Source organism: Hyphomonas sp. UBA3195, assembly GCF_002366485.1.
GTDB lineage: Bacteria > Pseudomonadota > Alphaproteobacteria > Caulobacterales > Hyphomonadaceae > Hyphomonas.
The window spans coordinates 1-56,426 of record NZ_DEXB01000040.1; the positions used below are offsets into that span (position 1 = coordinate 1).

A 56,426-nucleotide genomic window follows, 5' to 3' on the forward strand; every position below is an offset into this window, starting at 1 on the left:
CACCAGTTCTGGACCGTTGAATACTTGATCTCGGCGTCTTCCAGCGCGACCAGCTCGACCACGGCGGCATGAAGCTGGTTCTCGTCGCGCATCGGCGCGGTACACCCTTCGAGATAAGAGACGTAGGCACCCTCATCGCACACGATAAGCGTTCGCTCGAACTGGCCGGTGTTTTCGGCGTTCATGCGGAAATAAGTCGACAGTTCCATCGGGCAGCGGACGCCCTTGGGCACATAGACAAATGTTCCATCAGAAAAGACAGCGCTGTTCAGCGTCGCAAAGAAATTGTCCGACTGGGGCACGACAGTGCCGAGATACTTCTTCACAAGATCTGGATATTCGTGAACTGCCTCGGAAATCGACATGAAGATCACGCCGGCCTTTTCCAGCTCCTTGCGGAAGGTCGTGGCAACAGAGACAGAATCGAACACCGCATCGACGGCAACGCGGGGCGTTTCGCGTGCGGTGGCTGCGGTTTCTGCCGCGCCTTCGACACCGAGCAGAACTTCAGCTTCGCGCAACGGGATACCGAGCTTTTCGTAGGTTTCGAGAATTTCCTTCGGAACGTCGTCAATCGACTCATACTTCGCGCCGGATTTGGGGGCGGCGTAGTAGTAGTAATCCTGATAATTGATGGTCGGATAATTGACCATCGCCCAGGTCGGCTCTTCCATGGTCAGCCAGCGCCGATAGGCCGCTAGGCGCCACTCGAGCAGCCATTCCGGCTCTTCCTTCTTGGCTGAGATGAAACGGATCGTATCTTCGGACAGGCCTTTTGGCGCCATGTCCATTTCGATGTCTGTGACAAACCCCGCAGAGTAATTCTCCGACTCGAGCGCCTTCGCGGCGTCGACCGTGCCCTGGTCAATGCTGTCCTTCACCTTCACTTCGGTGCAGTCCTCATCATGATCTTCCATACCGCCGCAGCAATCCATCCTATCCTACCTTCCCGGGTCCCGGAGCGCGATGCCCGCATCATACGGCCGGTTCGGTTCCTCAAGCCCGCGATGGCACATGCTGCGCGCGTCAACCGAACGAGCCTCCGCACAATCGCGGTGTGCGGCGCTACCAAGAGTGAATTTTCCGATTGGCTTGATCATCGCGCAGCCGGACAAGCCTACTGCGCAAGCCAGTATGCCAAAGGGCAGAGCGTGTCGTTTGAGTGAGACCATCAGGCCGTTTCCTTCAATACCGTCCGCCGGGCTGCGTCGAGCCAGGCATCTGCCACACCGGTGAAATCCTCCGGTGTGCTGTTCCATCCAAAGCTGGTGCGGATTGCCGATTCCGCAAGGGCGTCAGATGCGCCCATCGCCAGCAATACGAGCGAGCGCTTCACCTTGCCAGACGAACATGCAGATCCGGCCGAAATGCACACACCTGCCAGATCCATCGCCATGACCTGCGTTTCCGCCGCAAAGCCGGGCTTGGCGAAGTTCGATGTCCCAGCCAGCCGCTCAGCGGCCTTGCCCATGATCGTCACGCCCGCCTCGCGCTCGAGACGCGCCTCCATATCATTTCGATACGCGGCCAGCATAGCATATTTCGGCAAATCTCTCACGGCAGCCTCCACCGCCGCGCCAAAGCCCGCTTGCGCAGCAACATTCTCAGTGCCGGACCGCAACCCACGCTCCTGCCCGCCGCCATGGGTCACGGCCTTCAGCGGCGCACCCGCCCGGTGCCACAGCGCGCCTGCGCCCTGCGGGCCGCCAATCTTGTGCGCCGACAGGCTGAGATAGTCGACGCCGAGCAGGCCGACATTGACCGAACTCTTACCGAGCCCCTGCACCGCATCGCAAATCGTCAGACCGCCTGCCTCGCGCACGATACGAGCAGCTTCTCCCACTGGCTGGATCACGCCGGTCTCATTATTGGCGAGCATCAGGCACAGAACCGGTGTGCCCAATTTGGCGTGATCCCAATCCGAAAGCTGATCTTGCAACTGGTTCAGGTCCAACGTCCCGTCGGGCCTCACATAGGCGGTCCGCACTTGCACCCCAGAATGGGCGGCAGCCTTGGTGACGGCCTCATGCTCAATCGCTGAAACCAGGAAGGTGCAATGTCCATCGAGCGCTACGGCAACACCATGAATCGCCAAATTGTCCGCTTCGGTGCCACCACCCGTCAGAATGACGTCTTCCGCCCGGCTACCGATCGCGCCCCCAATGGCCAAGCGGGCCCGCTCCAATACGCCGCGCGCCGCCCTTCCGGCCGTATGGACGGACGACGGATTGGTCGCGCCCATGCCCCATACATCCAGCATCGCCTGGCGCGCTTCAGGCCTCAAAGGCGAGGTCGCATTGTGATCTGCATATATCATAGGACTGGATATACTCACTTATCGGCGATTTTGCAGGTGTAGAAAAATTTGCATTTCGCAGTTCAAATGGCTTATGACCGCGCCCTTCCCCCGAGACCAGCGAGTATAACATGGCAGAACTCATCATTCCGGGCCCTCAGGGCCGCATCGAAGCCCGTTACACCGAGCCGCCGCTTCCCGGCGCGCCGATTGCGCTAATCCTCCATCCTCACCCGAAAGCGGGCGGCACGATGCAGGATCCTATCTCCATCATGCTGTATCAAATGTTCGAGCGTCATGGGTTCGGCGTGCTGCGCTACAATTCGCGTGGCGTAGGCCGCAGCCAGGGTCAGTATGATCAGGGCATTGGTGAACTCGAAGATGCCGCCTTCGTTCTGGACTATGTCGAAAACCTCGCAGAGAGCCCGCGTTTTGTCTGGTGTGCCGGCTACAGCTTCGGGGCGTGGATCACGTTGCAGTTGCTGATGCGCCGCCCGGAGATTGACGGCTTCCTCGCCATCTCTCCCCCGGCCAACCACTATGACCTTTCCTTCCTGGCACCATGTCCGGCATCCGGCCTGATTGTATCCGGCGATTCCGATTCGATCTCATCGCCTGAAGATGTTGAACGTGCGCTGACCAAAGTGCGCGTTCAGAAGGGCGAACAGATCGACCGCACGACGGTCAAAGGTGCGAACCACTTCTATCAGGACAAGCGCGACGAACTGATCGGGCTCTGCGAAGATTACCTGCTACAGCGCCTTGCCGCCGCAGAAGAAAAGCTCCGCCTCGAAGCCGAGGAAGACTAGAAAATCAGCTTCCCGCCCCGCATCGGGGCGGGAACACCAGTGGTCGATGGCCAACTGATCGGCAATCCGCGCGCAGTTCGCGCGGCCAGGAAGGCAAATGCCTCCGCCTCAATCGAATCTCCCCGCCAACCAACCGCTTCTGCCGAATGCACTTCGCACCCAGCCGCGCGTGCCAACGCAGCCATAAGGACAGGATTGTGCCTGCCGCCACCGCACACGATCAGGCGCGCTGGATATTCCGGCAGCTGGGAAAGACCAATCGCGACGGCGCGCGCCGTAAACTCGGTCAGCGTAGCCGCGCCGTCCTCGACGGATAGACCGCGCACCATACTGGCGTTGAAGTCGTATCGGTCCAAAGATTTTGGCGGCGGTTGGTCAAACCAATCATGATCCAGGAGTTGAACGAGTAAGCCATCATGCACGCGGCCAGCCCCAGCAAAACAACCGCCCTCATCATGAGTCCCCAGGCCATGTCCCTCAATCCATTCATCGATGGGTCCGTTCGCCGGGCCTGTGTCAAACGCGACGAGGGAGCCACTACTCATACGAGCGGTAATGTTCGCAACACCGCCAAGATTGAGAACGCATGCCGCGTCGCCGCCGAGGCGCTCTAGCAGTGCGGCATGATACGCGGGTGCAAGGGGTGCGCCCTGCCCGCCGGCGGCCACATCATTAGACCGAAAGTCATAAGCGAGCGCGACACCGAGCGCAGCCTGCATAGCGGGGCCGTCGATGAGTTGAAGGGTCGCCCCGGCCTGATTTCCCTTGGGTGCGCGATGCAACACGGTCTGACCGTGGACACCCGCAAGACGGGGCGCAGGCCCCGTCCAAGTCGCGAGCAACTGCTCCCATGTCTCAAAATGGGTGCGGGTAACAACCGAACACGCCGCATTGAAAACACCGTCCGGCTGAGGGCCAACCCAATTCCACGCGCGTGCAGCATCGGTGGCGCGCTGCAGTGCGGAGCGCTCTTCAGGTGTGTATTTACGCTCCGCAGTCGCTCCGAATTCCAGAACCTTTTCGCCATCAGTCAGTATCAGCGCTGCGTCAACGGCGTCCAGCGACGTGCCAGACATGAAGCCCGCCACCCAATACGGTTCAGATTTTTCACTCACAGAGTTCAAGATATCAGTTTTCCATGTTACGCGCGGCAGCTTCACGGAGACACGAGAAGATGAGCGAATACAAGTCAGAATTCCTGAAAACCCTGTCAGAGCGCGGTTACCTGAAACAGGTCACCCATCCGGCAGAGGTGGATGCCTATTGCGCCAAGGGGATTCCGACTGGCTATATCGGCTTTGATGCGACGGCAGACAGCCTGCATGTCGGCTCGCTCTTACAGATCATGATGCTTCGCCACCTCCAGAAGAGCGGCGGTAAACCCATCGTGCTGATGGGCGGCGGCACGACCAAGGTGGGCGACCCGACCGACAAGGAAAAGTCGCGCCCCTTGCTGACCGACGAGCAGATCGCGGCCAACATGGAAGGCATCAAGAAGGCCTTCCAGCCCTTCCTGACCTTCGGCGACGGGCCGACCGATGCGATCATGGTCAACAATGACGACTGGCTCGGCAAGCTTGGCTACCTCGAAATGTTGCGCGAAGTTGGCGTGCACTTCACCATCAATACAATGGTAAAACAGGACACGGTCGCCCGGCGCCTTGCGGCAGAGCAGCCCTACACCTTCCTCGAATTCAATTATCTCCTCATGCAATCCTACGACTTCCTCGAACTCTACCGCCAGCTGGACTGCCGGATGCAGATTGGCGGATCAGACCAATGGGGCAATATCGTTGGTGGCGTGGACCTGGTTCACAAGGCCGCCAGTGGCGACGCATACGGAATTACGGCTCACCTCATCACAACCGCGTCCGGCGGCAAGATGGGCAAGACCGCAGATGGTGCAGTCTGGCTGAACGCGGACCGCAAGAGCCCCTACGAGTACTGGCAATTCTGGCGCAACACAGAAGACGCCGATGTCGGACGATTCATGCGGCTGTTCACAGAGCTACCGCTCGACGAGATTGCCCGTCTTGAAGCGCTTGAGGGCGCGGAGATCAATACGGCGAAGGTCGTTCTGGCCAATGAGGCCACGAAGCTGTTGCATGGCGAAGCGGCCGCGAAAGAGTCGGAAGCTGCAGCAGCCGCAGTATTTGCTGCGGGCGGCCAAGCTGACGCGCTGCCAACTGTTGAAATCGCAACATCCGATCTTGATGGTGGCATGCTCATAGCCGCCGCATTCACAGCGGCGGGTCTCACAGAATCCAACGGCGCCGCGCGCCGCTTGATCAAGCAAGGCGCAGCAAAGGTGAATGATACTCCGGTATCAGATCAAAATGCATCCCTGTCAGCGGACGACCTTGTAGACGGGACAATCAAACTGTCCGCCGGCAAGAAGCGCCATGCGCTGGTCAAGGCAATCTAGAATTCCTCTTCGGGGATCGGTGGCAGCTCGGACGGGATAGGCTCATCTTCCGGTCGCGCTTTAGCCTCCGGAATATCCGTATCCGACGGGTTTTCAAATATCCGTCGGATGACACCCGGGGCGAGAGCAGACAGAGGATTGACCGACACGTTCGCCTTTTCGAGACTGCCGCGGATGCTATAGGTCAACGAGAAGATGCCCTCACCATCCCGGCCCACCACAAGGTCCCCAATAATCGGAATGCCCCCAAGGGCTGAATTCATGCCGAAACTTGGTACCAGCACGCCATCGACACTGATCTCGCTGTCGGCGCCAAGATAGCCGTTGGCGGTCAGGCCTAGCGCCGGGCCCTGCGCTTTCCCGCCAGTCACAACGTAACGATCCCCCGCCACGGTCAATGGAATGTCGATCCGCGAGAACAGAACGCCGTCACCTCCCAACGTATCTGCAAGTCCACGAAGAGAGGCGAGAGAGAGAATTTGAGTCAGGAACGGGGCATTGTGCAACCGCCCGTCCGTCACAACAATGTTGAACCGAGACGGCGCTCCATCGCGCGCAAGCGTGCCATCTATGTCCAGCCTCCCTCCTTCGATGAAGTCGAGATCGAGAAATGCGCTGGTAATGAAGCCGGCATCGCTGCTGACAACTTTGATCGCCGTGCCCTCCGGAGACGAGCCATCCAAATCGATATTGAAGGCTGACCCGTCATCCGTGTTTCCGGTCGCTGAGAGCTTCTGCATTCCGTTCACTGTTGACCGCCACGTGACGTCTGCGTTTCGCACATAAAGGCCAGCGCCAAGGGTAAGTGTGTCGACGTCGGCCCTGACGCTCAGCGGCGTACCATTGCTGTCATTCGCGTCGCCCAGCGCACCGATGCCTGGTAATGCGCCCGACAGATCAAGATAGCTGCCGGTCAACGCAACTTGCAAATTGCCATTCGGACCTCGCGAAATCTGTCCGTTCACGTCTGCAGTGTCTGCGAGAAAGGCCCGCCTCAGATCCGCCGAGACCAAACGGGAATCTCCCCCCAGTGTAAACTTTCCATCCAGATAAGCTTCTTCGCTGGTAAAGAGTACGTCGGAGGAGAAGCCCTCTTCGGCGCGCTCATACAGGACGGTCACCTTCCCCTCCTTGCCTGCAGTCTTCACCCAGCCGATTTCGGACAGGTCGAGACGGGCATTGGTCAGATCCATTACAACGTTTGCAACCGACACATCCTCACCTTCAACGGTCGCCTGAACTTCTGTGGGTACTTCGCCAGTCAAGTACGCCCTCCCCGGAAGGCCGAACCGATTCAACACATCCGGCGTGATAACCGCTTGTGCCGACAGCGCCGACGGAGCCTCACCATCCTTGAAACCGTCGCGCCAACTGAACTGGACAGGTGACGGACCAAGATCACCCAAGCCGGTAATGGTCATACCATCTTGGTCAACCTTGATGTCAGCCGTAGCGTTTGCCAGATTCAGGCCGAGCGCGGCGCGCTTGAGGCCACCATTGGTCAGCCGACCGATTGCCGTGTAGCGAACCGCTTCGTCTGGGACATTATCGAGTGCCGGTCGGAACAACTCGAATGTCGCCTCGGCATCGCCACTTAAACGCTCCTCATCAAAGCCTAGATCGAGCCGGGATTCATTCAACGTCGTAATAACGTTTGCTGCAGGGCCATGCCCCTTTGCAAATACGCGGAAATCCTCCCCTTTCGGATTGAAGGCTGGAAAGTCGATCAGGGCCTCGTCAATGTCCCAACCACCATAGTCGCCCTGGTCAACAGTTACCCTGAAACTGTTGCCCGTCAGGCGCCCCTTGCCGACGGCATTCCGGGCGGCGGGCAAGTCATCGAGAAACTTAACGTCCGCCGAGTTGATATCGAAGGTAAGGTTCAGGTCTTCATCCCTCAGATAACCTTCCGCGAAACTATCGCGTTGAAGCGTCATCTGCGCACGTAAATTGTCTACGTCCGTATTGCTGATCCGTTTGGCCGTAAAGGATCGCGCTCCCGTGCCCAGCGATACGGGCCAAAAGGCCAGCACGGTGTCCTTCGTGACTGTTCCCTCAGTTTCCAGCTCGATGGCTCCGATAATCGGAGATTCATTCTTCTCACGATCTGGGGTCATCGCGATATCAGTGATGAACTGGAACTGTGCGTCATTGGATACGAACGAAATCCGGGTGTCTTTTAAGCTGCGATCCGGAAAATTCACTTCTCCATCAGCGCGGAGATCGCGCAAACCAAGTGGCTCTGCAAAGGATGGTGTGAAGTCAAGCGTCGCAGCATTGCTTCGCAGTTTGAATGGGCGTGGTCCGGTCCCTTTCAGCGCGTTTTGAAGTGTTAAGTCTGCTGAACCAGCGAACGGGCCAAATCGTAGTGAGTTCCCTGAGATGAGCAATTCATCGCCCGTCGCCGCATAGGTCATCTCGAGATCGAGATCCGTCACATTCATGCCGCTCTCACCGAACGGTAGTTTGCCCTCAGCAAGGTTGGCCTTCACCACAATCTTCTCGACGCCCGCTGCGCTGGACGTGTCAAACTCAACGGTAATGTCTGCTGGCACACCGGACAGGAATTCGCTGTCGGTACCCAGCCTCGCAGCAAGGTCCGCAAGAGACCATTGAGCGACGGCGAGAGAGGCTTGCATACGGCTGCCCAAATCGCTCGTATCAATGTCCAGCGCCAACCCAGCCGGCAAACCGGCCCCCACGCCACTGCCGGACATGGACAAATCTACTCCGTCTTCCGTGACGGAGAGCAGCCCTTTCGACTCCGTCAAGGTAAACAGAGGCGATCTGTCAGAAGCGAAGACGCGCATTTCAAAGTCCTCGTAGGACAAGCGCTCGAGACTGATGTCAGCCTTCTCTTCTTGTAGCACCACAAGAATTTGGGGAAGTACGGCGTTTATCCGTTCCAGCCATTCGCTCGGATTTTGTGGCATTTCACCGACCGGAATTTCAGGCAGTGGATCGCCCGCGATGTGCCAAATGCCATCGTCAGCTTGAGCAACATTGATCCAGCCATCGACCAGGTCGAGCCCAAGGACCTCCACATCACCCATTACGAGCGCGGAGCTGGACAGCACGATGCGGGCACGCTCGGCCTCCGCAGCCACATTACCTTCACTATCCAGCATCTTGATGTCATTTCCGGTGACAAGAACGCGCTTGTCTTCCGACGACCATTCCAGAAACACATCGCCGACAGTTACCGGTCTGCCATTGCGCGAATTGGTCAGGCCCTGCTCGATATCGTCTCGGAACATCTCCAATTCGATCGGCCCACTGGACAAACGGAAGACGAGCAACCCCGCCAGAACCAGAACAACCAGGATAAGTCCGCCGAGTATTTCAAGAATTACAAGTGAGGCTCTCTGGCGGACCAAATCAGGGACTCCGAAAATCTACGTCTAAAAATTGCGTTCTATGGCGATATATGCACACCAAGCTGACCGCACCATAGGAGGAATACATGGCGAAAGTACTGCAAGACGGTGAAAAGGCTCCGGATTTCTCAATGCCCTCCACGACCGGGCAGATCAAACTCGAGGACTTCTCGGGCAGCTATCTGGTTCTTTACTTCTACCCCAAGGACGACACACCCGGTTGCACGAACGAAGCGAAAGACTTTTCAGCGTTGATCGACGCATTCGCAGACCGGAATGCCAAAGTCGTCGGCGTTTCGCGCGATCCGCTTTCCAAACACGAAAAGTTCTCGGCCAAGCACGACCTCAAAGTGATTCTTGCCAGCGATGAGTCGGGCGAAACCACGGAGGTGTACGGCACCTGGATCGAGAAAAACATGTATGGAAAGACCTATATGGGCATCGCCAGACAGACCTTTCTGATCGGACCGGACGGTTCAATCATTAAATCTTGGAAAAAAGTCCAGGTGAAAGGCCACGCAGAGGATGTGTTGAGCCACCTGCCGGACGGAACAAAAACGAGCCAGGACAAGGTTTAAGCCCCTAAAAACGAGTATTAACGAGAGATTTACCCTAATGGGGGAATATTTTCAGGAATTATGCTCGCAAGGGGTTCCGTCCCTTAGTGATTTCGGTATTTATATTTCTACGGGTTTGGGAACTTGCTGTAGGTGTGATTGCAGTAGGCGGTGTGTGATTCCAGTCGACGGGTGGCGTTAATGGCGAAATGGAGTGCGAACCTCAAGGCGACGTTCGATCGTGCATTTCCTGAACGACAAATATATCACCGGAGCGGCGGTACCGTCCGGTACATTTCCATTTCTCCATGGCAACAGGCAATTTGCGCCCTCGGCGCCACGGCACTTGCTGGATGGACAATTTTTCTGACCGGCACCTTCGCCCTTGGCGGTTCAACCGGCACGCTTACCGGCAGCTCCGATGATCGCGAACTCGCCAAGTATGAGCGCTGGGTTCAGGAGCTTCGCGCCAAGGATGCGCTGTCGCGTTCACTGCTGGAAGAGCGCACAGATGCCTTTCAGCGCGAAACGGCCGAATGGGAAGACCGCCAGAAAGCGCTCGAGGATTTGTTTGAGCAGCTGAAGGGCGATGAAACGCTCGATGTTTCGGCCCTTACAGGCGATGGCGCGGACCTGTTGGTTCAGGCGTCTATCGAAGAAGCCGACGACCGTCAGTCTCGTGACAGTTTCCGCATGACGGCCACACTCGACACGCGAGGCAATCGCGTCAGCGTCAAGAACCTAAAATACAATCAGGAACGCATGCTCGACGAGGCGGAAGACCTCGCCATTGAGCGGGCTGAACGCGCGCGCAGCGTGATCCAGCTGACCACGATTGGCAGCGACCGCATCATGGAAAGCGCAGAGATGGGCGGTCCGCTTGTCTCGATGGCAAACCTGACGGCTGGCGGCGAGACGCTGTCGGCGCAGGACGCCAGCTTCTACAACCGACTGACCGAGACCCAGGCTCGCGTCGCCGAGATGCAGTATTACGAACAGATTGTTGAAAGCCTGCCCCTTGGTGCCCCGGTTGGCGTGCCCTTCCGGTACACCAGCCCTTATGGCATCCGGGTAGATCCTTTCATCAAGAGACCGCGTTGGCATAACGGAATTGATGTCGCTGCCTATGGTGGGGCGCCGATCGTGGCGTCTGGGCCGGGCACCGTCAGCTTCGCAGGCGCACGGTCAGGGTATGGACGCGTGGTCGAAGTGGATCATGGATACGGCTTCAAGTCGCGCTATGGTCACCTCCGCTCGATTACTGTATCAAAGGGCGATACGGTCGAAGTGGGCGATCTCGTGGGGAAGATGGGCACGACCGGAAGAAGTACCGGATATCACCTTCACTTTGAGGTGTTTTTCAACGGTAAAGCATATGATCCAGTAAAGTTTTTGAAAGCAGGCCGTCATGTTCACGAAGAATAGCAAATCAAATGACACCCCTACCCCACCAGAACCCATGAAGACGGCGCCCGCGCAGGATGCGATCCGCGGCGCGTCTTCCAAGCCTGCCGCCCGTGCAGCTTCCATCATCTGCGCCGACATGAAGATCAATGGCTCGGTCTCTTCTGAAGGCGCCCTCCAAATCGACGGCACTGTCGATGGTGATGTCGCCGCGACAGACATTACGATTGGTGCCAGTGGCCACATAACCGGCGAAGTGAAAGCCGAAGTTGTACGCGTCAAAGGCCGCATCAAAGGCTCCATCCGAGCGCGTAAGGTTGAACTCGAAACCGGTGCCCACGTCAAAGGCGACATCGTTCATTCGTCGCTCCAGATCCAGTCGAACGCCGTATTCGAAGGTCAGGTCAAACATGCGGATGATCCGCTGAAGGACACCTCACCCAAAGCAGCGGCGGCCGCCAATGAATCCAAGCCTGTCGCGTCTTCCGGCCCATCGGCATACGGAATTTCGACGTCCGCTTCCTGATCATTTCAGAACCCAATTGAATAAAAAGGCCAGCTCGGTTGAGCTGGCCTTTTCCGTTTTATTTTCAGCTATCAACTATGACATTACGCGACGCACAATCGCGGTCGTCATCTTGGCACCTTCGACCACTACAGTGTCGCCGGTTCGTACCAACTCGCCCTCCACCGCTTCGGCCCGCCACACGGTATCGCCGATCCGGACCTGCCCGGTCCCGGAAATGAAGTCACCCATTGCAAGCCCTCGCTGGCCGACCAGGGAAGCCATGCGTCGATTGAGCGTCGGATGCTCAGGTAACGTTTTTCGAATCCCGGATAGCACCGTGCGTCCAAGGATGACCAGCACGGTTGCGGCCATGCCAAATACGATCATCTGACCCTGCCAGCCCGACAATGAATCTGGGGCAAAATAGGTGAAAGCGGCCGTCAGCCAGGCGGCTATGGAAACCATGAGCAGGTCGAATGTCCCGCTCATCATCTCGATCCCGAAAAGGATCAGCCCCAAGGCCAGCCAGTGCCAGAATGTGAGTTCAGAGAAGACTTGTTCCATTGGATTAATCTCCCTTATTGCCGGTCAGCCCCTTGATGCCCTCAAGTGTTCCGATGAGGCTCGAGAATTCAGCCGGGATGATAACCGTCCGCTGCTGATCCGACTCCGCCAGTTTTGCGAACGCTTCGACATAAGCCTGACCAAGGAAGTAGTTAACCGCATTGACGTCGCCCCGCGCAATTGCTTCGGACACCATCGCTGTGGCCTTGGCTTCGGCTTCAGCCTCGCGCTCGCGAGCTTCAGCATCGCGAAAGGCAGCCTCCCGGCGTCCCTCGGCTTCGAGGATTTGCGCCTGTTTCTGACCTTCGGCCTTCAGGATAGCCGACTGCTTATCGCCTTCAGCGGTCAGGATTTCCGCCCGCTTCAGGCGCTCGGCCTTCATCTGGCGCGCCATGGCTTCGGTAATATCGGCTGGCGGGCTCAGGTCGGCAATCTCAATTCGGGTGACCTTCACGCCCCACGGATTGGTCGCCGCATCGATAACAGTCAGAAGGCGCGCATTGATGTCATCCCGGTTGGACAGGACTTCATCAAGATCCATTGAGCCGACAACAGTACGGATATTGGTGAGGGAGAGGTTCGTGATGGCGTGGTTGAGGTTGTTGACCTCATATGCCGCCGCCACTGCATCAACCACCTGGATGAACACAACCGCATCGCACGACACCATTGCGTTGTCTTTGGTGATGACTTCCTGCTGCGGCACATCGAGGACGGTTTCCATCATGTTCATCTTCCGGCCCACCCGCTCCAGGAAGGGTGTGATGATCGACATGCCCGGATTGAGTGTGCGAGTGTAGCGTCCAAACCGCTCCACCGTGTAATTGTAGCCTTGAGGCACGAACTTGAACGCAGATGTCAGGCCAATCAGGCCTACGACGGCCACCAGAACGACCACAGCAAAAAACGGATCCATGTATTCCTCTCCTTCTGTTACTCAGAATTAATGTGGGAGAGGTTTTCCGTTTTTCAATAAATATTTGACGAAAAACGGCGCGCCCAGCCCCACCAGACGCGCCGTTCTTCTCATAAGTTACTTAAGAAACCTTGTCTGATTTAGAGCTGGTTCAGCATGTAGTCCGCGCTGGAAACCTTGAACTCGCCGCCGTCTTCCACGTTGAGTTCGGCAACCGCGCCATCCTTGACGATCATGGAATAACGCTGCGAACGCTGTCCCATACCAAAACCGCTTGCATCCATTTCCAGGCCAAGGGCCTTGGCAAAGGCGCCGTTACCGTCAGCCAGCATGCGCACGGTCTCTCCTGCACCGGCATCCTTACCCCAGGCGCCCATGACGAACACATCATTCACCGAGGTACAGACGATTTCGTCCACGCCCTTGGATTTCAAATCTCCGGACTTGTCGACGAAGCCCGGCAGGTGGCGTGCGGAACAGGTTGGGGTGTACGCGCCAGGTACCGCAAACAGGGCGATCGTCTTGCCGCCAAACACTTGTTCGGTTGTGCGAGGCTGTGGGCCGTCTGCCGTCATTTCCATGAATGTGGCTTCCGGAAGCTTGTCTCCGACTTTGATGCTCATCAGCTGGTCTCCTTGATGCTGTGTTGCCCAGATAGGACGCCAACGCCTCCACGACAAGCGCACCACACCTTGCCAAAGCGATACAATTCGCCCAGCATCATCCTCGAAAGGGTCACCAGATGGACGCCGACCTCACAGGCAAACTACTTATCGCCCTTCCCGGTATCGGCGATCCGCGTTTCGCGCGCTCAATTATTCTGGTCTGCGCCCACTCTCCCGAATTCGCCATGGGAATTGTACTCAACAAACCAATGGTCGGGCTGACCTTGCCGCAATTACTTGAACAGCTTGATGTCCCAGTGGAAATTGACGTTTCGGAAGATCTGGTGCTCGACGGAGGGCCGGTGAGCAGTGATCGCGGCTTTGTTCTTCACACTGATGACATCATCAGCGAGGGTGCTACGCTCGAGATCGACGGTACTTTCTGCATGACGGCAACCCGCGACATCTTGCACGCCATAGGAACTCGGGACGCGCCAAAGCGCTCCGTTCTCGCGCTGGGTTATTCAGGCTGGGGCGCTGGTCAGCTAGAATACGAGTTGGCCGAGAATGCCTGGTTGATTGGCGAACCCGATACGGAACTGGTATTCGGCGAAAGCCATGAGGCTAAATGGGAAGCCGCACTTGGCCATCTGGGTATAGACAGCGGTCGATTGCAGATACTGCCTGGAAACGCCTGATCAATTGATCAGAAAGGCGATGGCTGCGGCTTCCTCCATCGGACGCGCAAAAGCAAAGCCTTGAGCGTAGTCAAAGCCCAGACTGCGCAGCTTTGCTGCATCGTCCTTGTGTTCAACGCCTTCCGCCGTTGTGGTCATGTCCAGTCGCGCCGCCAGCAAGGTTAGCGTGCCCAGTATCGTGTCGGTGCGGTGCTGGCCCAGACGGCGCGTGAGCCCGTGGTCCACTTTCAGACTATCAGCTGGAAAATCCGCCAACCAGGCGAAAGACGAATGACCCGTCCCAAAATCATCCAGCACCAATCCCGCCCCCACGGCCTTCAAGGCCATGACAGCCGCAAGCGCGTGGCTTTCGTCGCGGAGTGCAGCTTGTTCCGTCAATTCGATGCGGATTGCCTTCTCTGGCAAGTCGTATCCTTGCATCAGCGCCTCTACGAGCGCTGGTAGCGTGCTGCGCGACAAATCCCGTGCCGTCAGATTCACGTGCATGAAAAGATCGGATCTGCCGGAAGAATCCCGTAATTTTGAAAGCGTCTCGGCAGAGCGTATCAACATGTTGGACGCGAGGGCTTCATCCTCGTACCGGCTCGGTGGATTGCGAACTTCACCATCATCCCATCGGGCCAGCGCTTCAAAACCGGCAATATGCCCGCTGCCAAGTGAGATAATGGGCTGGAAAACTGGGTAGAGATCGGGACCGGGCTGCAAGTCAGACGGATCAATCTCCGCAAACTCGTTCCCGGCCAACAGCATGCCGTGCGCGTCTTCTTCACTGATGAAAGCGCCGACCAGATGAATATCGGCCCCGCTGGACAGTCTCAAATCGCAACGAACGGGTCCGTCAGATGTGCTGAATGCCTGCGCCAGTCGCCCTCGGCTGAGCCCCTCGAACATCTGCTCAATGGCATCGATAGACCATTGTCCGGCCAGATCAGAATGATCGCTACCCTTTGGTGCCTCGATCAGGAGATGCCTGCTGGCGGCATTCCAGTGCCAACTACCTTGAGGCTGGGTCGACTGATCTGACATCATCTCGTGCAACCTATCGCGAAGCACTGGGCCTGACGAGTGCGAAAAGGACATGGTCGCGGCGTACGCCCGCGATCTCGAGATATTCTTTAGCATGTCCTTCTTCCCGAAAGCCGTTTGTTTCCAAGACTTTGCGGGAACGCAGGTTTGATGCCAGAATTCCGGCCTCGACGCGATAAAGATGTAATTCCCGGAACGCCCAGTCGCAGACCGCGCCTACGCCTTCCTGCATCAGTCCCTGACCCTGATGATCCTGTCCAAGCCAGTAACCAAGACTGGCACTGTTGGCGGGCCAGCCACGGACATTGGTCAAGGATATTCCACCGACAAGCTTTCCGTCCTTCAATCGCCGGATCATGAACACGTAAGCGCGACCGGACTTCCACCCATTCTTCCAGGCTTGCAACCGACGCGCCCAATCTGCGCGGGAGTTTGCATCCTTTGGCCATGTCGGCTCCCAGGGTTGCAGATGCTTACGGCTACGCTTGCGCAAGCCGGACCAATCCTCAAAATCCTTCTTGCGCGCAGGCTCGATGACCAGGCGGGTTGAAACAATGACCGTGTCCTTGCGGTGCGCGGCCATGACCTAGTCGGCCAATCGTTCCACGCGCGAGCGCACAGCACCGAGGGTCGGCTCTACCCGTTCGAACACTTCTTCATTGGACATCACGCCTGTGGCAAAATCTGGCAATTTCGCCTCGCGCCCTGTCGCTTCAAGTACCGTTTCCGGGAACTTGGCGGGTGATGCCGTTGCAAGAACCACCGTGGCGACGTCCGAATTGGGTGCGAGGCGGGCGACGCGCGTACCGACGGCGGTGTGAGGACAGATCAGCCAGCCTGTATCGGATTCGAATTGGCGCATCTCTTCCATCGTGTCTGCATTGCTGACACTTTGCACACGAATGCCTGAACAGCCCAGTCGACCCGTTGCGGTCTCTGGCAACTCCGCTTCACCCGCCTGTTTGAACCGCTCATAGACGCTGCGCACCGCATCGCTGTCGCGACCCGACAGCTCGAACAGGATCCGCTCAAAATTGGACGGGATGGAGATATCCATGGCCGGGCTTGGCGTCGCCACAGTCGGTCGTTTGGACATGACGCCAGAATTGAACAACCGCATAAGCGCATCGTTTTCGTTCACCGCGCAAACAATATCCAAGCCGCCCGGCAACAGTCCGCAACGCGCCGCTACGTATCCGGCCAGGGCGTCACCCATATTTCCACTTGGGACAACAAAGCGGATTTGCTGGCCTGCAAGGGCAGCTTGCGAAGTGGCATAGTATACCATCTGGGCTGCGATGCGCGCCCAGTTGATCGAGTTCACGCCCGACAGGCTGACGCGATCAACAAAATCGCGGTCTGCGAACAGCGATTTCACAATCGTCTGGCACTCGTCAAAGTCGGTATCAAGGGCGAGGTTGAGAACATTGTCCGCACCGGTTGTCGTCATGAACAGACGCTGGATGGGAGAGACACGTTCGAATGGGTGCAAGATCACGAGATCGGCATGCTTGGCACCCGCGAAGGCCGCCGCGGCTGCGCCGCCTGTATCTCCAGAGGTCGCGCACATGATCGTCATACGCCGTCCTGTTTTGCCGAGCACAAGATCATACAGCTGACCAATCAGCTGCATGGCGACATCCTTGAAGGCGAGGGTCGGGCCGTGATGCAGTTCCAGGAGCCAGCTGCTCGGACCTGACTGGGTCAGCGGTGTCACCGATTGGTGAGCAAAGGTGGCATAGGCGCGTTCGCACAGGCCCAGTACTTCTTCCTGCGTCAGCGTATCGCCCGCAAAGGCCGAAATGACCCGCGCGGCGACCTGGGAATAGGGTTCTCCGGGTTTGGCTGGCGCGATGGCAGGATAGGATTCGGGGATGTAGAGGCCACCATCCGGCGCCAGTCCCGCAAGGCATGCACCGATGAAATCAACGGGCTCTGACTGCCCCCGAGTGGAAATATACTTCATTCCCCGTTCCTTCTGCGAAACCGCAACCGGCTCTTTTGATAATGGAAGGCCAGATACACACCCAACAGCGCCATGGCGAGCCCCCACCATGTGATCGCGTATCCGAAATGCCGCTGTGGCGGCAGATCATCATCCATGCGCAATCGCGCAAACGGATTTGGCCCTGCCATTGCGCGACCATTTTCAATCAGCCGCAATGTCTGGGGCTCGAATGCTTCCGGCACCACGCGCTCGGCGACATCCGCCGGCAAAAGATCTGCGAGATCATCAATACTGTAGGCGTAGAAAACACCTGCCTCCGGCGCATCGGGGCTCGCGAAGGCATTGCGGCTGCCTGGGGTCTTGTAGATGCCACGCGCCGAGAAATTCAGATTGGTCCCGCATTCGGGCCCCTGACATGGCGTTGGTGGCTCCACCTGATAGAGAAGTTCGATGGTCGTAAAGATGACTCGTTCGCCTTCATCAATCGCCACTACGCGTCGCCATGACGATGCGCCGTCGGCATAGGCATAGACCATGGCTTCACTGCCCGGCACGACCCGACCGTCCAGGCTCACCCAGTTTGGCTCTGTTTCATCCAATGCCATCTTCGCGCTGAACCGACCATATTGCCAGTTCCCCAGCATGACGAGGATCGCAAGCGATACCACCGTAAACAGGGTCAAAACGGGATAGGGGCGAAAGCGCATGGGCGTGTCCGAAAGGTTTTGAAAAAAGGCCCGCCAGGCTGTGCGCCGGCGGGCCTGTTGATTACGCTACGATGGCCGGTGCCAGTCTATCCGCCATAGACAAGGAATGGCACGACATAGACGAAGGCGAACAGGAACAGCCAGACCACGTCAACGAAGTGCCAGTACCAAGCCGCAAATTCGAAGCCGAGATGCTTCTCTGCGCTCATGCCGCCCATCAACAGACGGATCAGGCAGATTGCGAGGAAGATCGTACCGATCACGACGTGCGCGCCGTGGAAACCGGTCGCCATGAAGAAGGCGGAGCCATAAAGCGTGCCGTCAAAGGTGAAAGCCGCGTGGCTGTACTCGTAAGCCTGCAGCATTGTGAACACCATGCCGAGCAGCACGGTGAAGACGAGGCCAAGCTTGGCACCGGCGCGGTCATTGTGCTGCAGCGCGTGGTGCGCCCAAGTGACTGTGGTGCCCGAAAGAAGCAGGATCAGCGTGTTGATCAGCGGCAGATGGAACGGGTCAAAGGTCTCGACGCCAACTGGCGGCCAGTCTGCAAAACGCGACAGGCCGTCTGCGTATAGCGCGTTGGCCGAATCCCATGTCTCACCGACGCGCGCACTTTCATAGATGGCGAACTCGAAGAAACTCCAGAACCAGCCGACAAAGAACATCACTTCAGACGCGATGAACAGGATCATGCCGTAACGCAGGCCAATCTGGACGACGGGCGTGTGATCGCCAATACCGCCTTCCTTGATGACTTCGCGCCACCAGCCGAACATTACCCATATGACCATCGCCAAGCCTACGGCCAGCAGCCACCAGGTTCCGGCTTCGAGGCCAAACAGGCCTTTCATATAGGTAACACCACCGAGTGCGGTAACGATTACCGCCAATGACCCCAGCAATGGCCAGGGAGACGGATTGACCAGATGGAAATCGTGTTTGACTTCGTCGTGAGCCATGGCCCTTTTGACCCCTCTAAAAAATCACATGAATCAGAGCGCTCTTTAGACCGCTCCGGCCTGTATGTGCAACTACATCAGCCGGCATTGGCTGAATTCGCCGCACCCTTCTGGGCGGCTTTTTTCTCGCCCGAATAGCTGGAACTGTCAAAAAACGTGTAGCTGAGCGTGATCGTCTCCAGGGATTTAGCTACCCGGTCCTCAAGCATGTCAGCAGAGACGAAATAGACGATCGGCAGTTTCTTTGTTTCGCCAGGTGCAACCACCCGTTCCTCAAAGCAGAAACACTCAAGCTTGTTAAAGTAGGGACCCGCATAGTGCGGCGTCACATTATAGCTCGCAATGACCCGGATTTCCTGATCAGTCGGGTTGGAAACCTCGTAAAAAGCGAGGCCATGTTGGCCGAGCTTCAAAGTCTGAGTTGTCTGGAGCGGATGGAAGGTCAGCGGCGTATCGGCGACATTGGCGTCAAAACGCACCATCACTTCCTGTTCGACCATCCTATCCGGTGCGGCCGTGGCAATACGTGTGGTGCCGCCAAATCCCGTCACTTTGCAAAACGTGTCGTAGAGTGGGTCCGCTGCGAAACCAAGCCCGAGCATGCCCGTGAAAACGCCCAGTGAAACAAGTGCAACCTTTGTGTTCGACAGCTTCATGGCTCGCCCTCTTCCGGCTGCGTTTCGTCGATCGGCGTCAGATTTGGGGGTGGTGCCGCCTGATCCGGCGTCATGCCCTCGGGCAGGTCATTGATGCGCTCACCCTTGTCATCGACAGAATAATAGAAACCACTCTGGCTCAAATCAGATGACGACAAGCGGATAAACGTGACAACGCCCACGAGAATCACAAAGCCTGCAAGCGCCAGTCCCAACCAGAGATTCCTGCTTTTGCGCGCTCGCAATTCCGCCTCTTGCGGCGTGTAGGCGTCGGTGAATTCACCGGCATATTTCTCTTTTTCGTCAGACAAATCAGGCCCCTCCTACAGGGAAGTGCAAACCTGCGGCATGCTCAACAATCAGCGCCGCAAAGACGAGGAACAGGTACAGGATGGAAAAGAAGAACATGCCGCGTGCGAGTTTCATGTCGGCAGCGCTAGCTCCAGCGTCGCCCGCCTTCGAGCGCCAAACACGGACTGCATAAGCCAGGAAGACGAGCCCCAGAGCCAACGTAACCAAGCCATAAATCCACCCGCCAAGACCGGTCGCAACCGGAAGTAATGCGATCGGCACGAGCAAGATCGTATAAAGCAGTATCTGGTTTCGCGTGGCTTTTGCCCCGTGCGTGACAGGCAACATGGGAACCCCCGCCTTCTCGTACTCACCATGTGCCAACAGGCTGAGCGCCCAGAAGTGCGGCGGCGTCCAGAAGAAGATAATCGCGAACAGTATCCACGCATCGACCGGTGTGTTGCCCGTGACCGCTGCCCATCCGATAACAGGCGGAAACGCGCCTGCACCACCACCAATGACGATGTTCTGAGGCGTCGAGCGCTTCAGCCACATCGTGTAGATGACGCCATAATAGAATATCGAGAATGCCAGGAGCGCAGCCGCCAACCAGTTGGAGGCCAGCCACATGAGCAGCACCGATACGCCGCTCATGATAAGACCCATTGCAAGGGCCTCTTCCTTCGGCACAGCGCCCGACGGAATCGGCCGTGTCGATGTGCGCGTCATGATCTGGTCGATATCAGCATCATACCACATATTGATGGCGCCAGCTGCGCCCGACCCGAGCGCGATGGCCAGTGTCGCAATCGCGGCCATGACAGGGTTTATCAAAACGCCGGTAACGCCGACTGCAGCGACGAGACCGGCAATTGCGGTGAACACAACCAGCATCATGATGCGCGGCTTCAGCAGCTGCACATAATCGCCTGCGGTGGCGTAGCGCTTGGGCGCCATGTCAGAAGTGGCGGACGGCTCGGTCATGCGTCTCCGGGGGCTCCTTGCCCGTCTTGGTGCGGCGGTAAATAGCTTCTCCCATGCATATGGCAAAGGCCAGCACTGAGATCAGCGTGACAAAATACCCGATCATCTGCAGTGTCTGATACCGGACAAACACGTCGCCATACTCCACATAGCGTTGCGGCATGCCCGCCTCCAGCGACAAGCCCGGCCAGATCAGCAGCGCCACACTGGCCGACCAGGCAACCCAATGGATCCCGCCCAGCACCCGGTTGTACCTCACGCCAACGATCGCCCTGAACCAGCGATACAGCGCCCAGAAGGCCACCGTGATGACCAGCAACGCGGCGAGAAAACGATTGCGCGCGGCATTGTAATAGGTGTCTTGATACAGGGCTGCGGAATCCATCACCTGGCCCAGGCCGGCGATCATCAGGGCGCCTGCCACCGACAGCACCAGGAAAAGCACCGAGACAGGGTCGCGCACAAATCTCCGGCGCGCCACCAGGAACAGGCTCGCCAGAAGCAGGCCGGCCAGAACCATCATCACTTCCGGTTGTCCCGCAATCCAGATGGCATGCTGGGCCCAGAGCGGCAGGGCCGCATCGGATGCTTCATTCATGATCGCCTCCGCTGATCATCGCACCGGGTCCTGACAGAGCCTCCACGAAAATGACCCCGCGACACGTCGCAGGGCCATCATTCAGGTCAGGCAGGGGCCAGTCTAGTGGCCGCCCTTGTTGGTGACATGCGGCAGCTCATTGAATTGGTGGAACGGTGGCGGCGAAGGCAACGTCCATTCCAGCGTCGTAGCGCCCTCGCCCCATGGATTGGCTTCACCCTTGCGGCGGCGGATCATGGCTTCGACGAGGCCGACGAAGAAGATCAGCGTCGCAACCAGCGTGATCGCGTAACCGATCGACGACCACATGTGCCAGGTGGCAAAGCCGTCAGCATAGTCGATGTAACGGCGCGGCATGCCCTGAAGGCCGAGGAAATGCTGCGGGAAGAACAGGACGTTCGATCCGATGAACATCAGCCAGAAGTGCAGGCCGCCGATCATGCCATTATACTTGATGCCGAACATCTTCTCGAACCAATAGTACCAACCTGCGAACAGGCCGAACACGGCGCCAAGCGACAGCACGTAGTGGAAGTGCGCGACGACATAATAGGTGTCGTGCAGGGCATGGTCGATACCAGCGTTTGCGAGCACGACACCAGTAACACCCCCCACAGTGAAGAGGAAGATAAAGCCAATCGCCCAGAGCATCGGGACCGTGAAGTCGATGGACCCGCCCCACATGGTCGCGATCCAAGAGAAGATCTTGATACCCGTCGGAACGGCGATCACCATCGTGGCCGCAACGAAGTAGGCTTTCAGATCCACATCCATACCAACTGTGTACATGTGGTGCGCCCACACAACGAAGCCGATCACCCCGATGGAGACCATGGCGTAGGCCATACCAAGATAGCCGAAGATCGGTTTCTTGGAGAAGGTCGACACGATGTGGCTGACGATGCCGAAGGCCGGCAGGATCATGATGTAAACTTCAGGGTGACCAAAGAACCAGAACAGATGCTGGAACATGATCGGGTCACCACCACCCGCAGGCGCGAAGAATTGCGACCCGAAGTTACGGTCGGTCAGCAGCATGGTCAGCGCGGCAGCAAGCACCGGCAGCGACAGCAGCAGCAGGACGGCCGTGATGAGCACGCCCCAAGCGAACAGCGGCATCTTGTGCATGGTCATGCCAGGCGCGCGCATGTTCAGAATGGTCACGATGAAATTGATGGCGCCGAGGATCGACGCGATACCCGCCGTATGCAGCGACAGGATGAGCACATCCATTGCCGGGCCGGGATGGCCTGTGGTGGACGACAGCGGCGGATAAAGCACCCAGCCCCCTCCGAACCCGTCGCCGGGTCCGCCTGGAACCGTCATCGAGATACAGGCAAGCACAAAAGCTGCAACTGTAAGCCAGAACGAGATGTTGTTCATGCGTGGGAAGGCCATGTCTGGCGCGCCGATCATCAACGGAACGAACCAGTTTCCAAAGCCACCAATGAGCGCCGGCATCACCATGAAGAAGATCATGATCAGACCATGATAGGTAATCACCGTATTGTAGAAATGCTTGGCATTCTGAATGGCCACGTCGCCTTCACCGGCAACGAATTGTGTCATCACCCCGATACCCGGCTCAGCAAGTTCCCAACGAATCAGGCCAGACAGCGTGTACCCTACAACCCCCGCGATCAGCGCAAAGATCAGGTACAGCGTACCGATGTCCTTGTGATTGGTCGAAAACAGCCAGCGCGTAAAGAAGCCGGGCTTGTGATCGTGTGAGTCGTGATGGTCGATGGCCACTTCATCCATAGGCATGGCGTGTCACTCTTCCCTAATTACTGTTTGGCGGCGAACTGGGTCGCCTGCTCAGTGGATGCAAAAACGTCGACGGTCGCATAGGCGGCTTCATAGTCACCCGCGAGCATAAACTCGGCCCAGCTGTCGAATTGCGCCTGGCTGACCACGCGCACTTCAATGGGCATGAAGGCATGGTTCACGCCGCAAAGCTCAGAGCACTGGCCGTAGTAGATGCCCGGCTCCTCGACGAGGAACCAGCCCTCGTTCAGGCGACCCGGAACGGCGTCCGTCTTCACACCGAAGGCTGGAACGGTCCAGGAGTGGATCACGTCAGCCGCGGCCGTGTAATAACGCACAAAACGATCTTCCGGGATAACCATCGGGTAATCGACGGCGAGATTTTTGGGCTTGGACGCGAAATCGGTACGGCCTGTTGCCGCGGCATAGTTGTCGCCATCTGTCGAAACACCAACATGAACCGGGTTGGAAACGAATTCCAGCGGGTAACCCGAATCATCAATCAGGTCCGGATAAGTGTAGGTCCAGTTCCACTGGTTGCCCTGCGCCTTGACGTTCACGAAGCCTTTTTCAGCTGCTTCCGGAAAATAGTCCTTGGCGAAGCGCTCATGCTGAGCCGTCTTGCCGTCAGCAATCATCGCATCCGACTTATCGGTAATTTGCTGAAGGTTCGGAACCACGTCCTGATAATACAGGTTCGGGAAAGACTGGCTCGCGATTGCAACGAGGATGAGCGCCGGAACAACCGTCCAGATGATTTCAATCAGCGTGTTATGGCTGAACTTCTTCGGCACCGGATTGGTCTTGCGATTGTGACGCAAGATGACCCACATCAGCAGGCCAAGCACCAGCAGTGTGATCAAGACAATGATGATCAGAACGAAGTGGTGGAAGATGTGAATGCGCTCTGCAATGCGCGTTGCGGCAGGCTGGAAACCCAGCGCACCGTCTTGAGGAACGAATGCCAGCGCCGGACCGGCCATGACGGCAGCGCACAAGGCGGCAATAAGGTGTCGCACGAAGTTATCCTCGTCTCATTGGAATCTGTGTCCCTCTATCTACAATACGTGATAGCCGCAACCTACCACTTTACGCGCTCAATATTGTCGCAGGTTGTCGGCGATGCCTTCGATCTGTGGTATGTTCTCCCTACGACCGGCACGTGAAATGAAAGGTCAAAAACAATGAAAAACTCAATTCTTACCGCCTTCCTTCTGCTCGGACTGGGCGTCGGACCCGCCAACGCGCAGGTATTGGTACTCGGGGGAGGAATTGCCGAGGACTGCTATGAAGCCGCGAAGTTTGGATCCGTATCTCCACGAGAAGGCGCTGAAATCTGCACCCGGGCGATCCAGCATGAAGCGATGAAGCTAAGCAATCGCGCCGCCACATACACGAATCGCGGCGTGCTCTACATGCGCGCCGGGCTCTACGAGAAAGCGCTTTCGGACTATGAGAAGTCCAAGCGCATCAGCCCTGACACTGGCGAAACCTACCTTAATGAGGGCGCAGCCTATATATTCATCGAAGCGTATGACAAGGCGCTCCAATCCCTGGACCAGGCCATCGCATATGGTTCAAACGATTTGCACGCCGCCTACTACAATCGCGCGCTGGCAAAGGAAAAACTGGATGATGTGGAAGGCGCCTATTACGACTTTCGCAGAGCGTTGGAATTGAAGCCTGATTGGGAGTTGGCCGAATGGCAGCTGTCACGCTTCGAGGTCAGCACGAACTGATCAGGAACGGGTTTCTGCGCCTTTGCCCTTGCGACGCGCCGGGGTGTCACGCATCTATTCAAGATGACACAGACATCCCTTCCCTTCGACCTGACCAAGGCTTCTGAAATCCTGTCCGACGCCGCAAAAGGCGCCGACGATGGTGACCTTTTTGTTGAGCGCTCCCGATCAGAAAGCTTCGTATTTGATGACGGGCGGCTGAAGTCCGCCGCGTTTGATACCGATCAGGGCTTCGGTCTTCGAGTCGTCGCCGGTGAGACGACCGGCTCCGGCTATGCTTCCGAATTGTCGCTGGACGCGATTCGCCGCGCGGGCGAAACAGCCTCGCAAGCCAAGCGCGGCTATGCAGGCCATCTCGCGACTGGACCCACTCCAACAAATCGTCGGCTCTACGACCCGATTGATCCAACCTCTGCGCCAGACTTCTCCTTGAAAACCGGCCTGCTGGCTGAAATCGATGCTTGGGCACGCGCCTATGACCCGCGCGTGGTTCAGGTCTCGGTCTCGCTCGCGGGCAGTCACAAGGAAATCGACATTGTTCGCCCGGACGGTGCAGTCTTCTCGGAAGTCCGGCCGCTCGTTCGTTTGAACGTCTCGGTGACACTGGAAGAAAACGGACGCCGCGAATCGGCTGGCGCCGGTGCCGGTGGCCGTGCTGCTTATGAAGATTGGATCCAACCGGATCGCTGGAAGGCGATGGTCCAGCGCGCCGTGAAGAAGGCGTCTGTGAATCTCCAATCCATCCCCACGCCTGCCGGACAGATGGAAGTCGTGCTTGGGCCAGGCTGGCCGGCCGTTCTATTGCATGAAGCGGTAGGTCATGGCCTTGAGGGTGACTTCAATCGCAAAGGCACAAGCGTTTACTCCGGTCGCATTGGTGAGCAGGTCGCTGCCAAGGGTGTCACCATTATTGATGATGGCAGCATCGAACGCCGCCGGGGCTCACTCTCCTTTGATGATGAGGGTACGCCGACCCAGAAGACCGTTTTGATCGAAGACGGCATTTTGAAAGGCTATATGCAGGACCGGATGAATGCGCGCCTTATGGGTCAGGCCCCGACCGGCAATGGCCGCCGCGAAAGCTATGAATCCGCCACCATGCCGCGCATGACCAACACCGTGATGCTGGGCGGCGACAAGGACCCGGACGAAATCGTCGGCTCCATCAAACGCGGCCTGTGGGCCGTGGATTTCGGCGGCGGCCAGGTTGATATCACGTCCGGAAATTTCGTGTTCCAGTGCACCGAAGCCTATCTCGTCGAGAACGGAAAAGTCATTGCACCGGTCAAGAATGCGACCCTGATCGGCCACGGCCCGACTGTACTTCAGGATGTCACCATGATCGGCAACGACTTCGCCATGGATGATGGCGTGGGGGTCTGCGGCAAGGCCGGGCAGTCCGTACCTGTGGGTGTGGGCCAGCCAACGCTCAAAGTAGGTGCCCTGACTGTAGGCGGCGCTGGCTAAATATGCCGTCATCTTGGGTAATCGGACTTGCGATGAACCGCGCCCTTTGACACTTTGCCGCCATAATTGAGTCTTGGCTCAATGCGGTGAAGTTAGAGTTGAGTTTCCTATGGCCCGTCCGGTTTCATTTATCCTGTCCGCAGCGTCAGCAGTTTTCGCGCTTGCCCTGCCCGCCTCCGCCGATGTGCAAACCCTATCCGCAGACGCTGCCCACACCCTCGTCCAGCGCGGAGAACTTATCCTTCTCGACGTGCGCACTCCGTCCGAATGGGCGATGACCGGCATGCCGCGCGACAGCGTGGGCGCCAATGTGAAAGACGTGGATTTTCTGGCTCAGGCGCGCGGTGCGGTTCTGGGAGATCTCGACTACCCTGTCGCCGTCATCTGCCGGGCGGGCAACCGCTCCACTCTGGCGGCAGCACAACTGGAAGCGGCTGGCTTTGCAGACATCTACGAGATTGTCGAAGGCATGGCCGGGTTGGAAGGAATTGGCGAGGGCTGGATCAAGCGCGGCCTGCCGACGGACCAGTTCCTGCCGCCGGATCGCTGATCCGCAAAACAGGACCACGAAAGAAAAGGGCGGCTCCCCACGGAAGCCGCCCTTTTTGTTTGCTCACAGAATAATGACTAGAACATCTCGTCAGAAACCATGGAAGATTCTGCCGGCAACTCGCTACCCTTCATCCAGCTTTTGATGATCGGCGAGATGAGCAGCATGAAGACGCCAATTCCCATCGCGACATAGCCGACATTCGCATAGACACTGACATAGGTGGCCTTCGCCGCCGCAACGTCCGTGATCTGGCCACCGATAGTCTCGGCGCCGGTCGTGCGGGCAATCACGCCCGCGAGATAATTCGACAGTCCGGAATAGAGGAACCATGCCCCCATCGTCATCCCGACAACGCGCGCCGGTGCCAACTTTGTCACCGCCGACAGGCCAACCGGCGACACCATCAATTCGCCCATCGTGTGGACCCAATAGATCAGGAAGATGAATCCAACAGCGGTCATCCCGGCGCCGGACATGCCGATGCCCCCAACCAGGGAAAGGAAACCAAGGCCTGCCAGGAACACACCAATCGCGAATTTCACCGGCGTCGACGGCTCCATTTTCCGCTTGGACAGGGCAATCCACATCCAGGCAAAGATCGGGGCGAAGATGACGATGTAGCCCGCGTTCAGGAACTGGAAGACCGGCGTCGGCACGTTGATCCCAAACATTTCCTTGTCGACCAGACGGTCCGTAAACAGGGTCAGCGATGAGCCAGCCTGCTCGAACAGGGCCCAGAATGGAATCTGCGCCAGCACGAAGTAGATCGCCGCAAACATGCGTTTCCGCTCGGTCCCCTGAAGCTGCACGAAGGAATACCCCACGAGACCAACGAAGATGGCAATACCAAGTGAGCCGACAAACCAGTCGGGAATCACTTCAGCATTCATGACGAGCAGCATGGCCACACCGATCACGAGGGCGCCGGCAAGATAGCAGGCCATCTCGACATTGATCGGGCCGAGGAAGGATTTCTTCAACGCTTCCGGGTTCGGCGGCTCAGCTTTTCCATCCAGGTATTTCTGGCCCCAAAGAAAAACGAGCAGACCCGCCAGCATACCGATACCAGCAAGTCCGAAGCCGTATTTCCAGCCCCAGAGGATGCCAATGATGCCGCAGCTCAGAGATGAGAGCAGCGAGCCGAGATTGATGCCCATATAGAAGAGGCTGAATCCGGAATCCCGCCGCGGATCGTCAAACTCATAGATCGCGCCCACAATCGTGGAGATATTGGCCTTCAAATAGCCAACGCCTGCAATGATGAAAGCCAGCGAGAGAAACAGGATGTTTGTATAGAGTTCCTGCTGCTCGATCCGTGTCGTGTAGGCGTCTTTTGCGATCTGCTGATAGACGGCCGCAGTCGGCTCTTTGGCATCATCAGCGCTTTCCAGGATCTGCAGATCCCCACTGCCCTGCTCGAAAACGATCCGGCGGGTTTCTCCATCCATGTCGACAAACAGCTGGCGTTGGTCACCGCGGCCCTCATGCTGGATCTCGATCTCGGAGCCACCCGTGACCACATATTCCTTTGAGCCACTGCCCTCGAACGCCATGCCGAAATGACCGAGGCAGAGCAGGATCGCTCCAAAGGTCACCGCCTTGCGCTGGCCGAGGTATCGGTCGGCCAGTGTCCCGCCGATAATCGTCATGACATAAACGAGCGCCGTATAGGCCCCGTACATGATCGACGACTTCTCATCCGAGAAGAGGAAATGCTGGGTCAGGTACAAGACCAGCAGGCCGCGCATCCCGTAATAGGAAAAACGCTCCCACATCTCGGTAAAGAACAAAATGGCCAACCCCTTAGGATGGCCGAAAAATGAGGTATCGCGGGGTTTGCCCGCTGCACCATTCGCAGTGATGTCTGTCACGCGTTCAACTCCCCGGAAATTCTTACGAACCGGTAGTTTGACCACGCAAACGCCTAGCTCTCAAGGCAGCTTGTGCCAATTGAGAAGCCCGGATGAGGGAATTTATTCCCTTAATAGGCCTGATCGACGAAAATGCGGCTCAGATCGCCCTGCCACTCGCCATGATATTTTTCGAGAAGGCGCTCGGCGGGCGTGAGTCCTGTCCGCGCGATCTCATCAAGTTCACTGAGATAGCCCGTTTCATCATCGCCCGACACAGAAAGATTTGCGCGACGTTTCAGACCGGCCCGGGAAATGTCCAGCACGCCAAGCGCGAGGTCCTGCATGGTGCGGCCACCCGGCACAGGCGTACGCAGGCCTAGCGTACGTACTCCCTGCCGCATCGATTCGCGTTCCGCATCTGACCAAGACTTCACCAGGTCCCAGCAGGCATCCAGACTTTCTGAGCAATACAGCAATCCGGTCCAGAAGGCGGAAAATGCACATAGATGACTCCATGGACCTCCATCAGAACCGCGCATCTCCAGAAATTGCTTGAGACGGACTTCAGGGAAGATCGTCGAGAGATGGTCCGCGAAATCGTCCATCGCCGGCTTCTCGCCGGGCAGAATGGGCAGTTTCCCATCCATGAAGTCGCGGAAAGAGAGACCGCTTGCGTCTAGGTATTTGCCGCCGCGCCGGACGAAATACATCGGCACGTCCAACGCATAATCCACGTAACGTTCGAATCCGAACCCGTCCTCGAACACGAAGGGCAGCATGCCCGTACGGTCGGGATCTGTGTCAGTCCAGATTTGCGACCGGTAGGACAGGAAGCCGTTCGGGCGACCTTCCATGAAGGGCGAGTTCGCAAACAGCGCCGTGCCGAGCGGCTGTAGCGCCAGCGAGACGCGGAACTTCTTCACCATGTCCGCTTCGGAGGCAAAGTCGAGATTGGCCTGAACCGTACATGTGCGAAACATCATCTGCCGTCCCAGACGGCCGACCTTGTCCATATAGTCCATCATGATGCGGTAGCGGCCTTTGGGCATCACCGGCGTTTCGGCGAGACTCCAGACCGGGCTCGCACCGAGGCCCATGAAAGCAACGCCCAGCGGATCGGCAATGTCTCGGACTTCGCGCAAATGCGAGCCCACTTCATTACAGGTCTGGTGCATGGTTTCGAGTGGCGCACCCGACAGCTCGAACTGACCGCCCGGCTCCAAAGATACGCTTGCGCCATCCTTCTTCAGACCAATCAGCTTGCCGCCTTCGACGATTGGCTGCCAATCAAACCGGTCGCGCAGGCCTTCCAGAATTGCCAGAACGGAGGCCTCACCTTCGTAGGGAAGCGGGCGCAAACCATCGCGCAGAAAGCCGAACTTCTCATGTTCAGTCCCAATGCGCCAATCTGCTTTCGGCTTGTTGCCAGCCTCGAAATACTCGACCAGCTCGGATTTCCCCGAGATACGCTGGGAGTTTTCGTCGATATCCGACGTCGGCGTGGTCACAATGGAGGCCTCCCCTCAAACTCTTGCTGTGAGTGCACATAGGGATGTTTCGCTCGAGCGCCAACCGGGTTATTCTCACAAGTTCGTTTATTCCCGCAGGTGAGACTGATGACGCGATTTACCACAGAAGAACGCGATGACCTCAAAGTCTGGGCACGCATCCATGTGCGTGGTGGCTATGAACCCGTCGAGGAAATCGAGGAAATCCTTCTGGATCTGACCGAGGAGTTCGAGTCGCCTATTTCAGAGCGTGACCGGCAATCCGAGATTCGGTCCGCGCTGATTCAGGAAATCGAGGCCGTGCAGTCAGAGCAGGCCAAGTGGCCAGTGCTGACAGACTTCGACCGTCTGGAACTCGCCTTCGACATGCTGGATGACAAGGATATTGTCGCCCGACAGAATTTCACGTGCTGCGGCACATGCGGAGCTGCGGAGATCAATCTCGAAATTGAGGAGTTCGAAGCCTATGGCCGTCGGGCACGCGGCTACGTCTTCTTTCACCAGCAGGACACGGAAAGCGCGGTCGAATCCGGCAATCTCTATCTCAGCTACGGAGCCTCAAATAATACGGCGGACGCGGTGTTCCTCCAGATTGGCCAGGAAATCTTCGATACGCTGAAGGCCGTTGGGCTGAACGCTCACTGGGACGGCAAGCTGGAACATCGCATCGGGATTACGCTTGAGTGGCAACGTCGATGGGAAAGTGCCGTACCGAAGCCCATGAAGCGGTGGCCCTTCTAGGTCCAGTCACCACACACCGCTTGCCAAAGGGTGAGCGCCGAGACGACCGCCGTTTCCGCCCTTAAAATTCTGGGGCCAAGGCTAATAGGATAAGTATCCGCACGCGAACGCAGGAATTGGCGTTCATCTTGGCTGAATCCACCTTCAGGGCCGATAAGGATCGCTGCACTGCGATCTTTCAGGGAGTCCAGCACCGAAAGAGCGGCGCCTGCCCGTCCGGACTCCCCGCCCCAAGGCTTGGACTCGTCCTCACCAGCTTCATCACAGAAGATCAGCGCCGTGTCGTCGTCCAGTTGAGCAAGCGCTTCTTCCAGAACCACGAGGTCAGAAATTTCCGGCAGATCAAGCCGTTCAGTTTGTTCCGCAGCCTCGAGGGCAATCTTGTTGAAGCGATCCAGCCGGACAGTTCGTGTTTGCGTGAACTGCGTGATCACAGGCTGAATGGAGCGGGCACCAAGTTCGGTTGCTTTCTCGACGATGAAGTCAGTTTCCGCCTTTTTCACTGGCGCAAACAACAATGCGAGATGGGGTGTGTCTGCGCTCATCTGTTCGCGCGTTTGCTCGACCGGGATGATAATGGCCGTCTTGCCCTCAGGGGGCCCGAGCTCGCACAACCACTCTCCGTTGAGGCCATTGAATGTACGAAGTCGGTCACCCGGAGATAAACGCATGACCCGCATCAGATATTTTGACGCGTCCTCTTCCAACCGGAGTGGTACAGAAGGCTCGAGAAGGGCCGACACAAAAAGTCGCGGTATTGAACTCATATGTACGACATACCTTCTATCAGCAGGAAACTCAGCACGAGGTGATCATGGCGGACCAGACTATCAAATCCGTAAATCCGGCAAATGACACAGTCATCGAGGAATTTACACCCCACACTCCAGCACAAGTAGCAACCGCCATAAGAGACGCGGACGAGTGCTTTTCTGACTGGCGCAAGACCAGCTTCGAATATCGCGCCGAGCTGATGCTGAAGGCGGCGGACATATTGGAAGCCAATGCTGACCGTTACGCCGCTGACATGACCACCGAAATGGGTAAACCTCTCGGCCAGGCCAGAGCCGAAGTGAACAAGTGCGCCTGGGTGTGCCGGCACTATGCCGAACAGGCCTCGAACTACCTTGCCGACGAACCGATCGAGAGCAGCGGCACAAAAGCCTATGTCCACCACCTTCCGCTCGGTGTGATCCTCGCAGTCATGCCTTGGAATTTTCCCTTCTGGCAGGTGTTTCGCTTCGCTGCCCCGATCCTGATGGCGGGCAATACGGGCCTGCTGAAGCATGCATCCAACGTGTTCCGCTCTGCCCTCAACATCGAAGAAGTCTTCGTGGAAGCAGGCTTTCCGCGAGGCGCTTTCCAGACACTCCTGATCGGGTCAAAACACGTCGAAAGTGTTATCAAGGATGATCGCGTAAAAGGCGTTTCACTCACAGGCTCCGGCTCTGCAGGTGGAGCGGTTGCAGCAACTGCGGGCAAGGCCATCAAGCCCTCCCTTCTCGAACTTGGTGGATCCGACGCATTTATCGTCATGCCCTCCGCTGACCTCGAAAAAGCACTCGACACAGCCGTCAAAGCCCGGACCCAGAACAATGGTCAGTCCTGCATCGCCGCAAAGCGTTTTTTCGTCCACGCCGACGTTTATGACGCGTTCAAGAGCGGCTTTGAGGCTCGCTTCAAAAACCTCAAAGTCGGCGACCCAACCGAGGACGGGACCCATATTGGACCTCTTGCTACCGCGTCCATTCGCGATGAGCTCGTCGAACAGGTCGAAAAGTCGGTCAAGGCTGGGGCCACCGTTTTCCATGCGGGCAACACCCTGCCCGATACCGGAAACTGGTTTGATCCATGCATAGTGATCGGCGCTCCAGAGGGCAGCCCGTCAGCCGACGAGGAAATGTTCGGACCAGTCGCCAATCTCTGGAAAGTGAATGACCTGGACGAGGCCATCGGCCGCGCAAACCACAGTATTTTCGGACTCGGATCAGTCATTTTCACGCAAGATAAAGTCGAAATGGATCAGGCCGTCAGCGAATTGGAGGCTGGTGCCACGTTCGTCAACGCGATGGTCTCATCTGATCCTCGGATGCCGTTCGGGGGGATCAAACAGTCCGGCTATGGGCGAGAACTGGCCGCTGACGGCGTCAAGGCCTTCGTAAACCGCAAGACCGTGTTCATCGCCTGAACCAGACTGCGTTAGCGCCAGAGGGATTTTCTGGCACTATTCGCCTCGTGCTTGTCTGTGGCTGTTTGAAACACAGAATTTCGGTATAAGCCGCTGCGATGGACGACACACGCACGATTCCAGCCGATAGTGCCCTGCCCGGATGGCTGTCTGGCCTGCCGCTTGGCTGGCAACCCTATGCCATGCTGGCCCGGTGGGACCGGCCGGTGGGCATCTGGTTGCTCTATCTGCCATGCTTGATTGGTCTGGCATTCCAGCGATTGATTACGGGCGTTTATGTTTTTGATCTCGTCTGGGCGATCCTGTTCCTGCTCGGCGCGGTAGCCATGCGTGGAGCAGGCTGCACATGGAACGACATAACGGATCGGAACTTTGACGCCAGCGTGAGCCGCACAGCACTACGACCACTTCCATCCGGCGCGGTCACGCTAAAACAAGCCTACTATTTTCTCGGAGCCCAACTTCTGATCGGATTTACTGTCTGGCTCCTGTTGCCATTGGACGCAAAATTCGTCGCGCTACTATCGATACCGCTGGTCGTCGCATACCCCTATATGAAGCGCGTGACCTGGTGGCCTCAAGCCTGGTTGGGCCTGACGTTCAATTGGGGGGTCCTGGTTGGCGCGGCCGTTGCATCCCATGTCAGCTTTCCCGTCATCGTGCTGTATGCTGGCCTGATACTGTGGACGATCGCTTATGATACCATCTACGCGCTTCAGGATCGTGAAGACGACGCCCTGATTGGTGTCCGGTCCACCGCGCGCCTCTTCGGCAAGCGGGCAGTACTGATCAGCTTCTGCTTCCACCTCGGCGCAGCGGCGCTTATCGCCCTCGCAGCTGCCATGAATGAGGCCGGTCGAATAGGCGCGCTGACCGCGTTGTTATTCCTCGCTCACGGCGTCTGGCAGTCAGTGCGACTGAAGTCGAGCCGTGAGCAAGCCGCGCTTGCCGTGTTCAAATCCAATGTCTGGGCGGGCGCCCTTGTTGCATTTGGCTTCGCCCTGTCCGCCATGGCACCGGAGCCGACACAGAGTTCGCTATTTGCTGACCATGAGCTTGTTCCAGACGGTCCTCCTTCCACGATGAGCCTGCCCTTCGGGTTCGAGATGAAACATGCACGCCCGTCTCCTTCAGAATCTGGTGAGACTTGGTTTGCGAGTGCAGCCCTCAGAGCCCTAAAGCGCGAAGGCGTGATTGGACCGGACGAAGGCGCGCCCTCCGCACCTTGACCCCTTCAAGGTGCGACGCATGCGCTCGCCCCTGTCCGACCCCGTTGTCTCCGCAGCAAAAAGGCGAGATCGAAGAGTATGACCTCTTATGACCAAACGCCGCCGCCATTTTCCGAAGACAGCCTGGATCCATCTGACTGGAATGCCTTTCGCAAGCGGTTGCATGCCATGGTCGACACTGCCGTCGATAAGATGGAGCATACGCGCGAAGGCAGAGTCTGGACGCCGCCTCCCGAGGATATGAAAGACGCTTTCAGTCTTTCGGAAACCGGCCTGCCGCCGGAAAGTGTAGACTCTATTATGCGGGAGTTGCTGCCATATGGTGTCGGAAACACGCATCCGCGCTTCTTCGGCTGGGTGCATGGGGCAGGCACACCGTCCAATCTGGTTGCAGATATTATCACAGCGGCGATCAACGCGAATACTGGCGGTCGCAATCATGGTGCGATTGAGGTGGAGCGCCAACTGATAGACTGGTGCAAGCGTCTCTTCTCTTTTCCGCAGGATGCGAGCGGCCTGATCGTTTCAGGCACATCAATGGCGACCATCATTGCACTGAAGGCCGCACGTGATGCCCATCTCGACTTTCACAGTCGCGCCGAAGGCATGGGGACACACAGACTGGTCGGCTACACATCCAGTGAAGCCCATGCCTGCATTGCGCGGGCATTCGACTTGCTCGGCCTAGGCACCGCTGCATTGCGCAAGATCCCGGTTACGCCAGCACATCAAATCGATGTCTCGGCGTTGCAGGAGGCGATAACAGCAGATCGCGCAGCAGGATTCGAGCCCTTTCTGGTCGCAGGCACGTGCGGCTCGGTGAATGCAGGTACCGTCGACGACCTCGCCGCGCTGGCGGAAATGTCGGAAGCAGAAGACCTGTGGTTCCATGTTGATGGCGCATTCGGTGCACTCGGCATATTGAGCGACCGGTTGCGTCCGCATCTGAACGGGCTGGAGCGTGCGGACTCAATTGCTTTCGATTTTCATAAATGGCTTCACGTGAATTACGATGCAGGTTGCATCCTGATCCGCTCGGGCCAGACGCACTTGAAAACTTTCTCAGACCGTCCGGATTATCTCAAATCAGCAGACCGCGGGCTGGCCGCGGGTGGTACTTGGCCGGTTGAACTCGGGCCAGAATTATCGCGCGGGTTTCGGGCGCTTAAAGTCTGGGCGCAGATCGCCGAGCATGGTGAAGCCAAGCTTGGCAGGCTGATCACTCAGAACTGCGACCAAGCCGCTTATCTGGGCGAACTGGTTCGGACCACACCTGAACTGGAGTTGCTGCTTCCTGTCTCAATGCAGATTTGTTGCTTTCGATATCTGCGCGGAGACCTGTCCGATACAGAATTGGACGAGCTGAACGCGGAGATTGTCGTCCAGCTGCAACTGCAAGGTATAGCCGCACCTTCGACCACGAAGATAAATGGGCGCGTGGCGATCCGCGTGAACATCACAAACCACCGGACCCGGCGCTCTGACCTGGACCTGCTTGTTCGCGAAATCCTGCGAATTGCGCGGGAAGTTCTGAGTTCTGACTGACACGTTATTTGCGTCTGGGCAGATGCATACCTAGATTGGTCGCATGACACTTGTAATCGAAATGGTATCGGACCTGGTTTGCCCCTGGTGTTGGCTTGGCAAGCGCAGGATGGACGACGCAATCAAACTGGTCCCGGAACTGGACGTGGAACTGATCTTCCGTCCTTTTGAACTGGACCCGACAATTCCTGTCGAAGGCGTCGACTACAAGGCGCATATGAAGGAGAAGTTCGGCTCTGATTCCGGAAGGGATCGCGCCAACACCATGCGTGACGCCCTGATCCAATACGGACAGGAAGAAGGCATCCCTTACCAGTTCGACCGGATCACGCGCCGCCCGAACAGTTTCAATGCGCACCGCCTTGTGCGCTGGGCACAGGGTCAGCAGAAGGGTGCAGAAGCCAAGGAAGCGCTTTTCAAGGCATACTTCTCCGATGGACGTGACATTGGAGAGACCGAGGTACTGGTCGACATTGCGCGTGAGATCAATCTCGACCCATCCATTGTCGCTGAATTGATGCCCACCGATGCCGACGTCGAGAATGTCCGCAACGAAGAAGCCCTGTTCCAGCAAATGGGCATAAGCGGTGTGCCGACATACATCGCGCATCGACGTATCGCCGTTCAGGGGGCCGAGACCGCTGAAAAGTTGGCGAAGTTTCTCCAACACGCCGCAACGCAGTTACCGGAAGAACGCCCAGCCCAGGGCTGATCAGACGATCTACCACTCCCAAAACGCAGAACGCCGCCCCGAAAGGGCGGCGTTCCTGTTTGCCTAAATGTCGGTTCGGTTAGTGAACCATCGCCGCCTTGAGGCTTTCGAGATAATCGTAGTGCTCTTGCAATGCGAGCTTGGCGCTGTCGCCCTTATCCAGCGACTGGATTTTCAAAAGCGTCTCGTCGAGCTCCTTCTGGACATCCTCGACTTTCAGCTTGTCCAGCATGCGGGCTTCTTCCGCCAGAATGGTCAGGCCTTCGGCCGTCACATCGGCAAAACCACCACGCACAAAGATGCGCATCTTGACAGTGTCGCCTTCCAGAACACGAACAACACCATTCTTGAGCGTGGTCATGAACGGAGCATGGTTTGCAAGCACGCCGAACTCACCTTCCGAGCCGGGGGCAATCACGTGATCCACCTCGCCGGAGAAAAGTTCTCTGGCGGGAGATACGAGTGAGAAGTGGAGTTTGTTGGCCATTCGTCCCTGTCCGTTATCGCTTAGGCGTCAGCCAGCATCTTTTCAGCTTTGGCTTTCGCCTCATCGATATTGCCGACCATGTAGAAGGCCTGCTCTGGCAGGTGGTCATACTCGCCCGCGATCAAGCCTTTGAATGCCGTGATCGTGTCTTCGAGTTTCACCTGCACGCCCGGCGAACCGGTGAAGATTTCAGCCACATCGAACGGCTGCGACAGGAAGCGCTCAACCTTACGGGCGCGAGCCACGGCCAGTTTGTCGTCTTCCGACAGTTCGTCCATGCCGAGGATGGCGATGATGTCCTGCAGTTCCTTGTAGCGCTGCAGGATTTCCTGCACGCCGCGCGCCACGTTGTAGTGGTCTTCGCCGACGACCATCGGGTCAAGGATACGGCTGGTGGAGTCCAGCGGGTCCACAGCGGGGTAGATGCCCTTTTCAGAGATCGCGCGGTTGAGAACCGTGGTCGCATCAAGGTGGGCAAACGATGTGGCAGGCGCAGGGTCGGTAAGGTCATCGGCCGGCACGTACACGGCCTGGACCGAGGTGATCGACCCCTTGTTCGTCGAGGTAATGCGTTCCTGCAGCATACCCATGTCGGTTGCCAGCGTGGGCTGGTAGCCCACAGCGGACGGGATACGGCCCAGAAGTGCGGACACCTCAGCGCCGGCCTGGGTGAAGCGGAAGATGTTGTCGACGAAGAACAGAACGTCCTTGCCTTCTTCATCGCGGAAGTATTCAGCCTGGCAGAGGCCCGTGAGGGCGATACGGGCACGCGCGCCCGGAGGCTCGTTCATCTGACCGTAGACCAGTGCGATCCGGCTCTCGCCTTCCAGGTTGATAACCTTGGATTCGATCATCTCGTGGTACAGGTCGTTTCCTTCGCGGGTCCGTTCACCGACACCGGCGAACACCGAGTAGCCACCGAACAGTTTCGCGATGTTATTGATCAGTTCCATGATCAGAACCGTCTTGCCCACACCGGCACCGCCGAACAGGCCAATCTTGCCGCCCTTCACGTATGGGCAGAGCAGGTCGATGACCTTGATACCGGTGACGAGCACTTCGGATTCGGTCGATTGGTCGACGAATTCAGGCGCTTCTGCGTGGATCGAACGGCGCATGTCTGTATCTACCGCGCCGCGTTCGTCGATCGGCTCACCGATCACGTTCATGATGCGGCCGAGTGTGGCCGGGCCGACGGGAACCATGATTGGAGCGCCGGTATCGGCAACTGCCTGACCGCGCACGAGCCCCTCAGAGGAGTCCATGGCGATGGTGCGGACCGTGTTCTGGCCGAGGTGCTGGGCAACCTCAAGCATCAGGCGGTTGCCATTATTGTCGGTTTCGAGCGCGTTGAGGATGGCGGGCAGTTCGCCGTCGAATTCGACGTCGACAACAGCACCGATAACCTGGGACACGCGGCCTTTAGCGTTTGCGGGAGTGCTCATGCGGGTCGTCTCCTTTGGAGCGGGTATATGGATACAGTCTTGGCCATTTAGAGTGCCTCAGCTCCGGAGATGATCTCAATCAACTCCTTGGTGATCTGGGCTTGGCGGGCGCGGTTATATTCCATCGACAGCGAGTCGATCATCTCGCCGGCATTGTTGGTAGCATTGTCCATCGCCGTCATGCGGCTGGCTTGTTCGCCGGCAGCGCTTTCCAGTATCGCAGACAGGATCTGCGTGTTGATGTAGCGCGGCAACAGTGTCTCGAGAATGGCTTCTTCGGATGGCTCATAGATATAGAGTGCATTGCCGAGATTGACCGTTTCTGCATCCTCTGGCGCAGACGCCGGGATCAATTGTTGAGCCGTCGGAAGCTGGCTGAGCACGTTTACGAATTGGGAATAGACCAACGTGGCGACGTCGAACTCACCTGCTTCGAATTCATGGGTCAGCAACTTTCCGAGGCTAATGGCGGACTCCGAGAAGTCCCCGCCCTTAACGCCGGACAAATCAATATGGTTGACGATGAGGTCGCCATATTCGCGGGACAGCTGTTCGCGGCCCTTCTTGCCAACCGTGAGAATTTTCACGGTTTTACCCTCGGCGCGCAGCTCACCAATTTTTTGCTTGGCAAGCTTTACGACATAGGTGTTGAAGCCGCCGGCAAGGCCACGTTCCGCCGTCAGAACGACGATCAGGTGAGTCTTGTCCTCACCGGTTCCGGTCAGGAGTTTTGGTCCGCCCGCGCCAGCCGAAGCTGAGAGGTTGGCCAGAACCGAGGCCATGCGTTCGGCATAGGGCCGCGCAGCTGTCGCGGCGTCTTGCGCCCGCTTCAGCTTTGCTGCCGCGACCATCTGCATGGCCTTCGTGATCTTGCGCGTGGATTTCACGCTGCTGATCCGGTTCTTGAGGTCCTTCAAGCTGGGCATGTCAGGCCTTCTGGTTCTTCGTTCTCAATCTGCGGGTGATATCAGGCGAATTTCGCCGTGAAGTCGTCGAGCGTCTTTTTGATGCCGGCTTCGATGTCGTCCGTGAGGGCTTTTTCCTCACGAATTTTCGACAAGAGATCCGTCTTGGCACCGCGAATGTGAGCAAGCAGCTCTTTCTCGTACCGGGTGACGTCTTTCAGCTCGACCTTGTCGAGATAGCCGCGTGTACCGGCATAGATCACGAAGACCTGTTCTTCCATCAGCAACGGCGAGTATTGTGGCTGCTTCAGGAGCTCGGTCAGACGCGCACCACGGTTCAGCAGGCGCTGAGTTGCGGCGTCGAGGTCAGAGCCGAATTTCGCAAAGGCAGCCATTTCGCGATACTGAGCGAGTTCACCCTTCATCGAACCGGCGACCTTCTTCATCGCCTTGGTCTGAGCAGCCGACCCCACACGGGACACCGACAGGCCGACGTTCACGGCTGGGCGGATACCTTGGTAGAACAGGTCCGTTTCAAGGAAGATCTGGCCATCGGTGATCGAGATCACGTTCGTCGGGATGTAGGCCGACACGTCGTTGGCCTGGGTTTCAATGATTGGCAGGGCCGTCAGGGAGCCGTTGCCAGCCGCATCGCCCATTTTGGCGGCGCGCTCAAGCAGGCGGCTGTGAAGGTAGAACACGTCGCCCGGATAAGCTTCGCGACCTGGAGGACGACGCAACAGCAGGGACATCTGGCGATACGCCACAGCCTGCTTGGACAGGTCATCATAAATGATCAGGGCATGCATGCCGTTGTCGCGGAACCACTCACCCATGGCGCAGCCGGTGAAGGGTGCAAGGTACTGGAGCGGAGCCGGCTCGGAAGCCGTTGCGGAGACGACGATCGTGTAGTCGAGGGCGCCGCGCTCTTCGAGTGTCTTGACGACCTGGGCCACGGTAGAACGCTTCTGACCGATAGCGACATACACACAGAACAGCTTTTCGCTTTCGCTCTTGGCGGCGTCATTGGTTGGCTTCTGGTTCAGGATGGTGTCGATACACACGGCGGTCTTGCCGGTCTGGCGATCACCAATGACGAGTTCGCGCTGACCGCGGCCAACCGGGATCATGGCATCAATAGCCTTGATACCCGTCATCATGGGCTCGTGAACGGATTTGCGCGGGATGATGCCCGGGGCCTTTACGTCAACACGTGCGCGCTCAGCAACGTCGGTCAGCGGGCCCTTGCCGTCGATTGGCTCACCCAGCGGGTTCACGACGCGACCGAGCAGGCCTTTGCCTACCGGCGCGGCCACGATCTCGTCGAGACGTTTGACGGTGTCGCCTTCCTTGATCGAACGGTCGTCGCCGAAAATCACGACGCCGACATTGTCGCTTTCAAGGTTCAGCGCCATGCCTTTGATGCCGCCGTCGAATTCAACCATTTCGCCAGCCTGTACGCTGTCGAGACCGTAGATGCGGGCGATACCGTCGCCAACTGACAGAACCTGACCGACATCGGAAACTTCAGCTTCAACGCCAAAGTTTTCGATCTGCGATTTCAGGATGCCCGAAATTTCTGCTGGTGAGATGTCCATCGAGCTACTCATGCTCCCTTCATGGCGGTGTTCATGCGATCAAGTTTGGCAGCAAGGCTTGCGTCAACGAGCTGAGAGCCGATGCGCAGCTGAATGCCGCCGATCAGCGAGGGATCAACCTCACTGGACAATTCGACCTCGCCGCCAACGGCCTTTGCGAGGATAGATTCGATACGCTGGCGCTCGGCACCAGACATTTCCTTTGCGGTTCGAACAACGGCGCGCTTCACGCCGCGCTGTTTCGCATACAATTCGTCAAAGGCGATTTGGGCACCCAGAACATCCTGAGAACGGCCATTGCGTGCCATTACGCCCACGAAATTCACGAGAAGTCCGGAGAAGCCGGCCTTTTTCATGATTGCCGACAGGCCAGAAACTTTTTCATCTGCAGAAAAGGCCGGAGACGCCATCAGTGTGGCGAGGTCTTTAGCCTCTCCCGGGAGCTTTGCAAAAGCCTGAAAATCCTTGTGGACACTGGCGAGCTCACCCTTGTCCTGAGCAAGGTCGAACAGAGCGCTGGCATAGCGCCGGGCAGCTTCGCTCGCTTGTGTCACTTTAGATGCAGCCAAGGTTCTGTCGTCCGTGGTTGAGTCGGCCAAATCGACCGGAAATACAAAGCAAGGCACCGCACCCTTCGGCACGCGCCCATACAAACTGTGCGCCGCTTAGCATCAGTCTTTCAGCCTGACAACAGAGCCAAAGACGCAATGTATGCGGCGAAATGGCATTCACTGCAAAACCATGGGCTTACAGGAAAGAGTAAGGATCAATGTCGACTGACATCCTCACCGCATTTGGCAGCCTCAACCGAGCGATCCATGCTGCCATATAGGCTGAAAGGTCAATGTTCTTGGGCGATTTCACGAGAAAGCGCCGACGGTGACGGCCCCTGAGCACGGCGATTGGAGCGGGCGCTGGCCCGAAAACCTCAACGCCCTCACCATTGGGCGCTTGCTGTATGATTTGCAGCGCGATTTCATCCACTTGCTGCGCAGACGGCGCAGACAGAATCATTGCGGCGAGTCGTCCAAATGGCGGGAGGCCAAGTTCCGCGCGAACTTCCCGCTCGATCTGCAAAAATCCGTCACGGTTATTGTCGGCCAGCGCCATCATGGCAGGATTGTCGGGCGCATAAGTCTGAACCAGTGCGCGCCCGGGGCGCTCGGCCCGCCCTGCCCTGCCCGCAACCTGGCTGAGCAATTGGTAGGTCCGCTCACCAGCGCGCAAGTCTCCGCCCTTCATGCCGCTGTCAGCATCTACAACACCAACCAGGGTAAGATTTGGGAAATTGTGTCCCTTGGCCACGATCTGCGTGCCGATCAGGACATCAATTTCACCCTGCTCCATTCGTTCCACGATGCCGCGCGTCGCTTCGCCACCCTGTGCAGTATCGGAAGAAAAGATTTCGATGCGTGCGTCCGGCAGCAGGGTTCTGACCTCTTCGGCCACGCGCTCGACGCCCGGCCCAACCCCCATCAGCGAGTCAGCGGCCCCGCAATGGGGACAGGCCTTTGGCTTGGGAATGGAATAGCCGGTCACATGACACACCAGACGCCCCGTATAACGGTGCTCGGTCAGCCAGTTCTCTGTACCGGGTGTCTTTAAACGTTCACCGCAACTCTTGCAGAGCACCAGGGGGGCGTAACCCCGGCGGTTGAGAAACAAGAGAGTTTGTTCGCCCACCGCCAGCGTTTCCTGCATGGCATGTATCAGGTGAGGCGACAGCCAGTGATTTCGCTCTGGCGGCGCGCGGCGCAAGTCAACCAGATCAACATCCGGCAATCGTGCAGCACCCGGACGCGCGGACAGTTGCAGGCGGTGATACCGGCCTGTCTCGGCGTTCACCACTGTCTCAAGCGCGGGCGTCGCAGAGGCAAGCACGACAATTGCCTCTTCGAGCTTCGCGCGCATCACCGCCATATCGCGCGCATGATAGGTGACTCCGTCTTCCTGTTTATAGCTGCCATCATGTTCTTCATCGATGATGATGAGTTTCAGCTTATGGAATGGCAGGAACAGGGCGGATCGCGCCCCGATTACAATGCGGGCACGACCATGCGCCACTTCCCGCCACGTCCGGCGGCGTTCCTTGTCGGACAAGCCGGAATGCCAAGGCGCCGGCTTGGCACCAAACCGCACTTCGAACCGAGACAGAATGGCCTGCGTCAGAGCAATTTCCGGCAATAGAACCAGTATCTGCGCCTCCAGGTCCGTTCGCAAAGACTCTGCGATGGCCTCGAAATAGACTTCGGTTTTTCCCGAGCCGGTGACACCATCAATCAGGAAGGTAGAAAAGCCGCGCGCGCTCACGGCCTGCTTCAACGCTTCAGCAGCCTCAGACTGTTCGTCTGTCAGCGTAGCGCCTGGCAAGTCAGGTGATGGCACATCAAACGGAAGATCTGTCTGCATGGATCGAGCCCGCAACACGCCCGCTTCAGCCAGTCCCTTCACGACGCCAGACGACACGCCTGCTGCCTCGGCAAGCGTCGAGGCAGTCTGAGCGCCCAGCTGCTCGGCTGCCTCGATCAGTTTGGTGCGGGCTTCGGTGACACGTGGGGGTGACTCACCGGTCAGGTGATAGACCGTCTCCGTAGGTGACGGCTCAAGCCCCCCCCGCGAGCGCAGCGCCATACCCAATACATGTCCCGGATGAGAAACTGTGTAACGCGCAGCCCATTGGACGAATTCCCGCATGGCAGCCGTCATGGCTGGCGTTGGATAGACTCCACCCACGTCTTTCAGTTTCCGACCTTCGCCTGCACTGTCTGGCAATAACTCCAGTACAACGCCCAGCCGTTCATACTTGCCGAGCGGCGCCGCGACATAAGAGCCTTCCTGAACGTCGAGCCCGTCCGGAACCGCATAATCGAATGGTTCGGGCAACGGCAATGGAAAGAGAATCCGGGCGACAGGCATGGGCAATTCCCTAGCGCGTCCCCCTTATAGTGTCGAACCCCTCTCGACATTCGCAGGCGTCAGCGAAACTCCACACCTTCAAACTCACCACTCTGTCGCCAAGCGGAAATATGTGCAAAATAAGCGCGCGGGCCGCCCGGATGCCCAACCGCATACTTGTTCAGTTCCGTCAGGCCCTTGCCTTCATTGTTGTAGTAACCGGGAGTACAGTCGGGGGATCCGATCATCATGCCAGAACCACTCAGCACAAGGTCGACCCAGGCATCCTGAGCCGTGTCGGTCGGCTCGACTTCAGAAAATCCATTTTTCTCCGTGTGCGACACAATCGCGGAGATGGTGTTTGCATGGTCCACGATGTTATGCGGCACATTGGAGATCAGGTTCGCTGCCTGACTTGGCTGGACAATGAAGGCGTTTGGAAACCCGTGAACCTGATTGCCATGTAGCGTGCGCATACCGTCACGCCAACAGTCCGAAAGTATCTGCCCGTCCCGACCGACAAGATCAAAGCCAGCGCGCGATGTATAGGTCGACCCCACCTCGAAGCCCGACGCATAGATGATGCAATCGACTTCATACTCCAAACCATTGGCGACCAAACCCGTCTCGGTTATCCGCTCAACTCCCTGACCGTCTGTGTCGACGAGTTGCGTGCCCGGCTCGTTGAATGCTTGCAAATAGGAGTCGTGAAAGCACGGACGTTTGCAGAGTTGACGGTACCACGCTTTCAGCTTGCCTGCGGTTTCGGAATCTTCGACGATAGAATCCACGCGGCTACGGATTTCCTCCATCTTTTCAAAGTCGGCATCTTCGAAGGCAACCATCATGTTCTGGGGCGTCCACTCACTCGGGGGAAGCGCCATGACTTTCTCGCGGATGCGGCGCGATAATTCGGTCCAGCCGTCCATTACGAGATCTGTCTCCGGCAAGCCCTGCGACTGGTTTTCCACGAAAATGTCGTACCAGCGCTGTTGCCAGCCCGGCCCCGCGACTTCCTTGAACCAGTCCGGGTCAATAGGCGCATTGTTCCGAACGTCCACGGAGGATGGTGTACGCTGGAACACCAGCAATTGTTTCGCTGACTTGGCCAGGTGCGGTACGCACTGGATCGATGTGGCGCCCGTCCCGATCAGTGCGACCCGCTTGTCGGCAAGCTTGTCCATATGAGCACCGGACGGATCGCCGCCGGTATAGTCGTAGTCCCACCGACTGGTGTGAAACGCCTTTCCGCCGAACGATTCAATACCGGGGATGCCGGGCAGTTTCGCGACGTGCAGCGGCCCGGTCCCCATACCCACATATTTTGCCGTGAATGCATCGCCGCGAGAGGTGCGCACCAGCCAGTGACTCGCGGCATCATTCCATTCCAGCGCCGTTACTTCGGTATGGAATAGCGCCTTGTCGTAGAGATCGAACTGCGACGCGATGCGTTTGCAGTGGTCTCGGATTTCCGGGGCATGGGCGTATTTCTCGGTGGGCATATGCCCTGTCTCTTCGAGCAGGGGCATATAGATCATCGACGCTGTATCACATTGCGCACCCGGATAGCGGTTCCAATACCAGGTGCCGCCAAAGTCGCCGCCTTTTTCGACAATTCGGACATCATCAATACCGGCCCGTTTGAGCCGAGCGCCGACAACGAGGCCGGCAAACCCACCACCAATAAAGGCAAACTTCACATGATCTGTTACAGGCGCCCGCTCGATCACGGGCATATGGGGATCATCGGACAGGTCTTCGAATTCGGCCAGTCGCTTGTACTGGGCGTTTCCCTCGGGCCTGATCCGCTTGTCACGCTCGGCGCGGTACTTCTGCTTGATCTTGTCCTTGTCCAGCGCGGTGATGCTCATTTCCTACCCCATAAGTATGCGGATTAGGTCCGCTTATAGGATCACCTTGCCGACCTTCCCCAAACGGAAATCAAGCAGGTTTCAAGTTCAAAATGGCACGTTCTATTTCCTGCATGAGATCTGCCCTGGAGGGGCCTGTCATGCCTTCATCATCGGCCACTTCAAGCATCCTTACATCATAGGCCCAGCGATGCAGCAGTTCGAGCTTGATCTCGTCCGAACAGGGTATCCGCATGAGGTCACCGACCGAATGGAATACAGACGCGGGATCGAGCATTGCCGCGTCGAGGTCGATGTCCAGCGATCGACTGGATTGGTACAGTTTCTCAAGATATAGCTGCCGCGCCAGGTACGATTCTGCGGCGGCACGATCTGGGAATATCTTGCCTGATACATAGAAAACGCCGCTACCGTCGTCGACAATCGTCTCATCTTGTTGATCACTCGCCCGAACGGTAAGCACCGGCGCCTTTGGAGCATAGCCATGGTCTGGAAGGCCGTGCAGATGAACATCCTTGCCCGAATGAGCCTTTAGTATTTGCACTGCGCGACGCTCATCCCCCGCATTCCATGTTCGAACCCAGAGGGTCAGGCCACCGTGCTTGATCTGATCGGCAACATATTCGCCATGCTCTTTACCAATCAGCTTTGCCAACACAGCGCCAATAGCGGCGCCGCTTCCGCCGCCGAGAACCAATGCCGCGAGCGCAGCAGCCATAGCACCACCGGACGCCACAACCGGAATGAGGCCTGCAACCGCACCAATGTAGATGAGGCCGCCAATCACCGCGCCCTCTGCGTTGCCAACATCCTCCTCTGCCACATAGGCGATCCGGGGCGCGGAAAAATCGTCCTCGATTTCAGCGACCCTCCGATAAGCGTGTCCAAGCTTCTTTTCCACACTATCTGTTGCTGCGAGCAGCGATATCTCGGCTCGATTGAACCCGTGGGACAGAAGGTCGTCGATGGCCGCTTGCAGGGCATCCTCGGATTCAAACACGCCCACGGCTTCGCGAACCTGCAGTTTTTGTACGTCGCTCACCATCCAACCTCCTGTGTCTAGGGCGCAATCTATCGCAATACTGACCGCTGAAATAATCCGGCACACTACGTAGACGACCGAATGCCTACCCCAGCGATACATCTTGCCAGTTTCAGCCAGCGCCCCTACCCCTTTCAGGGATGACAAAAACAATCTCCACCGGCTATGAGCCCATGACGTCGATTGAAGCGATCACGTCTGGCCTCGAATCCGTCGGCTACATTTCGACTCAGCAGATCTCGACTGCTGTTTTCCTGGCACTTGGCCTGCGCAAACCGATCTTGATTGAAGGGCCTGCAGGCGTCGGCAAAACCGATCTCGCTGCCTCGCTTTCGCGTTGGCTGGACGTGCCACTGCTGCGCCTGCAATGCTATGAGGGACTTGATGAAGGCAAAGCGCTGTATGAGTGGAAGTATGGCAAGCAGCTCCTCTACACTCAGTTGCTCAAGGAAAAGCTGAACGAGGTCGTCGGCGATGAGAAATCGCTCGAATCCTCGCTGGCCAAACTCGGTTCCTTTGAAGACCTTTTCTTTTCGGAACAGTTTCTCGAGGCTCGCCCCCTGCTGACCGCCATGCGCCAGTCCGCAGGCAGCGTTCTCCTGGTCGACGAGATCGACAAGTCTGATGAGGAATTTGAAGCCTTTTTGCTCGAAGTCCTGTCAGACTACCAGGTAACCGTACCGGAGATCGGCACGATCAAGGCCAATGTTCCGCCGATAGTTATTCTGACTTCAAATAATGTACGCGAATTGGGAGATGCCTTGAAGCGGCGCTGCCTGCACCTTCATATCGGTTTCCCGGACCACAAGCGCGAGCAGCGCATTGTGCAAGCGCGCGTGGAAGGCATCTCGAAAAACTTGCTCAACCAGATGGTCAGCTTCGTTCAGTCGGTGCGAGACCTGGACATAAAGAAGCAGCCTTCGATTGCCGAGACTGTCGATTGGGCGAAAACATTGCTGTTGCTCCACGCAAATGCCCTCGATGAGCGCTTCGTCAAGGACACGCTGAATGTATTGCTCAAGCATGAGAGCGACATTGCCGTCGTGTCCGGAGATGTACCAAAACTTGTCCGTGAAGCGACCAATGGCAAACCTGCCGATGCGGGACAGATCACACGCTGATCCGAAACTGATATGGACCGTCAGATCACCAGCTTCATTCGGGCCCTGCGCGCATCAGATGTGCGGGTATCAACCGGTGAGGCATTGGACGCGGCACGCGCTGTATCCGTCGCAGGCTATGCTGACCGCACCCGCCTGAAGGATTCCCTCCGGTGCACGCTGGCCAAATCTCCGGATGAGGCCATTACGTTTGACGAGTTGTTCGATTCCTTTTTTGCCAAGCGAAATCTTTCGAGTGCGGACAAGTCTGACTCCGACGGCGATGCATCACGGGACTCACCCTCAGGCCAGCCTGACCCTGTCGAGTTGATGGATTCCGGAGATGAGGTCGCGATCGCCGCTGCACTTGAGCGCGCCGCCGAGGCAGTCGATGCGGACGATATCCGATTTTCAACGCAGATCGCCTACTACGCCCAACAAATGCTCAAGCAGATGGGGGGAGAGAAACTGCAGGAACGCATGATGCAGGCGTTCGATGAGCGCAGCGAGGAAGGCGAAGCTGAAGCTGAACGCCTGATCGAGATGCGACGCGAACTGACCAAGCGGGCGCGCGAGCGGGTCCAACGAAGCTATGATATTTTCGGCAAGGGCGAGACTGAACAGTTCCGCAATGAATTTGCGGAAAACAAGAAGCTGTCGGCTATTGAGTTGAGCGACATGGCGAGAATGAAAGTGCTTGTCGCACGGATCGCCAAGCGGCTTGCTGTGAAACACTCACGCCGGCGGAGAAAGAAAAATCGTGGCCAGCTCGACATACGCCGCACCATGCGCGCAAATGCTGGCGTTGATGGCGTGCCATTCAACGTTGTGTGGCGCCAGAAGAAGCGGGAGCGGCCCAAGATCGTCGTGATTTGCGACGTTTCCGGTTCCGTGGCCCGCTATGTTCGCTTTTTGCTGTTGTTGTTATGGTCCATGAAGGACGTCGTTCCGGACATGCATGCCTTTGCCTTTTCCAACAAGCTGGTCGAGGTGGACGATATTCTGGCAGACAATCCCTTTGAGCACGCGATGGATATTATCATCCGTGTGGCCGGCATGGGGTCCACTGACTATGGCCAGGCCTGGTCTGATTTGAAGAAAGATCACGAAGCGCTGGTCGATCGGCGAACAACCATCATCGTTCTTGGCGACGGCCGTTCGAACTATGACGATCCACGAACAGATCTGTTCCGAGGCTTCGCCTCGCGCGCCAAGCGCACCATCTGGCTAAATCCAGAGCCGCTGGCTGCGTGGGGCACAGGGGATAGTGAAATTCCGCGCTACAGGCCCTACTGCTCGACCATGAGCCATGTCGCCACCCTCAAGGATCTTGAGCGCGCCGTAGATGACGTACTGAGCGCGTATTCCTGAATCAAAAAACCCCAGCGCGATGGCTGGGGTTCTTCGTTGGGCTCAAACGAACACCTAAGAACGCTGTGCGCGGCACTCCGGTGTGTTGTTGAACTTTTCCTGAGCTGCCGTAAGGCGCTCGGGCACCGTCTTGCAGTTTTCCGGGACATTCTCTTCACCGAGAACCGCGAGACGCTTACAAATCTTCGCTTCGTTCTCGACATTGAGATAAGCCGACTGGACTTCAAAACAGACCAGCGCATCAGCGGTGGCTTCTTCAGAGTCCATGAACTGCAGCCAGCTGCGACCTGCGCGGTTACCTGCCTGGCGAAACGCTTCACGTGCACCGGACCGATCCTCCCGCTCATAACGAGACTGGCCGATCATCACATAGGCCGTCGCACGATCCTTGAGGCCACCCATTTTGAGTGCTTGCTGGAGCGCGTCTTCGGTCTCTTCCCATTTCTGGAGGTCAGCATAAGACCGGCCGAGACGTTCGAGCATGGCACCGCCACCACCAGCATCAGCTGCCTGGCGGATGACCGGGATCGCCTTTTCGTGCTCACGAGCAACCTGATAAAGGTTCGCAAGCAATTCGAGGTTTTTGAGAGACTTCGTCACTCGGCCAGCATTCATTTCTTTCTCAAGAATTTGAGCGGCGTGGTAAGGCGCGTTGAAGCGGTTGTAAAAGTTCACAACCCGCATGATCTCGTCTTCCTTTGTCAGCAGGCCCGCCAGATACATGGCTTTCTGCACTTCAAAGGCTTTACGCTCTTCATCGGCCGCAAAATAGTTGCCGGCAATCGCGTCCCAATACTTCCGTTCTGTCGGGTTGCGAACCAGAACTTCTTCCAGAACCGCCGCGAGCTTCGCTTTGTCGTCTACCGCGTTGTAGAGATAGATCAGCAGGTCATAGACTTCCTGCTTGTAGTTATTGCCGTCATCACGCTTGACTTCTTCGGTCCATTTGATGGCCGTGCGGAAATCATCGACGCGCTGGTAGAGGACAGCAAGCTGCCACTTCTGCTGACGGTCTGGCTTGCCGCCAGCCTGTTGCCACTTCTGCATGTATTCGAGCGACTTCTCGACGTTCTCATCCTGCAGGTAGATCTGGGCAATATTGTAATAGGTTTGCGCGGCGTCTTTCGCCGGGATGTAGCCCTTGTCGAGCGCCGACATCAGGTCGCGAATGGCGCCCTGACGATCTCCGCGTTCGATGTTGATATAGGCGGACAGTTTGAGAACTGCGCCTTCCTCGTAGCAATTGAGCTCCATCGCCTTCAGCTGGCCGAGAGCCTGTGCCGCGGCATTGAAGTCCTTGTTCGTCATCGCGGCCTGTTCGGCCTTCAGATAGGTTTCCCCGGTCTTAGATGAAAACTGAGTCTCTTCACAAGCCGCCTGCGCCATAGCGGCGCCGGCACCAAATGCTGCCATCATGCCGGCAAGAACGGCACCTTTCAGGGTAGCTTTAAATCCCATAATTCCTCTCCTGTCCGCAGGGACCGCGGGGTTCAGCTCTTTCAACCGGAATTGACCGGTCGGATCAAGGACTTCCGCGCGCTTTATAAGGCTTTTTATGCTCGCGCGTCGTCCGAGTGTAAATCTGTTACGTTTCGTGCCGAATATGGGTGCAAGCGACACGGTGCGTCAACGATGTACTACAGGGTTTTAATGATTATCACTCCTCATTAAGGCGGAATTCGAGCGGGTAGGTCAGACCGCGCGATTCCTGTGCTTGTCCGTCAATAATTTGTGGGAGGAACTCTGCCCTGGAGACGGACCGACGGGCCTCCGATTCGAAACCTGAGGGCGTGCATTCAGCGGTAACATCAAAGGGCAGACCTCGAGCCGTCAGATTGAAGCGAACGACGCAATCACCTTCCACGTTTCGTTTGGCCATCGCGCTCGGATACGCTGGCAATGGAGGCCGGACGGGCACAGGGGTTCGGTCTCCAACGGGGCTTGCTGTTGTAATGATGGGACCAAGGGACCCGATGGGTGTGCGCGTCGGCACGCCGCCAACATTCACGATGGGCGGCATACCCACGCCTGAAGGTGACATTGTCACTCTCGGTGGAGGGGGAGGTGTTTTGACCTCAATAGGCTCGAATACGAGACGATCTGGTCTCACCGGATCTTCCATCGGGTCCGCGTCGAATACGATCTTGTCCCAAATGCGCTCCGATGGCGTTGCCAGTCTCACTTCGTCCACATGGATCAAATGGTTCATGATTGCGAACAAGCCAATTGTGACAGCAGCGGCAGGAATGGAGGCCATGAGAAACCGACCGGGGTCGGATTGGATTGGAAACCGTGAGCGCCATTCTTCACCGAAGGATAGCGCGGTTCCCGTGCTCGAATTCAAACTGGCTGACATTTCACTTCCTCTGTTTTTGTTACTTTATATCATTACTACTCCCTAGCGGCAAGCAAAAGCTTTTTGGAGACACAATCCGGAATCAAAAAAGGGCGCTCCCTGGAGCGCCCTTTTCAAATTTCGTCGTCGAACAGGCCTTAGTCGGCCAGTTTGAACTCCAATGGATATACCACATTGCGACGCTCGGCCGCTTTACCGCGAATGATCTTCGGAGCAAATTCAACCTTGCTGACAGCCCGTTCTGCTTCCCGCTTGAAAACACTATCTGTGCAAGTGGCAGAGATGTTGTACGGACGACCGCGTGTATCCACATCGAAGCGAACATCACAGCTGCCTTCCGTGCCACGCTCTGCCGCACGTTGCGGATAAGACGGGGCTGGCGGACGGATTGGCTGGGCATCCCGGTCAGAAATTGCGACCGGGTCGATTGCCAGAGAGTTCATCCGGCCAAGGTTCAGATCCGTCGGCGCAGCACCCTCAATACGGGGCGTTGGCAGATTGATCTGAGACTTGGTTGCCGAAACTTTCGGCGGTGGAGGCGGCTTCTGGGCGGAATCGATCCGCTTCGGCTTCGAGCGCTGACGCACCCGGACATCGGCATCCTGCTGTTGTGGCGTAATCGCCGACAGGACCCGCTGTTCGCTCTGATCAAGTTTCACTTCTTTCACGCTGATGAGATAACTCATCATCATGAAGAGTGCGTACACGATCGGAATAGCGATACCGAGTGCAATCAAGAGGCGAAGAAAAGGATTATTTAGCATGTGAATGTCTCCTATTCTCTCGACGCCGACACGTCGATCACGGTCGAACCATCAAGCTTGTTGATGGTCTCCATCAGATCGACGAGCACTTCAGCTTCTGAAGCTACATCGGCTTGAATGACAATCTTACCACGAGGATTGTCTTCACGCATCTGTTTCAGCGTAAAGGACACCTCATCTGGCGAGACTTCCTTCTTGTCGATGTAGATCTGGCTTTCAGCATTGATCGCAACCAAGATCGCAAGCGGCTTGGCGATTGCCTTGTTGTCCACTTCGGGCCGGACGATATCGACGCCGGGTTCCTTGATGAACTGAGCCGTAACAATGAAGAAGATCAGCAGGATGAAGACCACATCCAGCATTGGAGTGAGGTTTACATCATCCTCAGCTCCTCCACCGCCGGCCATCGATTGACGTTTTCTGCGTGCCATGCGGTGCTCCTCTACTCTGTCTGCGACAGGACAAGGTTCACCCCTGTCGTGTAGCCAGCGTTATAGGCGGCGTCCCGGATAAGGACGATTACCCCGTTTCTCGACTTCGGATGAGCCTGGATCACAACCTGGCTTTCCGGGTTCTCGGCCCGCACGCGCTCAATATTGGCACGAACAGATCCGATGTCAGTGACGCGGCCATTGACCGTGATCAGGTTCGACTCGTCGATATAAATCAGGATAGCCGGAACTTGCGGCTGGTCCTGCTGATCTGGCGAAGGCGGAGGCGGAGGCTCAAGGCCGATCGTCTCTTCCTGGGCAAAAGTCGAGGTCACGATGAAGAAGATCAGCAGGATGAAGACCACGTCCAACATGGGCGTGAGGTCAACATTCGCCTCTTCCGGTGCTCTGTGTGTACGTCCTCGCATCAGCTAATCTCCATCGCATCTTCGACCTGCTGGACCGAGCGGTTAACGCGGCGGTCCATACCGGACGTGAATAGAATGCCTGAGAGCGAGGCGACCATACCTGCCATCGTGGGGATCGTTGCACGAGACACACCGGCCGACATGGCCTTTGCGTCTGCACCGCTGGTGATCGCCATGATGTCGAACACAGCAACCATTCCGGTCACGGTGCCCAGCAGGCCGAGCAGTGGCGCAAGCGCCACCATTGCCTTGGTCAGCTGGACATTCTGTTCCGCTTTCATGCGGACTTCTGATACCAGCTTGTCTTTTACCCAGTGCGCGAGTGTGGATTTCCGGTCGGAGCGCGAACGCCACTCCGCAATCGCATCGGCGGCTACCTGCTTATGTGCGAACCTGAAATAGAACACGCGTTCCAAAATCAGGCCCCACATGAAGAATGTTGCAAGCATAATGACCAGCAACACTGGACCGCCACGATCGAGGAAAGCCTGTAAATCTGCAAAACCCATATCGGGTTACTCCTCGGGTGAACGAGGGGGATGGCTTACGCCATCGCCCCGCGCGTGGATTCCGCTTTCTCGGCGACCAGACCAGCAGCCTGCTCGTCAAGCATCTGCTGGTTGCCGCGTGCCATTGCGGACACAACTGCATGGACCAGAAGAAGCGGGATAGCCGCCACGAGACCGAACACGGTCGTCATAAGGGCAACGGAGATACCACCAGCCATCAGCTTCGGATCGCCGGCACCGTAGATTGTGATCGACGTAAAGGTGATGATCATACCGATAACGGTACCGAGAAGACCGAGCAGAGGTGCAACAGCAGCAAGCACTTTGATGATGTCGTTGAAACGCTCGATGCGTGGGCTCTCGCGCAGGATCTGTTCGTCCAGTTTGAGTTCCAGCGTCTCGATGTCGTTCTGCTTGTTTTGCTCATAAGCTTCGAACACGCGAGCCAGTGGGTTGCCGTCGCCAGCCTGACGGGTTTTCGCCGTCTTGCGCATGGCTCCGCCCATCGTGAAGAGCGTGAACATCTTGTAGAGACCGAGCAGCAGGCCAACAGCCAGAAGCGCCATGATAACAGCACCAACAGGGCCACCCTGCTTCAGGCGATCGCCGAATTCTGGCAGGTCGCCCAGAATGCCGAACAAGTTACCCTTGGATGGGTCAACCGGCGCACGAACGATTTGGTCCGGGCCCGCTTTGACAAGGCTGTTCATCGAAGATGCGAAAGCACCGGAAGGCTGCTTTTTGAACGCCTGGAGGAACGTGTCTCCATTGTCCTTTTTCTTCACTTCAACAAATTTTGTGCCGTCTACGGTCGCCGCGGTGAAGACGCCAACGCGCATCACTTCAGCTTCTGCGTTCGACGCGTCCGGGCCAATGCCATCAACCATTGCGGTGAACGACTTTACTTCGGACTGAGCAACCATTTCCTGGATCATGGCTTCCGGAAGACGCTCAAGTTGCGCGCGGTTCGGAAGCGTACGAGCCTCAGCGATTTCAGCGATGCCCTCAACGCGGCCCTGATAATCGAAGTTGGCGAAGGAGTTCGCAATTTCCGGCATGGTTTCGCCAGCTGCGGACCGGAACTGACCAAGCAGTTCCTGGAAGTCACCTGCCTGCTCAGAAACCTGAGCTTCGAGGTCAGCAAGCGTTGCCTCGTTGGCATCAAACTGAGCGCTCAGAGCGCGGCCGCGAGATTCTGCAGCCGCAAGAGCGCCACGGGCGTCCGCCATCTTCTGGGATTGAGCTGCAGTATCAGCCTGGAATTCCCGCAGGCGCTGCTGGTCTTCAGCAGACATCTGGCTGGAGTCCTGACGGACTTTGGCAAGAACATCCTGGAGTGATTGAGCGGAGGCCGGAGCGGACACCGCGATTGAGCCGAGGCCGAGCAGCGTAGCTGCACCGAGAGCCTTCAGCGAGGAATTGAACTTCAACATTATATTACCTCTTAATTCTCTGGTGCCTGCCGACTACTCGACGGAGAACTTCTGAACCGGGGCGAACAGAACGTCTTGCTGGGCTTTTGCCTGTGCAACGCGGATCGCCTTGTCGATATCGGCAGCATAACCGCCCTTGATCTCTTCCCACTCACCGGTCGTGCGGTTGTACCGAGCAGCGTCGCCGTTTGGCGCAGCATAAACGAGCGCAACGCGCCCATACAGGAACATGTCCACCGTGGTCGGGTTACCGTCCAGCGTGATCTCTTCCTGCCAGGTGCTGATCGTGCGGCCGTATTCCATTTCCGCCTGATAGGCATCCATGATCAGGCGATACTGTTCAGCTGGCGTGACGTTCGGCGTTTCCATGACGGCGTCGAGGCCCTCAAGGCGCGTCGTGCGTTCTTCCTGCTTGAATGGGAGGTCAGCAGCGACGAATGCCTTCAGGTTTTCGATCATTTCGAGAAGCATCGGAACCGTCTGGGCGGTGATGTCGTCGATCGAACCAAGTTGTTCGGTCAGAGATTCGATCTCTTCTTCCTGGCTTTTTACAACGAGCGCCTGTTGCTTGGCGTACAGGTCAGCAGCGTCACGGCGCTGAAGCAGGGAGCGGTATTCACGCACCATGTCCGTACGCTCATCGTCCAGCTGGTTGATCTGATCCTGAACTTGCTCGGCGCGCCGGGTGGCCTGCTCGCCGGTATTGAGCGCTTCGCGCAATTGGGCCTGGGCCGGCATGGCCAAGCCCGCAATCAGCGCAGCGGCGAGAACGCCGCGAGCTGGTGACAGAAGTTTCTTCATGAGGTTTGCCTCTCACTCTCCAAACGGTCGCGCAGGTATTGCGCGTAAAAATCGACAGTCAGGCGCCCTGCTCATGAGGACGTCCCGGTTTCAATGCCATGGCCACACACACAATTGGCCTGGTAGTCTAGTGGAAGCCGAAAGGCGTAGAGACGCCCGACCTCTCCCCTGAGCTTTGGAGCGTGGGCCGCTCTCTGTTTATACCCTTTGCCACTCAGACGCCGGGTACGCAACGCCCTTACTTTTGATCCTCAAGGCTAACAACCCTGAATTCGGGGATCAATAAGATGCTTTACGATTCAGTAAGGAAAATATCGGGCGCGCGCCTATTGGCAACCGGCGTGATACAGTAACGATCAA

General features: G+C 57.4%; 53 protein-coding genes. 16 read left to right on the top strand and 37 right to left on the bottom strand.

All coding sequences use genetic code 11. From position 1 onward, the window contains the following. Together B2344_RS12085 and B2344_RS12090 are read right to left on the bottom strand one after the other, a co-directional pair. Nucleotides 1-917 (bottom strand): SufD family Fe-S cluster assembly protein (locus tag B2344_RS12085; protein ID WP_290485300.1); only part of this gene is annotated, 917 nt, incomplete at its 3' end. 254 nt (nt 918-1,171) lie between these two features. Further along, complete coding sequence (locus tag B2344_RS12090) at nt 1,172-2,317, bottom strand: cysteine desulfurase family protein (RefSeq protein WP_290483621.1); 1,146 nt, start codon at nt 2,315-2,317, stop codon at nt 1,172-1,174. 110 nt (nt 2,318-2,427) lie between these two features. Between B2344_RS12090 and B2344_RS12095 the strand changes: the two genes are divergently transcribed. Further along, complete coding sequence (locus B2344_RS12095) at nt 2,428-3,105, top strand: alpha/beta hydrolase (RefSeq protein WP_034815576.1); 678 nt, start codon at nt 2,428-2,430, stop codon at nt 3,103-3,105. Here B2344_RS12095 and B2344_RS12100 read toward each other — a convergent pair. Continuing rightward, nucleotides 3,102-4,220, bottom strand: a complete 1,119-nt coding sequence (locus B2344_RS12100; RefSeq protein WP_290485301.1) for an anhydro-N-acetylmuramic acid kinase — start codon at nt 4,218-4,220, stop codon at nt 3,102-3,104. The genes B2344_RS12095 and B2344_RS12100 overlap by 4 nt on opposite strands. Before the next feature lie 59 nt (nt 4,221-4,279). Between B2344_RS12100 and tyrS the strand changes: the two genes are divergently transcribed. After that, nucleotides 4,280-5,530: a tyrosine--tRNA ligase gene (gene tyrS / locus B2344_RS12105; protein ID WP_290485302.1), complete on the top strand. Its 1,251-nt coding sequence runs from the start codon at nt 4,280-4,282 to the stop codon at nt 5,528-5,530. Here the strand turns inward: tyrS and B2344_RS12110 are convergent. Continuing rightward, a complete protein-coding gene (locus tag B2344_RS12110; protein WP_206990646.1) occupies nt 5,527-8,907 on the bottom strand; it encodes a DUF3971 domain-containing protein in 3,381 nt (1,126 codons plus the stop codon). The genes tyrS and B2344_RS12110 overlap by 4 nt on opposite strands. Nucleotides 8,908-8,993: 86 nt before the next feature. On the opposite strand from B2344_RS12110, the gene B2344_RS12115 reads away from it, so the two are divergent. From B2344_RS12115 to B2344_RS12125, 3 genes are all read left to right on the top strand, one after another. Further along, entirely contained in the window at nt 8,994-9,485 is a 492-nt protein-coding gene (locus tag B2344_RS12115; protein ID WP_290485303.1) for a peroxiredoxin, read from the top strand. A 180-nt stretch (nt 9,486-9,665) separates the two neighbouring features. Further along, on the top strand, nt 9,666-10,889 hold the full coding sequence (locus B2344_RS12120; RefSeq protein WP_034815582.1) for a peptidoglycan DD-metalloendopeptidase family protein: 1,224 nt from the start codon (nt 9,666-9,668) through the stop codon (nt 10,887-10,889). 34 nt (nt 10,890-10,923) lie between these two features. Further along, on the top strand, nt 10,924-11,394 hold the full coding sequence (locus B2344_RS12125; RefSeq protein WP_290479571.1) for a bactofilin family protein: 471 nt from the start codon (nt 10,924-10,926) through the stop codon (nt 11,392-11,394). Nucleotides 11,395-11,469: 75 nt separating this feature from the next. On the opposite strand, the gene B2344_RS12130 is transcribed toward B2344_RS12125, so the two are convergent. The 3 genes from B2344_RS12130 to B2344_RS12140 form a co-directional block, all read right to left on the bottom strand. Then, complete coding sequence (locus tag B2344_RS12130; protein ID WP_290483626.1) at nt 11,470-11,940, bottom strand: NfeD family protein; 471 nt, start codon at nt 11,938-11,940, stop codon at nt 11,470-11,472. Between the two features lie 4 nt (nt 11,941-11,944). Further along, entirely contained in the window at nt 11,945-12,856 is a 912-nt protein-coding gene (locus tag B2344_RS12135; RefSeq protein WP_034815589.1) for an SPFH domain-containing protein, read from the bottom strand. Between the two features lie 140 nt (nt 12,857-12,996). After that, nucleotides 12,997-13,479 carry a peroxiredoxin gene (locus B2344_RS12140; protein ID WP_034815591.1) on the bottom strand — a complete coding sequence of 161 codons (483 nt, stop codon included), beginning with the start codon at nt 13,477-13,479 and terminating at the stop codon, nt 12,997-12,999. Between the two features lie 119 nt (nt 13,480-13,598). Between B2344_RS12140 and B2344_RS12145 the strand changes: the two genes are divergently transcribed. After that, nucleotides 13,599-14,159 carry a YqgE/AlgH family protein gene (locus tag B2344_RS12145; RefSeq protein WP_206990649.1) on the top strand — a complete coding sequence of 187 codons (561 nt, stop codon included), beginning with the start codon at nt 13,599-13,601 and terminating at the stop codon, nt 14,157-14,159. On the opposite strand, the gene B2344_RS12150 is transcribed toward B2344_RS12145, so the two are convergent. The 11 genes from B2344_RS12150 to coxB form a co-directional block, all read right to left on the bottom strand. Beyond that, on the bottom strand, nt 14,160-15,188 hold the full coding sequence (locus tag B2344_RS12150; protein WP_290485304.1) for an EAL domain-containing protein: 1,029 nt from the start codon (nt 15,186-15,188) through the stop codon (nt 14,160-14,162). 10 nt (nt 15,189-15,198) lie between these two features. Next, nucleotides 15,199-15,768 (bottom strand): GNAT family N-acetyltransferase, encoded by a 570-nt coding sequence (locus B2344_RS12155; protein ID WP_206990651.1) that lies wholly within the window; start codon nt 15,766-15,768, stop codon nt 15,199-15,201. Between the two features lie 3 nt (nt 15,769-15,771). Then, nucleotides 15,772-17,151, bottom strand: coding sequence for a threonine synthase (gene thrC / locus B2344_RS12160; RefSeq protein ID WP_290484175.1), 1,380 nt, complete (start codon nt 17,149-17,151; stop codon nt 15,772-15,774). After that, entirely contained in the window at nt 17,148-17,840 is a 693-nt protein-coding gene (locus B2344_RS12165; protein ID WP_290485305.1) for an SURF1 family cytochrome oxidase biogenesis protein, read from the bottom strand. The genes thrC and B2344_RS12165 overlap by 4 nt, the downstream gene beginning before the upstream one ends. Nucleotides 17,841-17,926: 86 nt before the next feature. Then, a complete protein-coding gene (locus B2344_RS12170; protein WP_206990654.1) occupies nt 17,927-18,799 on the bottom strand; it encodes a cytochrome c oxidase subunit 3 in 873 nt (290 codons plus the stop codon). 77 nt (nt 18,800-18,876) lie between these two features. Continuing rightward, complete coding sequence (locus B2344_RS12175; protein WP_290483627.1) at nt 18,877-19,455, bottom strand: cytochrome c oxidase assembly protein; 579 nt, start codon at nt 19,453-19,455, stop codon at nt 18,877-18,879. Further along, nucleotides 19,452-19,766 carry a hypothetical protein gene (locus B2344_RS12180; protein ID WP_206990656.1) on the bottom strand — a complete coding sequence of 105 codons (315 nt, stop codon included), beginning with the start codon at nt 19,764-19,766 and terminating at the stop codon, nt 19,452-19,454. Before B2344_RS12180 ends, B2344_RS12175 begins: the two co-directional genes overlap by 4 nt. 1 nt (nt 19,767) lies before the next feature. After that, entirely contained in the window at nt 19,768-20,730 is a 963-nt protein-coding gene (locus B2344_RS12185; protein ID WP_290479576.1) for a heme o synthase, read from the bottom strand. After that, on the bottom strand, nt 20,705-21,328 hold the full coding sequence (locus B2344_RS12190) for a hypothetical protein (RefSeq protein WP_290483628.1): 624 nt from the start codon (nt 21,326-21,328) through the stop codon (nt 20,705-20,707). The genes B2344_RS12185 and B2344_RS12190 overlap by 26 nt, the downstream gene beginning before the upstream one ends. A 102-nt stretch (nt 21,329-21,430) precedes the next feature. Then, nucleotides 21,431-23,095 carry a cytochrome c oxidase subunit I gene (ctaD, locus tag B2344_RS12195; protein WP_206990659.1) on the bottom strand — a complete coding sequence of 555 codons (1,665 nt, stop codon included), beginning with the start codon at nt 23,093-23,095 and terminating at the stop codon, nt 21,431-21,433. Between the two features lie 20 nt (nt 23,096-23,115). Next, nucleotides 23,116-24,114, bottom strand: a complete 999-nt coding sequence (gene coxB / locus B2344_RS12200) for a cytochrome c oxidase subunit II (RefSeq protein WP_290483631.1) — start codon at nt 24,112-24,114, stop codon at nt 23,116-23,118. 165 nt (nt 24,115-24,279) lie between these two features. Between coxB and B2344_RS12205 the strand changes: the two genes are divergently transcribed. The 3 genes from B2344_RS12205 to B2344_RS12215 all read left to right on the top strand — a co-directional run bounded on the left by B2344_RS12205 (nt 24,280) and on the right by B2344_RS12215 (nt 26,851). Next, on the top strand, nt 24,280-24,834 hold the full coding sequence (locus tag B2344_RS12205; RefSeq protein ID WP_290483632.1) for a tetratricopeptide repeat protein: 555 nt from the start codon (nt 24,280-24,282) through the stop codon (nt 24,832-24,834). A 63-nt stretch (nt 24,835-24,897) separates the two neighbouring features. Continuing rightward, nucleotides 24,898-26,301 carry a metalloprotease TldD gene (gene tldD / locus B2344_RS12210; RefSeq protein WP_290485306.1) on the top strand — a complete coding sequence of 468 codons (1,404 nt, stop codon included), beginning with the start codon at nt 24,898-24,900 and terminating at the stop codon, nt 26,299-26,301. A gap of 109 nt (nt 26,302-26,410) precedes the next feature. Continuing rightward, complete coding sequence (locus B2344_RS12215; protein ID WP_290485307.1) at nt 26,411-26,851, top strand: rhodanese-like domain-containing protein; 441 nt, start codon at nt 26,411-26,413, stop codon at nt 26,849-26,851. Nucleotides 26,852-26,928: 77 nt separating this feature from the next. On the opposite strand, the gene B2344_RS12220 is transcribed toward B2344_RS12215, so the two are convergent. Both B2344_RS12220 and B2344_RS12225 read right to left on the bottom strand, forming a co-directional pair. Then, nucleotides 26,929-28,629, bottom strand: coding sequence for a peptide MFS transporter (locus B2344_RS12220; RefSeq protein WP_349679797.1), 1,701 nt, complete (start codon nt 28,627-28,629; stop codon nt 26,929-26,931). A 206-nt stretch (nt 28,630-28,835) separates the two neighbouring features. Continuing rightward, a complete protein-coding gene (locus tag B2344_RS12225) occupies nt 28,836-30,215 on the bottom strand; it encodes a glutamate--cysteine ligase (RefSeq protein ID WP_206990664.1) in 1,380 nt (459 codons plus the stop codon). Between the two features lie 108 nt (nt 30,216-30,323). Between B2344_RS12225 and B2344_RS12230 the strand changes: the two genes are divergently transcribed. Next, nucleotides 30,324-30,956 (top strand): DUF6891 domain-containing protein, encoded by a 633-nt coding sequence (locus tag B2344_RS12230; RefSeq protein WP_290485309.1) that lies wholly within the window; start codon nt 30,324-30,326, stop codon nt 30,954-30,956. On the opposite strand, the gene B2344_RS12235 is transcribed toward B2344_RS12230, so the two are convergent. Further along, a complete protein-coding gene (locus tag B2344_RS12235; protein WP_290485310.1) occupies nt 30,953-31,723 on the bottom strand; it encodes a 16S rRNA (uracil(1498)-N(3))-methyltransferase in 771 nt (256 codons plus the stop codon). The two genes, B2344_RS12230 and B2344_RS12235, sit on opposite strands and share 4 nt — an antisense overlap. Nucleotides 31,724-31,770: 47 nt before the next feature. Here B2344_RS12235 and B2344_RS12240 point away from each other — a divergent pair, with 47 nt between their 5' ends. From B2344_RS12240 to B2344_RS12255, 4 genes are all read left to right on the top strand, one after another. Then, on the top strand, nt 31,771-33,144 hold the full coding sequence (locus B2344_RS12240; protein WP_290485311.1) for an NAD-dependent succinate-semialdehyde dehydrogenase: 1,374 nt from the start codon (nt 31,771-31,773) through the stop codon (nt 33,142-33,144). A gap of 98 nt (nt 33,145-33,242) precedes the next feature. Next, entirely contained in the window at nt 33,243-34,373 is a 1,131-nt protein-coding gene (ubiA, locus tag B2344_RS12245; RefSeq protein ID WP_290483838.1) for a 4-hydroxybenzoate octaprenyltransferase, read from the top strand. A gap of 78 nt (nt 34,374-34,451) precedes the next feature. Further along, nucleotides 34,452-35,918: a pyridoxal phosphate-dependent decarboxylase family protein gene (locus tag B2344_RS12250; RefSeq protein WP_290485312.1), complete on the top strand. Its 1,467-nt coding sequence runs from the start codon at nt 34,452-34,454 to the stop codon at nt 35,916-35,918. Nucleotides 35,919-35,961: 43 nt separating this feature from the next. Beyond that, nucleotides 35,962-36,630 carry a DsbA family oxidoreductase gene (locus B2344_RS12255; protein WP_206990670.1) on the top strand — a complete coding sequence of 223 codons (669 nt, stop codon included), beginning with the start codon at nt 35,962-35,964 and terminating at the stop codon, nt 36,628-36,630. Between the two features lie 79 nt (nt 36,631-36,709). Here the strand turns inward: B2344_RS12255 and B2344_RS12260 are convergent, their stop codons facing one another. The 8 genes from B2344_RS12260 to B2344_RS12295 all read right to left on the bottom strand — a co-directional run bounded on the left by B2344_RS12260 (nt 36,710) and on the right by B2344_RS12295 (nt 46,873). Next, entirely contained in the window at nt 36,710-37,117 is a 408-nt protein-coding gene (locus B2344_RS12260; RefSeq protein ID WP_206990671.1) for a F0F1 ATP synthase subunit epsilon, read from the bottom strand. 20 nt (nt 37,118-37,137) lie between these two features. Next, the gene (gene atpD, locus B2344_RS12265; protein WP_290479583.1) at nt 37,138-38,562 is read right to left on the bottom strand and encodes a F0F1 ATP synthase subunit beta; all 1,425 of its coding nucleotides are present in this window, start codon (nt 38,560-38,562) and stop codon (nt 37,138-37,140) included. A gap of 47 nt (nt 38,563-38,609) precedes the next feature. Continuing rightward, complete coding sequence (locus B2344_RS12270) at nt 38,610-39,488, bottom strand: F0F1 ATP synthase subunit gamma (protein WP_290485313.1); 879 nt, start codon at nt 39,486-39,488, stop codon at nt 38,610-38,612. A gap of 41 nt (nt 39,489-39,529) precedes the next feature. Beyond that, on the bottom strand, nt 39,530-41,065 hold the full coding sequence (gene atpA, locus B2344_RS12275; protein ID WP_206993225.1) for a F0F1 ATP synthase subunit alpha: 1,536 nt from the start codon (nt 41,063-41,065) through the stop codon (nt 39,530-39,532). 8 nt (nt 41,066-41,073) lie between these two features. Then, nucleotides 41,074-41,634, bottom strand: coding sequence for an ATP synthase F1 subunit delta (gene atpH, locus B2344_RS12280; RefSeq protein WP_290485314.1), 561 nt, complete (start codon nt 41,632-41,634; stop codon nt 41,074-41,076). A gap of 178 nt (nt 41,635-41,812) precedes the next feature. Beyond that, the gene (locus B2344_RS12285) at nt 41,813-43,981 is read right to left on the bottom strand and encodes a primosomal protein N' (protein WP_290485315.1); all 2,169 of its coding nucleotides are present in this window, start codon (nt 43,979-43,981) and stop codon (nt 41,813-41,815) included. 59 nt (nt 43,982-44,040) lie between these two features. Beyond that, entirely contained in the window at nt 44,041-45,831 is a 1,791-nt protein-coding gene (locus tag B2344_RS12290; protein ID WP_290485316.1) for a flavin-containing monooxygenase, read from the bottom strand. Between the two features lie 70 nt (nt 45,832-45,901). Then, nucleotides 45,902-46,873, bottom strand: coding sequence for a hypothetical protein (locus B2344_RS12295; protein ID WP_290485317.1), 972 nt, complete (start codon nt 46,871-46,873; stop codon nt 45,902-45,904). Between the two features lie 140 nt (nt 46,874-47,013). Between B2344_RS12295 and B2344_RS12300 the strand changes: the two genes are divergently transcribed. Beyond that, nucleotides 47,014-47,994: an AAA family ATPase gene (locus B2344_RS12300; protein ID WP_290485318.1), complete on the top strand. Its 981-nt coding sequence runs from the start codon at nt 47,014-47,016 to the stop codon at nt 47,992-47,994. A 12-nt stretch (nt 47,995-48,006) separates the two neighbouring features. Next, a complete protein-coding gene (locus tag B2344_RS12305; protein ID WP_290485319.1) occupies nt 48,007-49,344 on the top strand; it encodes a vWA domain-containing protein in 1,338 nt (445 codons plus the stop codon). A gap of 54 nt (nt 49,345-49,398) precedes the next feature. Here the strand turns inward: B2344_RS12305 and B2344_RS12310 are convergent, their stop codons facing one another. The 8 genes from B2344_RS12310 to B2344_RS12345 all read right to left on the bottom strand — a co-directional run bounded on the left by B2344_RS12310 (nt 49,399) and on the right by B2344_RS12345 (nt 56,066). Then, nucleotides 49,399-50,802 (bottom strand): tetratricopeptide repeat protein, encoded by a 1,404-nt coding sequence (locus B2344_RS12310; RefSeq protein WP_206990679.1) that lies wholly within the window; start codon nt 50,800-50,802, stop codon nt 49,399-49,401. A gap of 199 nt (nt 50,803-51,001) precedes the next feature. Next, complete coding sequence (locus B2344_RS12315; RefSeq protein ID WP_290485320.1) at nt 51,002-51,553, bottom strand: TonB family protein; 552 nt, start codon at nt 51,551-51,553, stop codon at nt 51,002-51,004. 284 nt (nt 51,554-51,837) lie between these two features. Continuing rightward, on the bottom strand, nt 51,838-52,464 hold the full coding sequence (locus B2344_RS12320; RefSeq protein ID WP_034815649.1) for an energy transducer TonB: 627 nt from the start codon (nt 52,462-52,464) through the stop codon (nt 51,838-51,840). An 11-nt stretch (nt 52,465-52,475) separates the two neighbouring features. Beyond that, on the bottom strand, nt 52,476-52,895 hold the full coding sequence (locus B2344_RS12325; protein WP_034815652.1) for an ExbD/TolR family protein: 420 nt from the start codon (nt 52,893-52,895) through the stop codon (nt 52,476-52,478). An 11-nt stretch (nt 52,896-52,906) separates the two neighbouring features. Then, nucleotides 52,907-53,323, bottom strand: a complete 417-nt coding sequence (locus B2344_RS12330) for an ExbD/TolR family protein (protein ID WP_034815654.1) — start codon at nt 53,321-53,323, stop codon at nt 52,907-52,909. Then, a complete protein-coding gene (locus B2344_RS12335; protein WP_027838575.1) occupies nt 53,323-53,832 on the bottom strand; it encodes a MotA/TolQ/ExbB proton channel family protein in 510 nt (169 codons plus the stop codon). Before B2344_RS12335 ends, B2344_RS12330 begins: the two co-directional genes overlap by 1 nt. Before the next feature lie 35 nt (nt 53,833-53,867). Then, nucleotides 53,868-55,265, bottom strand: coding sequence for a MotA/TolQ/ExbB proton channel family protein (locus tag B2344_RS12340; protein ID WP_034815657.1), 1,398 nt, complete (start codon nt 55,263-55,265; stop codon nt 53,868-53,870). A gap of 33 nt (nt 55,266-55,298) precedes the next feature. Beyond that, a complete protein-coding gene (locus B2344_RS12345) occupies nt 55,299-56,066 on the bottom strand; it encodes a DUF3450 domain-containing protein (protein WP_034815659.1) in 768 nt (255 codons plus the stop codon). Nucleotides 56,067-56,426 lie beyond the last annotated feature (360 nt).

What these genes read in the sequence shown, in the direction of transcription:
- ctaD (WP_206990659.1), bottom strand. Translation starts at nt 23,095, where the DNA reads ATGCCTATGGATGAAGTGGCCATCGACCATCACGACTCACACGATCAC.
- B2344_RS12130 (WP_290483626.1), bottom strand. Translation starts at nt 11,940, where the DNA reads ATGGAACAAGTCTTCTCTGAACTCACATTCTGGCACTGGCTGGCCTTG.
- B2344_RS12250 (WP_290485312.1), top strand. Translation starts at nt 34,452, where the DNA reads ATGACCTCTTATGACCAAACGCCGCCGCCATTTTCCGAAGACAGCCTG.
- B2344_RS12150 (WP_290485304.1), bottom strand. Translation starts at nt 15,188, where the DNA reads ATGATGTCAGATCAGTCGACCCAGCCTCAAGGTAGTTGGCACTGGAAT.
- B2344_RS12205 (WP_290483632.1), top strand. Translation starts at nt 24,280, where the DNA reads ATGAAAAACTCAATTCTTACCGCCTTCCTTCTGCTCGGACTGGGCGTC.
- B2344_RS12290 (WP_290485316.1), bottom strand. Translation starts at nt 45,831, where the DNA reads ATGAGCATCACCGCGCTGGACAAGGACAAGATCAAGCAGAAGTACCGC.
- B2344_RS12255 (WP_206990670.1), top strand. Translation starts at nt 35,962, where the DNA reads ATGACACTTGTAATCGAAATGGTATCGGACCTGGTTTGCCCCTGGTGT.
- B2344_RS12155 (WP_206990651.1), bottom strand. Translation starts at nt 15,768, where the DNA reads ATGGCCGCGCACCGCAAGGACACGGTCATTGTTTCAACCCGCCTGGTC.
- B2344_RS12260 (WP_206990671.1), bottom strand. Translation starts at nt 37,117, where the DNA reads ATGGCCAACAAACTCCACTTCTCACTCGTATCTCCCGCCAGAGAACTT.
- B2344_RS12315 (WP_290485320.1), bottom strand. Translation starts at nt 51,553, where the DNA reads ATGAACCATTTGATCCATGTGGACGAAGTGAGACTGGCAACGCCATCG.
- B2344_RS12340 (WP_034815657.1), bottom strand. Translation starts at nt 55,265, where the DNA reads ATGTTGAAGTTCAATTCCTCGCTGAAGGCTCTCGGTGCAGCTACGCTG.
- B2344_RS12120 (WP_034815582.1), top strand. Translation starts at nt 9,666, where the DNA reads ATGGCGAAATGGAGTGCGAACCTCAAGGCGACGTTCGATCGTGCATTT.
- atpD (WP_290479583.1), bottom strand. Translation starts at nt 38,562, where the DNA reads ATGAGCACTCCCGCAAACGCTAAAGGCCGCGTGTCCCAGGTTATCGGT.
- B2344_RS12165 (WP_290485305.1), bottom strand. Translation starts at nt 17,840, where the DNA reads ATGCGCTTTCGCCCCTATCCCGTTTTGACCCTGTTTACGGTGGTATCG.
- B2344_RS12235 (WP_290485310.1), bottom strand. Translation starts at nt 31,723, where the DNA reads ATGAGTTCAATACCGCGACTTTTTGTGTCGGCCCTTCTCGAGCCTTCT.
- B2344_RS12270 (WP_290485313.1), bottom strand. Translation starts at nt 39,488, where the DNA reads ATGCCCAGCTTGAAGGACCTCAAGAACCGGATCAGCAGCGTGAAATCC.
- B2344_RS12310 (WP_206990679.1), bottom strand. Translation starts at nt 50,802, where the DNA reads ATGGGATTTAAAGCTACCCTGAAAGGTGCCGTTCTTGCCGGCATGATG.
- B2344_RS12345 (WP_034815659.1), bottom strand. Translation starts at nt 56,066, where the DNA reads ATGAAGAAACTTCTGTCACCAGCTCGCGGCGTTCTCGCCGCTGCGCTG.
- B2344_RS12185 (WP_290479576.1), bottom strand. Translation starts at nt 20,730, where the DNA reads ATGACCGAGCCGTCCGCCACTTCTGACATGGCGCCCAAGCGCTACGCC.
- B2344_RS12320 (WP_034815649.1), bottom strand. Translation starts at nt 52,464, where the DNA reads ATGCTAAATAATCCTTTTCTTCGCCTCTTGATTGCACTCGGTATCGCT.
- B2344_RS12140 (WP_034815591.1), bottom strand. Translation starts at nt 13,479, where the DNA reads ATGAGCATCAAAGTCGGAGACAAGCTTCCGGAAGCCACATTCATGGAA.
- B2344_RS12125 (WP_290479571.1), top strand. Translation starts at nt 10,924, where the DNA reads ATGAAGACGGCGCCCGCGCAGGATGCGATCCGCGGCGCGTCTTCCAAG.
- B2344_RS12090 (WP_290483621.1), bottom strand. Translation starts at nt 2,317, where the DNA reads ATGATATATGCAGATCACAATGCGACCTCGCCTTTGAGGCCTGAAGCG.
- atpA (WP_206993225.1), bottom strand. Translation starts at nt 41,065, where the DNA reads ATGGACATCTCACCAGCAGAAATTTCGGGCATCCTGAAATCGCAGATC.
- B2344_RS12240 (WP_290485311.1), top strand. Translation starts at nt 31,771, where the DNA reads ATGGCGGACCAGACTATCAAATCCGTAAATCCGGCAAATGACACAGTC.
- ubiA (WP_290483838.1), top strand. Translation starts at nt 33,243, where the DNA reads ATGGACGACACACGCACGATTCCAGCCGATAGTGCCCTGCCCGGATGG.
- B2344_RS12325 (WP_034815652.1), bottom strand. Translation starts at nt 52,895, where the DNA reads ATGGCACGCAGAAAACGTCAATCGATGGCCGGCGGTGGAGGAGCTGAG.
- tyrS (WP_290485302.1), top strand. Translation starts at nt 4,280, where the DNA reads ATGAGCGAATACAAGTCAGAATTCCTGAAAACCCTGTCAGAGCGCGGT.
- B2344_RS12190 (WP_290483628.1), bottom strand. Translation starts at nt 21,328, where the DNA reads ATGAATGAAGCATCCGATGCGGCCCTGCCGCTCTGGGCCCAGCATGCC.
- B2344_RS12300 (WP_290485318.1), top strand. Translation starts at nt 47,014, where the DNA reads ATGACAAAAACAATCTCCACCGGCTATGAGCCCATGACGTCGATTGAA.
- B2344_RS12335 (WP_027838575.1), bottom strand. Translation starts at nt 53,832, where the DNA reads ATGGGTTTTGCAGATTTACAGGCTTTCCTCGATCGTGGCGGTCCAGTG.
- thrC (WP_290484175.1), bottom strand. Translation starts at nt 17,151, where the DNA reads ATGAAGTATATTTCCACTCGGGGGCAGTCAGAGCCCGTTGATTTCATC.
- B2344_RS12170 (WP_206990654.1), bottom strand. Translation starts at nt 18,799, where the DNA reads ATGGCTCACGACGAAGTCAAACACGATTTCCATCTGGTCAATCCGTCT.
- B2344_RS12330 (WP_034815654.1), bottom strand. Translation starts at nt 53,323, where the DNA reads ATGCGAGGACGTACACACAGAGCACCGGAAGAGGCGAATGTTGACCTC.
- B2344_RS12220 (WP_349679797.1), bottom strand. Translation starts at nt 28,629, where the DNA reads ATGTGGGAGCGTTTTTCCTATTACGGGATGCGCGGCCTGCTGGTCTTG.
- B2344_RS12305 (WP_290485319.1), top strand. Translation starts at nt 48,007, where the DNA reads ATGGACCGTCAGATCACCAGCTTCATTCGGGCCCTGCGCGCATCAGAT.
- B2344_RS12095 (WP_034815576.1), top strand. Translation starts at nt 2,428, where the DNA reads ATGGCAGAACTCATCATTCCGGGCCCTCAGGGCCGCATCGAAGCCCGT.
- B2344_RS12175 (WP_290483627.1), bottom strand. Translation starts at nt 19,455, where the DNA reads ATGAAGCTGTCGAACACAAAGGTTGCACTTGTTTCACTGGGCGTTTTC.
- tldD (WP_290485306.1), top strand. Translation starts at nt 24,898, where the DNA reads ATGACACAGACATCCCTTCCCTTCGACCTGACCAAGGCTTCTGAAATC.
- B2344_RS12115 (WP_290485303.1), top strand. Translation starts at nt 8,994, where the DNA reads ATGGCGAAAGTACTGCAAGACGGTGAAAAGGCTCCGGATTTCTCAATG.
- B2344_RS12285 (WP_290485315.1), bottom strand. Translation starts at nt 43,981, where the DNA reads ATGCCTGTCGCCCGGATTCTCTTTCCATTGCCGTTGCCCGAACCATTC.
- B2344_RS12215 (WP_290485307.1), top strand. Translation starts at nt 26,411, where the DNA reads ATGGCCCGTCCGGTTTCATTTATCCTGTCCGCAGCGTCAGCAGTTTTC.
- B2344_RS12230 (WP_290485309.1), top strand. Translation starts at nt 30,324, where the DNA reads ATGACGCGATTTACCACAGAAGAACGCGATGACCTCAAAGTCTGGGCA.
- B2344_RS12135 (WP_034815589.1), bottom strand. Translation starts at nt 12,856, where the DNA reads ATGGATCCGTTTTTTGCTGTGGTCGTTCTGGTGGCCGTCGTAGGCCTG.
- B2344_RS12145 (WP_206990649.1), top strand. Translation starts at nt 13,599, where the DNA reads ATGGACGCCGACCTCACAGGCAAACTACTTATCGCCCTTCCCGGTATC.